Annotated in this window: 52 protein-coding genes and 1 riboswitch (2 of these 53 running past the window's edge); of the genes, 29 read left to right on the forward strand and 23 right to left on the reverse strand. The window is 67.1% G+C overall.

The annotated features are described in order from the left end of the window. From PBT88_RS01845 to PBT88_RS01855, 3 genes are all read left to right on the forward strand, one after another. Positions 1-1278: the 3' end of a TonB-dependent receptor gene (locus PBT88_RS01845; protein ID WP_270077552.1), read on the forward strand. 2046 nt of this gene lie to the left of the window's left edge; 1278 of the gene's 3324 nt are visible here — the last part of the coding sequence; the start codon falls outside the window, past its left edge; its stop codon occupies positions 1276-1278. Between the two features lie 12 nt (positions 1279-1290). Further along, positions 1291-2235: a metallophosphoesterase gene (locus tag PBT88_RS01850; RefSeq protein WP_270077553.1), complete on the forward strand. Its 945-nt coding sequence runs from the start codon at positions 1291-1293 to the stop codon at positions 2233-2235. 223 nt (positions 2236-2458) lie between these two features. Beyond that, positions 2459-3709: a GGDEF domain-containing protein gene (locus tag PBT88_RS01855; RefSeq protein ID WP_270077554.1), complete on the forward strand. Its 1251-nt coding sequence runs from the start codon at positions 2459-2461 to the stop codon at positions 3707-3709. A gap of 75 nt (positions 3710-3784) precedes the next feature. On the opposite strand, the gene PBT88_RS01860 is transcribed toward PBT88_RS01855, so the two are convergent. Further along, positions 3785-4681 carry a LysR family transcriptional regulator gene (locus PBT88_RS01860; RefSeq protein ID WP_270077555.1) on the reverse strand — a complete coding sequence of 299 codons (897 nt, stop codon included), beginning with the start codon at positions 4679-4681 and terminating at the stop codon, positions 3785-3787. Between the two features lie 166 nt (positions 4682-4847). On the opposite strand from PBT88_RS01860, the gene PBT88_RS01865 reads away from it, so the two are divergent. The 5 genes from PBT88_RS01865 to adhP are packed head-to-tail and all read left to right on the forward strand — an operon-like array spanning position 4848 to position 10237. Next, complete coding sequence (locus PBT88_RS01865) at positions 4848-6002, forward strand: NAD(P) transhydrogenase subunit alpha (RefSeq protein ID WP_270077556.1); 1155 nt, start codon at positions 4848-4850, stop codon at positions 6000-6002. Beyond that, entirely contained in the window at positions 5999-6307 is a 309-nt protein-coding gene (locus PBT88_RS01870) for an NAD(P) transhydrogenase subunit alpha (protein ID WP_270077557.1), read from the forward strand. Before PBT88_RS01865 ends, PBT88_RS01870 begins: the two co-directional genes overlap by 4 nt. 1 nt (position 6308) lies before the next feature. Next, entirely contained in the window at positions 6309-7724 is a 1416-nt protein-coding gene (locus tag PBT88_RS01875; RefSeq protein WP_270077558.1) for an NAD(P)(+) transhydrogenase (Re/Si-specific) subunit beta, read from the forward strand. Between the two features lie 35 nt (positions 7725-7759). Continuing rightward, positions 7760-9151, forward strand: a complete 1392-nt coding sequence (locus tag PBT88_RS01880) for an NAD-dependent succinate-semialdehyde dehydrogenase (protein WP_270077559.1) — start codon at positions 7760-7762, stop codon at positions 9149-9151. 57 nt (positions 9152-9208) lie between these two features. Continuing rightward, entirely contained in the window at positions 9209-10237 is a 1029-nt protein-coding gene (gene adhP / locus PBT88_RS01885; RefSeq protein ID WP_270077560.1) for an alcohol dehydrogenase AdhP, read from the forward strand. Between the two features lie 261 nt (positions 10238-10498). On the opposite strand, the gene PBT88_RS01890 is transcribed toward adhP, so the two are convergent. Next, positions 10499-11692, reverse strand: coding sequence for a DUF2252 family protein (locus tag PBT88_RS01890; RefSeq protein ID WP_326521561.1), 1194 nt, complete (start codon positions 11690-11692; stop codon positions 10499-10501). After that, the gene (locus tag PBT88_RS01895; protein ID WP_270077561.1) at positions 11689-11913 is read right to left on the reverse strand and encodes a hypothetical protein; all 225 of its coding nucleotides are present in this window, start codon (positions 11911-11913) and stop codon (positions 11689-11691) included. The genes PBT88_RS01890 and PBT88_RS01895 overlap by 4 nt, the downstream gene beginning before the upstream one ends. A 289-nt stretch (positions 11914-12202) precedes the next feature. Here PBT88_RS01895 and PBT88_RS01900 point away from each other — a divergent pair, with 289 nt between their 5' ends. Continuing rightward, entirely contained in the window at positions 12203-12421 is a 219-nt protein-coding gene (locus PBT88_RS01900; protein ID WP_270077562.1) for a hypothetical protein, read from the forward strand. An 8-nt stretch (positions 12422-12429) separates the two neighbouring features. Here PBT88_RS01900 and epsC read toward each other — a convergent pair whose 3' ends face one another. Next, positions 12430-13332, reverse strand: coding sequence for a serine O-acetyltransferase EpsC (epsC, locus tag PBT88_RS01905; protein ID WP_270077563.1), 903 nt, complete (start codon positions 13330-13332; stop codon positions 12430-12432). Continuing rightward, positions 13329-13955 carry an RBBP9/YdeN family alpha/beta hydrolase gene (locus PBT88_RS01910; RefSeq protein WP_270077564.1) on the reverse strand — a complete coding sequence of 209 codons (627 nt, stop codon included), beginning with the start codon at positions 13953-13955 and terminating at the stop codon, positions 13329-13331. Before PBT88_RS01910 ends, epsC begins: the two co-directional genes overlap by 4 nt. Before the next feature lie 207 nt (positions 13956-14162). On the opposite strand from PBT88_RS01910, the gene PBT88_RS01915 reads away from it, so the two are divergent. From PBT88_RS01915 to PBT88_RS01955, 9 genes are all read left to right on the forward strand, one after another. Continuing rightward, positions 14163-14882, forward strand: a complete 720-nt coding sequence (locus PBT88_RS01915) for a LamG-like jellyroll fold domain-containing protein (RefSeq protein WP_270077565.1) — start codon at positions 14163-14165, stop codon at positions 14880-14882. 158 nt (positions 14883-15040) lie between these two features. After that, positions 15041-18046: a TonB-dependent receptor plug domain-containing protein gene (locus tag PBT88_RS01920; protein ID WP_270077566.1), complete on the forward strand. Its 3006-nt coding sequence runs from the start codon at positions 15041-15043 to the stop codon at positions 18044-18046. 67 nt (positions 18047-18113) lie between these two features. Beyond that, positions 18114-19718, forward strand: a complete 1605-nt coding sequence (locus PBT88_RS01925; RefSeq protein WP_270077567.1) for a sulfatase family protein — start codon at positions 18114-18116, stop codon at positions 19716-19718. 48 nt (positions 19719-19766) lie between these two features. Next, positions 19767-20687 (forward strand): formylglycine-generating enzyme family protein, encoded by a 921-nt coding sequence (locus tag PBT88_RS01930; RefSeq protein ID WP_270079140.1) that lies wholly within the window; start codon positions 19767-19769, stop codon positions 20685-20687. Between the two features lie 366 nt (positions 20688-21053). After that, on the forward strand, positions 21054-22913 hold the full coding sequence (locus PBT88_RS01935; RefSeq protein ID WP_270077568.1) for a cation:proton antiporter: 1860 nt from the start codon (positions 21054-21056) through the stop codon (positions 22911-22913). Positions 22914-23068: 155 nt separating this feature from the next. After that, a complete protein-coding gene (locus tag PBT88_RS01940) occupies positions 23069-23503 on the forward strand; it encodes an OmpA family protein (protein ID WP_270077569.1) in 435 nt (144 codons plus the stop codon). Positions 23504-23582: 79 nt separating this feature from the next. Further along, a complete protein-coding gene (locus tag PBT88_RS01945; RefSeq protein WP_270075978.1) occupies positions 23583-24797 on the forward strand; it encodes an IS701 family transposase in 1215 nt (404 codons plus the stop codon). 203 nt (positions 24798-25000) lie between these two features. After that, complete coding sequence (locus tag PBT88_RS01950) at positions 25001-26215, forward strand: IS701 family transposase (RefSeq protein ID WP_270075978.1); 1215 nt, start codon at positions 25001-25003, stop codon at positions 26213-26215. Positions 26216-26697: 482 nt separating this feature from the next. Next, positions 26698-28767, forward strand: a complete 2070-nt coding sequence (locus PBT88_RS01955) for a S9 family peptidase (RefSeq protein WP_270077570.1) — start codon at positions 26698-26700, stop codon at positions 28765-28767. A 28-nt stretch (positions 28768-28795) separates the two neighbouring features. Here PBT88_RS01955 and PBT88_RS01960 read toward each other — a convergent pair whose 3' ends face one another. Both PBT88_RS01960 and PBT88_RS01965 read right to left on the reverse strand, forming a co-directional pair. Beyond that, positions 28796-29572 (reverse strand): LssY C-terminal domain-containing protein, encoded by a 777-nt coding sequence (locus tag PBT88_RS01960; RefSeq protein WP_270077571.1) that lies wholly within the window; start codon positions 29570-29572, stop codon positions 28796-28798. A gap of 103 nt (positions 29573-29675) precedes the next feature. Next, complete coding sequence (locus PBT88_RS01965) at positions 29676-30473, reverse strand: alpha/beta fold hydrolase (RefSeq protein WP_270077572.1); 798 nt, start codon at positions 30471-30473, stop codon at positions 29676-29678. An 88-nt stretch (positions 30474-30561) separates the two neighbouring features. On the opposite strand from PBT88_RS01965, the gene PBT88_RS01970 reads away from it, so the two are divergent. Both PBT88_RS01970 and PBT88_RS01975 read left to right on the forward strand, forming a co-directional pair. Then, positions 30562-31458, forward strand: a complete 897-nt coding sequence (locus PBT88_RS01970; RefSeq protein WP_270077573.1) for a LysR family transcriptional regulator — start codon at positions 30562-30564, stop codon at positions 31456-31458. Positions 31459-31516: 58 nt separating this feature from the next. After that, positions 31517-31729, forward strand: a riboswitch (cobalamin riboswitch). Between the two features lie 147 nt (positions 31730-31876). Continuing rightward, positions 31877-32626, forward strand: a complete 750-nt coding sequence (locus PBT88_RS01975) for an acyl-CoA thioesterase (RefSeq protein WP_270077574.1) — start codon at positions 31877-31879, stop codon at positions 32624-32626. A gap of 30 nt (positions 32627-32656) precedes the next feature. Here the strand turns inward: PBT88_RS01975 and PBT88_RS01980 are convergent, their stop codons facing one another. Genes PBT88_RS01980 through PBT88_RS02000 form a run of 5 tightly spaced genes read right to left on the reverse strand, consistent with a single transcriptional unit; the run spans position 32657 to position 36605 of the window. Continuing rightward, entirely contained in the window at positions 32657-33826 is a 1170-nt protein-coding gene (locus PBT88_RS01980; RefSeq protein ID WP_270077575.1) for a murein hydrolase activator EnvC family protein, read from the reverse strand. Continuing rightward, on the reverse strand, positions 33826-34248 hold the full coding sequence (locus PBT88_RS01985; protein ID WP_270077576.1) for a 23S rRNA (pseudouridine(1915)-N(3))-methyltransferase RlmH: 423 nt from the start codon (positions 34246-34248) through the stop codon (positions 33826-33828). The genes PBT88_RS01980 and PBT88_RS01985 overlap by 1 nt, the downstream gene beginning before the upstream one ends. A 10-nt stretch (positions 34249-34258) precedes the next feature. Beyond that, positions 34259-34663, reverse strand: coding sequence for a ribosome silencing factor (gene rsfS / locus PBT88_RS01990; protein ID WP_270077577.1), 405 nt, complete (start codon positions 34661-34663; stop codon positions 34259-34261). Continuing rightward, complete coding sequence (locus tag PBT88_RS01995; RefSeq protein WP_270077578.1) at positions 34660-35331, reverse strand: nicotinate-nucleotide adenylyltransferase; 672 nt, start codon at positions 35329-35331, stop codon at positions 34660-34662. The genes rsfS and PBT88_RS01995 overlap by 4 nt, the downstream gene beginning before the upstream one ends. Then, positions 35328-36605: a glutamate-5-semialdehyde dehydrogenase gene (locus PBT88_RS02000; protein WP_270077579.1), complete on the reverse strand. Its 1278-nt coding sequence runs from the start codon at positions 36603-36605 to the stop codon at positions 35328-35330. The genes PBT88_RS01995 and PBT88_RS02000 overlap by 4 nt, the downstream gene beginning before the upstream one ends. 96 nt (positions 36606-36701) lie before the next feature. On the opposite strand from PBT88_RS02000, the gene PBT88_RS02005 reads away from it, so the two are divergent. Continuing rightward, positions 36702-37862 carry a DUF3667 domain-containing protein gene (locus tag PBT88_RS02005; RefSeq protein WP_270077580.1) on the forward strand — a complete coding sequence of 387 codons (1161 nt, stop codon included), beginning with the start codon at positions 36702-36704 and terminating at the stop codon, positions 37860-37862. Between the two features lie 306 nt (positions 37863-38168). Here PBT88_RS02005 and ftsH read toward each other — a convergent pair whose 3' ends face one another. From ftsH to pyrE, 10 genes are all read right to left on the reverse strand, one after another. Next, entirely contained in the window at positions 38169-40145 is a 1977-nt protein-coding gene (gene ftsH, locus PBT88_RS02010) for an ATP-dependent zinc metalloprotease FtsH (protein ID WP_270077581.1), read from the reverse strand. 72 nt (positions 40146-40217) lie between these two features. Further along, entirely contained in the window at positions 40218-41213 is a 996-nt protein-coding gene (gene tilS, locus PBT88_RS02015) for a tRNA lysidine(34) synthetase TilS (RefSeq protein WP_270077582.1), read from the reverse strand. After that, entirely contained in the window at positions 41194-42222 is a 1029-nt protein-coding gene (locus tag PBT88_RS02020) for a tetratricopeptide repeat protein (RefSeq protein WP_326521562.1), read from the reverse strand. Before PBT88_RS02020 ends, tilS begins: the two co-directional genes overlap by 20 nt. Positions 42223-42307: 85 nt before the next feature. After that, positions 42308-43324, reverse strand: a complete 1017-nt coding sequence (locus tag PBT88_RS02025; RefSeq protein ID WP_270077583.1) for a helix-turn-helix domain-containing protein — start codon at positions 43322-43324, stop codon at positions 42308-42310. A 160-nt stretch (positions 43325-43484) separates the two neighbouring features. After that, the gene (gene ptsP, locus PBT88_RS02030; RefSeq protein WP_270077584.1) at positions 43485-45773 is read right to left on the reverse strand and encodes a phosphoenolpyruvate--protein phosphotransferase; all 2289 of its coding nucleotides are present in this window, start codon (positions 45771-45773) and stop codon (positions 43485-43487) included. A gap of 72 nt (positions 45774-45845) precedes the next feature. Beyond that, on the reverse strand, positions 45846-46931 hold the full coding sequence (locus PBT88_RS02035; RefSeq protein WP_270077585.1) for an AI-2E family transporter: 1086 nt from the start codon (positions 46929-46931) through the stop codon (positions 45846-45848). 14 nt (positions 46932-46945) lie between these two features. Then, positions 46946-47836, reverse strand: coding sequence for a signal peptidase I (lepB, locus tag PBT88_RS02040; RefSeq protein WP_407696498.1), 891 nt, complete (start codon positions 47834-47836; stop codon positions 46946-46948). Positions 47837-47848: 12 nt separating this feature from the next. Beyond that, positions 47849-48280, reverse strand: coding sequence for a holo-ACP synthase (gene acpS / locus PBT88_RS02045; protein ID WP_270077586.1), 432 nt, complete (start codon positions 48278-48280; stop codon positions 47849-47851). A gap of 10 nt (positions 48281-48290) precedes the next feature. Next, positions 48291-49034, reverse strand: a complete 744-nt coding sequence (locus tag PBT88_RS02050) for a pyridoxine 5'-phosphate synthase (RefSeq protein WP_270077587.1) — start codon at positions 49032-49034, stop codon at positions 48291-48293. A gap of 206 nt (positions 49035-49240) precedes the next feature. Beyond that, on the reverse strand, positions 49241-49828 hold the full coding sequence (gene pyrE, locus PBT88_RS02055) for an orotate phosphoribosyltransferase (protein WP_270077588.1): 588 nt from the start codon (positions 49826-49828) through the stop codon (positions 49241-49243). Between the two features lie 200 nt (positions 49829-50028). Between pyrE and coxB the strand changes: the two genes are divergently transcribed. The 7 genes from coxB (at position 50029) to PBT88_RS02090 (ending at position 56113) form a co-directional block, all read left to right on the forward strand. Then, positions 50029-51087 (forward strand): cytochrome c oxidase subunit II, encoded by a 1059-nt coding sequence (gene coxB / locus PBT88_RS02060; RefSeq protein ID WP_270077589.1) that lies wholly within the window; start codon positions 50029-50031, stop codon positions 51085-51087. Positions 51088-51097: 10 nt separating this feature from the next. Beyond that, entirely contained in the window at positions 51098-52825 is a 1728-nt protein-coding gene (gene ctaD / locus PBT88_RS02065; RefSeq protein WP_270077590.1) for a cytochrome c oxidase subunit I, read from the forward strand. Positions 52826-52907: 82 nt separating this feature from the next. Then, complete coding sequence (locus tag PBT88_RS02070) at positions 52908-53819, forward strand: heme o synthase (RefSeq protein WP_270079143.1); 912 nt, start codon at positions 52908-52910, stop codon at positions 53817-53819. Then, positions 53819-53989 carry a hypothetical protein gene (locus tag PBT88_RS02075; protein WP_270079346.1) on the forward strand — a complete coding sequence of 57 codons (171 nt, stop codon included), beginning with the start codon at positions 53819-53821 and terminating at the stop codon, positions 53987-53989. Before PBT88_RS02070 ends, PBT88_RS02075 begins: the two co-directional genes overlap by 1 nt. Before the next feature lie 53 nt (positions 53990-54042). Then, positions 54043-54531, forward strand: a complete 489-nt coding sequence (locus PBT88_RS02080; protein WP_270079144.1) for a cytochrome c oxidase assembly protein — start codon at positions 54043-54045, stop codon at positions 54529-54531. A gap of 51 nt (positions 54532-54582) precedes the next feature. Further along, positions 54583-55401: a cytochrome c oxidase subunit 3 gene (locus PBT88_RS02085; protein WP_270077591.1), complete on the forward strand. Its 819-nt coding sequence runs from the start codon at positions 54583-54585 to the stop codon at positions 55399-55401. A 169-nt stretch (positions 55402-55570) separates the two neighbouring features. Then, a complete protein-coding gene (locus PBT88_RS02090) occupies positions 55571-56113 on the forward strand; it encodes an SURF1 family protein (RefSeq protein WP_407696547.1) in 543 nt (180 codons plus the stop codon). Between the two features lie 72 nt (positions 56114-56185). Here the strand turns inward: PBT88_RS02090 and PBT88_RS02095 are convergent, their stop codons facing one another. Next, positions 56186-56395, reverse strand: coding sequence for a hypothetical protein (locus PBT88_RS02095; protein WP_270077593.1), 210 nt, complete (start codon positions 56393-56395; stop codon positions 56186-56188). 159 nt (positions 56396-56554) lie between these two features. On the opposite strand from PBT88_RS02095, the gene thrC reads away from it, so the two are divergent. Beyond that, positions 56555-57671: the 5' portion of a threonine synthase gene (thrC, locus tag PBT88_RS02100; protein ID WP_270077594.1), read on the forward strand. The gene runs 281 nt beyond the window's last position; 1117 of the gene's 1398 nt are visible here — the first part of the coding sequence; the start codon lies at positions 56555-56557; the stop codon falls past the right edge of the window.

Consider the following 57671-nt stretch of genomic DNA (forward strand, 5'->3'; position numbering starts at 1 on the left):
ATCTCGGGCTATGGCGCCTCGCTCCCCACCCATGGCGAGGAAAGCGCGAAGGAGGCCTATGGCGAGGTGCGCGTGCCGCTGCTCGCCGACCTGCCGCTGATCCGCCATCTCGATCTGACCGGCGCCTTTCGCTACTCCAAATATGATCTGAACGGCGTCGGCGGCGTGTGGACCTATTCGGGCGGCGCCCGCTACGAGCCGGTGCGCGGCGTGGCGCTGCGCGGCCAGTATCAGCGGGCGATCCGGGCGCCCAACGTCGGCGAATTGTTCGGCGGATCGAGCACCAGCGGCCCCTCGCTGGTCGATCCCTGCTCGAGCCGCCAGCCGACCGCGCTTCAGACCGACGCGGTTCGCGCGGTGTGCGTGGCGACCGGCGTGCCCGCCGCGCTGGTGTTCGGCCAGAATGTCCAGCCCAACCAGTTCATCACCGTCGTGAGCGGCGGCAATGCGTCGATCGGCCCCGAGACGTCGGACACCAAGACGGCGGGCATCACGCTCGCGCCGGTGTTCCTGCCCGGCTTCCACATGAGCGCCGACTGGTACGACATCGACGTCAAGGGCGCGATCTCGACGCTCGGTGGCGGCGCGTCCAACATCCTCAACCTGTGCTACAACATCGTCCAGAATGCGGGCAGCCCCTTCTGCCAGGCGATCGGGCGCGACAGCGTGAGCGGCCAGATCACGGCGCCCAAATATATCAGCTCGCTCAACGCCAATACCGGCGCGATCAAGACGTCGGGCGTCGATTTCGAGGCCGGCTATTCCTTCGCGGCCGGCTTCGGCTTCGGCGGCGAGAGCCGCTTCGATCTGTCGACCGATATCAACTGGACGGACCAGTTCACCAGCACCCCGGTCTCCGCGCTGCCGACCCTGAAGAACCGATGCGCCGGCAGCTTCGGCCAGACCTGCGGCCAGCCGATCCCGCATTGGAAGGGGGTGACCCGGCTGACCTGGGAAAGCGGGCCGCTCACGCTCAGCCTGCGCCACCGCTTCATCGGCGCGGTGACGGTCGACACCTATATGCTGCCCAAGACCTCGGGCGGGACGGTGCCGAGCCTGGCCTCGCTGACCAATCCGGTGATCCCGACGCAGAATTATTTCGACCTTACCGCCGAGATCGCGATCCAGCACCGGATGACGCTCACGCTGGGCGTCACCAACATCGCCGATCGGGATCCGCCGGTGATCGGCACGCCGTCGCCGACCGCCAACACCTTCAGCTCCACCTATGACATCCTCGGGCGCACCCTCTTCGTCGCCGCGCGCACGTCCTTCTGATCGCGGCCGATCATGACCCTCATCATGGCAGCGCTGGCGGCCTTGCTCGCGGCGGGCGGCGCCCCTGCCACGCAGGTCGAACCGGCACCGGTCTCCTCGGCGCCGGTGTCTTGGGCATCGGTCTCTCCGCGACCGCCGGCGGATCGCCCGCTGTTCAGCATCGGCGCGATCGCCGATTGCCAATATGCCGACGAACCCGACGCGCCGCCGCGGCTCTACTGGACCTGTCCGGGCAAGCTCGCGGCGGCGGTCGAGACGATGAACGGGCAGGATCTCGCCTCGGTCTTCTATCTCGGCGATTTCATCGACAAGGATTGGGCGAGCTTCGACCGGCTGTTGCCGATCGTCGCGCGCTCGCGCCACGATTGGCACTTCGCGCTCGGCAACCATGATTTCGCGGTCGCAGACCCGCTCAAGCGCCGGGTGCCCGCGCATCTCGGCATGCCGCATCGCTATTACAGTCTCCGCAGCCACGGCTGGATGTTCGTCGTCACCGACGGCAACGGGCTCAGCACCTATGCCTGGCCGCGGGCGAGCGGCCGGACCCGGGCATCGACCGCGCTGCACGACCGGCTCTATGCGACCCAGCCGACCTGGGACGGCGGCATCGACGCCCGGCAGATGCACTGGCTCGACGCGACGCTCGCGCGTGCCGATCGCCGGGGCCTGCGCGTGATGATCCTCGATCATTTCCCGGTATGGCCGCAAAGTCGCTACACGCTGTGGAATGCGGCGGACGTGCTCGCGCTGGTCGATCGCCATCCGTCGGTGAAGATCTGGCTGAACGGCCATGATCATCGCGGCGGCTACGCGATCCGCAACGGTGTCCATTATGTGACGATGAGCGCGATGCTCGACACCGAGAAGACCGCCTTCGCGCGGCTCGATTTCTACGCGGACCATGTCTTGCTGCGGGGGGCGGGCAAGCAGGCGGACATCGCGATGCCGATAGGCTAGAGCCGACGGACCAGGGGCCAATGGTCCGCTCGGGCATTCCTATCCTTCGCCGATCCGCGCTCGTCCGCAACGGCCTGATCGCCTGCTGCGCCGCCATCCGATGCCCATCGTCGTGCAGCAATCCGTTAAGGGACGCGGGCTATGGCGGAGACGACCCTCCGCTTCGCTGGACCGATCCGTGCCCCCGCAAATCTACAGGCAAGAAATTTCCTCGGAGCGATGGGTGTTCCGCGCGGCGCTGATCGTGGGTGCGACATCGATCGTCGCCTTGTTGTGCGAGCTGGTCAGTCATTCCGGCGTCGGCGCGGCCACGGGCGAATGGCTGTCGTGGATCAAGATCGCGGTGGGCCTGATCGGGCTTGCCGCGCTGGCGGTGGGAGCGCCGCTTGCGATCCGGGAGCTCGGCGCGCGACGGGTGATGGCCGCCGACGCGCTCCGCGCCCGCCGTGAGGTCGAGCAGCTGTTTCGGATGACGGACATGCTCCAGAGTGCGTCGGGCCATGACGATGCCAACGCCGTCCTGCGGGCGACCGCGTCCGGTCTGCTGGCAGGGTGCGGCGGTGCGCTCTACGTCTTCAACAATTCGCGCGACCGCCTCGATCTCTCCACGACATGGGGCTGGCCGGACGATGCGCCTCTGCCCGAGGCTGTCCCGCCCGCCCATTGCTGGGCGCTCAAACGCGGAAAATCGCATGTCAACCGGATCGGCACGGCGGCGCTTCGCTGCGAGCATCTGGCCGATCATGTCGAGGTGCTGGAATTGCCGATGATGGCGCGCGGCGAAGTGTACGGGTTGCTGTGCCTCCAGGCGGACGGCGAACAGGCCCAGGAAAAGCTCGAGGCGGCAGCGCCACTGGCCTCGGCGATCGCCGACACGATGTCGCTGACGCTCGCCAATATCGCATTGCGCGAGAAGCTGAGGACGCAGGCGCTGCGCGATCCGCTGACCGGCTTGTACAACCGTCGCTATATGGAGGATGTGCTCGAACGGAGCGCCTGTCTCGCCGAACGCAATAACGGCGAGCTTTCGGTTCTCATGATCGATCTGGATCATTTCAAGCATCTCAATGACGCGCACGGCCATGCCGTGGGCGATGCGGTGCTGCGCCAGGTCTCGGCGGTGATCGTCGGCGCGATCCGGCCGTGCGACGTCGCGTGCCGTTACGGTGGCGAGGAGCTTCTGATCGTTCTGCCTGATTGTTCGCTCGACGATGCAATGGCGATGGCCGAGACCCTGCGCAGCCGGATCGAAAACCTGTCGGACAATCATGGCCGCAACGTCACCGCGTCCTTCGGCGTCGCCGCGATGCCGACCAGTTCTGCCACGGTCGCCGATCTTGTCAGCGACGCCGATGCGGCGCTCTACGGCGCCAAGCGCGGCGGCCGCAATCGCGTCCTGTCGGCACCGCGACGTCGCGGGTCGGGTCTCGATCCCGCGCCGGCAGCGGCAAGCGGCGTGATCCGGATCGGCTGACGCGAAAGCGGATATCGCCGCGCGCTATCGACAGGCGGTCCATGCCGGATCGCCGCCGTCGCCGGGCAGGCAGCCTTATTGCGCGGGCTGCGCCAGATCCTTCGATTCCCGCAGCAGATCGAGCCAGGCCTGTGCTGCCCCGCTGAGATAGGCGCCGCGTCGCCAGGCCATCGCCATGGTCCATTCGATCCCCGGCTCGTCCAGCGGCAAATGGCGGACTTGAGGGGACTGGAACTGGCTGGCGATGATTGCGGGCAGAAAAGTGACGCCGAGACCGGCCGCCACCAGCTCCACGATAAAATCGACCTGGCTGCTGCGTGCGGCGACCTGGGGCTGGAAATGGTGGCGCGCGCAGCCGTCGAGGACGATGCGCTGCAGGGCGAAGCCATGATCGAACAGGATGAAGGGGGTATCGCGCAGATCGGTCAGGCGCAGCGAAGACCGGGCGGCGAGCCGATGATCCGACGGCAGCGAGACCATCAGCGTCTGCCGGGTGATCGGTTCCGAATCGAACTCCGCCGCCACGGGCAGGATCGCCGCCGCGAAATGCAGCGCACCCGATCGCAGCCGCTCTTCCAATTCCCGGCTGCCATGCTCGCTCAGCTCGATTTCGATACCCGGATAACGCTGGCGGAACCGTGCGAACAGCGGTGCGAAGAGCAGGCTGCTGCCGAGCGGCGGCAGGCCCAGCTTGAGCAGGCCGCGCCGAATGCCTTGGATCTCGTCGAGTTCGCCGAGCAGATCGTCACGGTCGGCGAGCAGCTTCGCGCCCCGCCGGAAGACGGCTTCCCCGGCGGGCGTCAGCACCGGGCGATGACCGCCGCGCTCCAGCAGAGGCGTCCCGAGTTCCTGCTCCAGCTGATGCACCGCCTTGCTGACGGTCGACTGGGTGGCGAACAGCGTCCGCGCGGCAGGTGAGAAGCCGCCTTGGCGAACCACCTCTATGAAGGCGCGTAGTGTTCGGAATTTCATGAACTATTCCAATGACGACTAAAATATAGTCGATCAATTCATTATCGCAGTCGATCCGTGGCGTCTAGGTTCGGTCCAGGCCATGTGATCGCCGTCTATTCTGAATGGACGCGCGAAGTGTTTGAAAAACAACGACGCTGGGCCGTGTGGAACAGGCAGGTTTTCGATGCCGATCAGGGTTGCGTTGCTCAAGGAGACGAGCGCCGGCGAAAAGCGTGTGGCGATGGTGCCCGCGGTGGCCACGCGGCTGGCGCGTCTCGGCCTCGCTGTCACGATCGAGACGATGGCCGGCGCCGCCGCGACTTTCGCCGACGAGGCCTATGGCGATGTGCCCCGCGAAGCGGATGGCGTGGCGGCGGTGCGCGACGCCGATATCGTGCTCGCCGTCCAGCCGCCGATGCCGGCCGTGGTCGCCGCGATGAAGCCCGGCGCGATCCTGATCTGTCTGCTCTACGGCGGGCAGCATCCGGCCCTCGTCGCGCAGCTGAAGGCGGGGCGGATCACCGCCTTCGCGATGGAGGCGATCCCGCGGATCAGCCGCGCGCAATCGATGGACGTGCTCTCCAGCCAGGCGGCGCTGGCAGGCTATTATGCGCCCCTGCTTGGCGCGGTGCATATGCCGCGCATCCTGCCGATGATGACCACCGCGGTCGGTTCGCTGCGCGCGGCGAAGGTGCTGGTGATGGGGCTCGGTGTGGCCGGCCTGTCGGCACTGGCGACCGCGCACCGGCTCGGCGCGATCACCGAGGGCTATGACGTCCGGCCGGAAACGCGCGAGCAGGCGCAGTCGCTCGGCGCCAAGTTCGTCGACACCGGCGTCGATGCGCGCGGCGAGGGCGGTTATGCCCGCGCGCTGACGGACGACGAAAAGGCGCAGGTCGAGGCCGCGCTCAGCCGCCACATCGCCGAGGCCGACATGATCGTCACCACGGCGGCCGTGCCGGGGCGGCGCGCCCCGCGCCTGATCTCGGCGGCGCAGGTGGCGGCGATGAAGCCCGGCGCGGTCATTGTCGATCTCGGCGCCGAGGGGGGCGGCAATTGCGAAGGTACACGGCCCGGCGAGACGGTCACGATCGGCGCGGTCACGCTGCTCGGGCCGCTCAACGTGCCGTCGGCGCTCGCCCAGCATGCCAGCGAGCTCTACGCCAAGAACCTGCTCAATCTCCTCCAGCTGATCGTCAAGGACGGGGCGATCCAGCTCGATTTCGCCGACGAGGTCATCGCCGGCACGGTCGCCGTCCATGACGGCGCGATCACCAACGAGGCGCTGCGCCGGGCGCTCGAACCCGGCACCGATGCCGCCACGGAGGCCGCCCGATGACCATCGACACCGCGATGACATGGCTGATCGCCCTCTATATCTTCATGCTCGCGGCCTTCACCGGCTATGAGGTGATCAGCCGGGTGCCGTCGATCCTGCACACGCCGTTGATGTCCGGCTCGAACTTCATCCACGGCATGGTCGTGGTCGGTGCGCTCCACGCGCTGCTCACCGCGACCAGCCCGTTCGGCCAGGCCGCCGGCTTCGTCGCCGTCGCGCTCGGCGCGGCCAATGCCGCCGGCGGCTATGTCGTCACCGACCGGATGCTCGCGATGTTCAAGTCGAGCGGCAAGGCCGGGAAATAACATGCTCGCCCAGCATCTCACCGGCCTGAGCGGCCTCGTCGCAGCCGCCCTGTTCATCTTCGGCCTCAAGCGGATGGCGTCGCCCGCTTCCGCTCTGTCGGGGATCGTGCTCGCCGGGGTCGGCATGGTCGTCGCGGTGGCGGCGAGCTTCCTCATCCTGTTCGATCTCGACGTGGCGGCACGCGATCATCTCGCGACCAACCTTGCGCTCGCGCTCGTCGCGCTGGCACTGGGCGGCGGCTGGGCGTGGCGGCGCGGCGGCAAGGTCGAGATGACCGCCATGCCGCAGATGGTCGCGCTGTATAACGGCATGGGTGGCGGCGCGGCGGCGGCGATCGCGGCCGCTGGGCTGGCGGGGCAGGAGACGACCGGCCCGCTCCTGCTCGCCGTGACCGTGATCGGCGCGCTGATCGGCTCGATCTCCCTGACCGGATCGGTCATCGCCTGGGCGAAGCTCGACGGGCGGATCGCCAAGCCGTGGCGCTTCGCCGGGCAGCGGCTGGTCAACGCTACGGTGTTCGTCGCCACGGTCCTGGTCGGTGCCGCCGCGGTCGCGCTGCATGGCGGGCCGGACGGGGCGTGGCTGGCCGGCCTGTTCTTCGTCGGCGCGCTCGCCTTCGGGATCCTGATGACGCTGCCGATCGGCGGTGCCGACATGCCGGTGGTGATCTCGCTCTACAACGCCTTCACCGGGCTCGCGGTCGGGCTCGAAGGCTTCGCGCTGCAAAACCCCGCGCTGATGATCGCGGGCATGGTGGTGGGATCGGCCGGCACGCTGCTGACGCTGCTGATGGCCAAGGCGATGAACCGGTCGCTCGCCAATGTGCTGTTCTCGAACTTCGGCGACGGCGCGGCTTCGGGCGGCGCCGCGGTGCATGGCGAGATGAAGGCGAGCGATGCCGGCGATGCGGCGATCGCGATGCGCTATGCGTCGAGCGTCATCATCATCCCCGGCTATGGCCTGGCCGTCGCGCAGGCGCAGCAGAAGCTCTACGAGCTGGTCAAGCTGCTCCAGGCCGCCGAGGTCGACGTCAAGTTCGCGATCCATCCGGTCGCGGGCCGGATGCCCGGCCATATGAACGTGCTGCTCGCCGAGGCCGGCGTCCCCTACGACATCATCTTCGACATGGACGAGGTCAACGCGGACTTCCCGAATACCGACGTCGCGCTGGTGATCGGCGCCAACGACGTCGTCAATCCGGCCGCACGCACCGACAAGTCTTCGCCGATCTACGGCATGCCGATCCTCGATGCCGACAAGGCACGCCAAGTCTACGTCATCAAGCGCGGCCAGGGCAAAGGCTATTCCGGCGTCGAGAACCTGCTCTTCTTCGAGGAGAATTGCAGCATGGTCTATGGCGATGCGCAGGCGGTCCTCACCCGGATGGTACAGGCCGTGAAGGATCTCGGCGCCTGATCCCGGCGACGCCCCCCATTTCAGGAGAAGATATCATGGCCTATGCGACGATCAATCCCTATACCGGCGACACGCTCGCGACCTTTGCGGACGCGACCGACGATGAGGTCCGCGCTGCGCTCGGCGCCGCCCACACGGCCTTCCTGGGCTGGCGCGAGACATCCTTCGCGCAGCGCGCGGCGATCCTGCAGAAGGCGGCCGACCTGTTGCGGCGGGACAGCGACGGCTATGCCAAGCTGCTGACGCTGGAGATGGGCAAGCTCTTTTCGGAGGCGAAGGCGGAGGTCGAGCTCTCGGCCAAGATCTTCGAATATTATGTCCGCAACGCCGCGACGCTGCTGGCTCCGGAAAAGCTGCCGGTGCTCGATCCGGCCGAGGGCGACGCCACCCTGGTCCATGAGCCGCTCGGCGTGCTGCTCGCGATCGAGCCCTGGAATTTCCCTTATTACCAGATCGCCCGCATCCTCGCGCCGCAGCTGTCGGCGGGCAACACGCTGCTGCTGAAACATGCCTCGAACGTCCCGCAATGCGCTGCCGCCTTCGAGCGGCTGATGGCGGAGGCAGGGCTGCCGCAGGGGGCGTTCCGCAACCTCTACGCCACCCGCACGCAGATCGAGCTCATCCTCAACGACGATCGCGTCCATGGCGTGGCGCTGACCGGCTCCGAAGCGGCGGGGTCTGTGGTCGCCGCGCAGGCCGGCAAGGCGCTCAAGAAATCGACCATGGAGCTGGGTGGCGCCGATGCCTTCGTCGTGCTGGCCGATGCCGATCTGGAGAAGACGACGCGATGGGCGGTGTTCGGCCGCCACTGGAACGGCGGCCAGGTCTGCGTGTCGTCGAAGCGCATGATCATCGTCGATCCGGTCTATGAGGATTTCCTCGCGCGCTATCGCATCGGCGTGGCCGGGCTCGTCGCCGGCGATCCCTTCGATCCGGCGACCACGCTCGCGCCCCTGTCGTCGCGCGGCGCCGCCGATGAGATCAAGGACAAGATTCGCGAGGCGGTCAAGCTCGGCGCCAAGGCCGAGGAAGTGGGGCCGCCGGTGCCCAACCAGGGCGCGTTCGTCCAGCCGACGATCCTCACCGACGTCGGCGAGGACAATCCGGCGCGCTATTGGGAGTTCTTCGGCCCGGTCTCGATGCTGTTCCGGGCGAAGGACGAAGACGATGCGGTGCGGATCGCCAACGATTCCCCCTTCGGTCTCGGCGGTTCGGTGTTCACCGCCGATCCGGCGCATGGCGCCAAGGTCGCCGCGCGCATCTCGACCGGCATGGTGTTCGTCAATCACCCGACCAAGGTCGAGGCCGACCTGCCGTTCGGGGGCATCCGCCGCTCGGGCTATGGGCGCGAGCTGATCGGGCTCGGCCTCAAGGAGTTCGTCAACCACAAGCTCATCGATGTCGTCGACATCGACGCGCATTTCTGAGCGCCGGCGCCCGCGACATCGGGCCGGTGCAGAGGATCACACAAGAAGGAGGCCCTCATGGCCAAGACGATGAAGGCCGCGGTCGTCCGCGCATTCGGACAGCCGCTCGTGATCGAGGAGGTCGCGATTCCCGAGCCCGCCGCCGGGCAGATCGTCGTGAAGATCGCCGCGACGGGGGTCTGCCACACCGATCTCCATGCCGTGGACGGGGATTGGCCGGTCAAGCCCAACCCGCCCTTCATTCCGGGGCATGAAGGCGTCGGCCATGTCGTCGCGGTCGGATCGGGCGTCACGCATGTCCGCGAGGGCGACCGCGTCGGCGTGCCCTGGCTCTATACCGCCTGCGGCCATTGCAGCCATTGCCTGGGCGGCTGGGAGACGCTGTGCGTCGATCAGCAGAATACCGGCTATTCGGTCAACGGCAGCTTCGCCGAATATGTCCTCGCCGATCCGAACTATGTCGGCCACCTCCCGGACAATGTGTCGTTCATCGATATCGCCCCGATCCTGTGCGCCGGCGTGACCGTCTACAAGGGGCTCAAGGTCACCGACACCAAGCCGGGCGACTGGGTGGTGATCTCGGGGATCGGCGGGCTCGGCCACCTCGCCGTGCAATATGCCAAGGCGATGGGGCGCAACGTGCTCGCGGTCGATATCGACGACGACAAGCTCGATCTGGCCAGGCAGCTCGGCGCATCGCTCGTCGTCAATGCGCGCGCGGAGGATCCCGTCGCGTTCGTGAAGAAATCGATCGGCGGCGCGCAGGGCGTCCTCGTCACGGCGGTTTCGCCCAAGGCCTTCGGTCAGGCGATGGGCATGGTCGAGCGCGGCGGCACGGTGGCGTTGAACGGCCTGCCCCCGGGGGACTTCCCGCTGCCGATCTTCGATACCGTGCTGAACGGGATCACGGTGCGGGGCTCGATCGTGGGCACGCGGCTCGACCTTCAGGAGGCGCTGAACTTCGCGGGCGAGGGCAAGGTCAAGGCGACGGTCGAGACCGAGCGCCTTGAAAACATCAACACCGTCTTCGCGCGGATGCACAAGGGCGACATCCAGGGCCGCGTCGTCCTCGATTTCGAGGCCTAGCTCCTCGCCGCGCGGCGGGTGCGGCGGGGCCGTGCCCGCCACGCCGTTCCAGTCGACCGTCGGGAGACGTGTTTCTGGCATCGCCCGCCTCGTGCAGCGAAGCGGCCTACATCTGCGCTCGGCGGCCCCGTCATGGCCTGACGGCGGCGCATTGGTGCGCACGACGCGGCGGTGGTCGCCGCCGCCCCGCCGGGCACTACTTCATGGTTGCGATCATGAGCTTGGCCGCACGCCGATATCGTGCGGCCAGGGCGGGGATTCTCAGCTCAGTCGCGCGTAGCGTCGGCAATGTTCGAGATATCCGATCTCATGCGCGCCGGCGAGATCGACCACCGTTCGCCACAACCATGAGGGGGCTTCGGTCTTGCCGGCACGATCCCGGCCAAAGCATTCCGCCAGGGCCTGCCGGCCCGCTGCGTCGAGCTGTCGCGCATGGGCGCGGCCCACGACATAAGCGAGATAGGCGCCCGCTTCGACGGCTTCACCACGGGAAAATTGACCGACCTCCAATTTCAGATCCTGCGGTGCCAGTTCCCGCAGCACGACCGGGCGGCCGAGCAGGTGGGTGGCGATCATCCGGTCGCCGAGATTGGGCGACAAGGCCATCGCCCCGGCGACGACGCGCTCGCCCGGATCGGACGGCATGGTGGCGGATTTCGCGACCGGTGCGACCGAGGGCAGGGCCTCCTTGATATCGACCAGCGCAAGATATTCCTGCCTGTCGCCCTTGCGCCGGATCCCGAGCAGGACGGCAAAGCGCAGATGACCGAGCGAGCTGCATCCCTTTTTCCAATAGGCCGCATCGACCACGCGCAACCGCGCTTTCCTGCCGGCCTTGGCGAGGTCGAGGGCGCGTTCACGAATCTCCTCGTCTTCGAAGAGCGCGGTGATGGCGTGCCGCTCCTCCGTCGAGAGCGCCCAGAAGCGCTTGCCGAGCGGGAGAGACGGCTCTTCGTCGCCGATCCGCTCCATGGCGAGATGGCGCCAGCCGCGCGCGGATGCCCTCTTCCGAACCGTGCGGACGACGTCCGGCTCCGGCGAGGCCTCGCCGTCATCATGCGGATGCATGGCCTGGCCATAGCCCCGGATCATCGCCTCCAGCATCCTGGCGGTGGTGACGCCGGGCAGATCGGAGCTGCGCGCGGCAGTTTCCAGCGACAGTCCCAGCCGGATCAGATCCAGTGCCGGGTTACCGATCACCGTCTGATCGAGATCGCGTATCTGGAAATCGATGTTGCGCTCGCTGTCGGCGAGTGGACCGAGATTGCCGAGATGACAGTCACCGCAGATCCAGATCGCCGGGCCGGGCGGCACCAGCCGGGCGGCCGGCATCTCGGCCAGCCATCGGTAGAAATTCCCGGTATTGCCACGCACATAGGCATGGACCGAACTCGCCATCTTGCGCGCATGCGTCTCGTCTAGGATCGCGGCGCGCTCATCGGGTGCGATCCTCAACGATGCGCCTCGCGTGCCGCCTTCTGCGCCTTGGCCTGCTGGGCATAATGATGGTGTGCGACGACACAGCCGACCGCCGCACCGGCGATGGCATGACCCCTGCCGACGAAATGGCCGGCGACACCGCCGGCCGCGGCGCCCCGGATGCAACCTTTCGCCAGCGCCGGCGAGGCGCCGACGAGCAACATGGGGACGGCGAGCATGGTGATGGCGAGGCGCATGGGGTTCTCCTTGGGGAGGGGAATACCCCCGCGACGGCTTCGGGTTCCATGAACTCGCGGTAAGGTCGGCCTGCGGCGATGCGTACGTCCGCCGTCGGTGCATCGTGCCGGATCGGGGATGCGGATCTTCTCTTGGCCCAGCGACGGCGCCGCCCTAAGGCGCTCACCCGACTGGAGCCATCGATCCGGCTATATCGGGCCAATGGCTCCAGTGAATTGTTTTACCGCGATTTCTTCATCGACAGATGACCCCATCTGGCCGGGAAACCGCTTGAGAAGTATTGTATCTGTGACCGACACCTACCGCCTCTATCGCATGAACGCGCTCACCGGCGCCATTCTGGACGTCGAGGATTTCCAGTCCTTTTCCGATGATCAGGCGATCGAACGGGCACTGGCCGATGCCGGTGAGCGCCGGATCGAATTGTGGTGCGGCAGCCGCAAATTGCTTGCCATCAGCGGGCGTGGCGGCCCGAGCGAACTGACCATCGCGCGCCCGCCCGAATAACGGGGCGGTCAGGGCTTGTCCGGTCTGGCGGAAATGTCCGGAATCGGTGCCCGGACGACGCTTCCGGCTGGTACGTTCTGGCGAAGAACGATATTCGCGTCGATGGTCACGTCCGCGCCGATGTCGATTGGGCCGAGCAGGGCCGCGCCGGGCAGGATCACGGTGCGGTCGCCGACCGCAGGGTGGCGGCGTTCGTCGCGTGCGCCGCCGAGCCCGCCGATGGTCACCCCCTGGTGGATGTGGACGTCGGCACCGATCATCGCGGTTTCGCCGATGATGACGCCGGTGCCATGGTCGATGAACAGCCCAGGCCCGATCGCGGCGCCCGGATGAATGTCTATGCCGGTCTGGCGGTGCGCGATTTCCGCGATCGACCGTGCCACGATCCGCGATCCTTCGCGATACAGGGCATGGGCGATGCGGTGATGGATGATGGCGATCAGCGAAGGATAGGACAGCAGGATCTCATCGACGCTGCTCGCAGCCGGATCGAGGCGATAGGCGGCCTGCACATCGGCATCGAGCCGACGCCGTATATCGGTGAGGCGCGCGGCGAGCGATCCGATGATCGCGATCGCCCGATCGGCGGCTTCGGCCTGTTCCCCATCGATGTCGGCCAGCTCGAATTCGAGGATCAGCTGCGCCGCCAGCTGGTCCAGCGCCGTCTCGAGCGTGGCGGCGACATAGGCGTTCTCATTGGCGGCGGTGAGCGCGGGCGGCCCGAAGCGAAGCGGAAACAAGGCCGAGATCAGCTCGCGCAAGATCCGCTTCAGGGCGGATTGCGAGGGGAAATCAATGCCCAGTTCCGCATGACGGGCGTGCGCGACCCGCCAATCCTGCCGCGCATGACGCAAGTCCTCGATCGTGCGCTCGATATTGCCGGGGAAGGCAGCGTCGATGGTCTCGGTCATGCGGGGCGATTTCTTTTGCCGATGGGGTGACGGGCCGGCACCCGGACATGGGACGATCCCGCGTGCCGGGCATGATCGAGCCGCAGGCGATCGAGCAGCGCGATGCCATCGGGCCAGTCGTCGGCGCCCGACTCGACATTGATGTGGCCGGCATCCCCCGCATCGATCAGCCTGGCCCCCCAGAGCTGCGCCAGATCGGCGACGCTCGAGAAGCTGGCATGGGGATCGGAGCGGCTCGCCACCAAGATGCTCGGGAAGGGAAGACGGGTTCCCGGTGCGGGCGCAAAGCGCCGGACAAGGCGATGCGCATCGGGGCGATCGACGTCCGGCGGCGTCACGAGCAGCGCCGCCTTGACCTTGTGCAGCCGGTCGGTCGATGCCTGCTGTGCCCACCAGGCGACGGCAAGGCAGCCAAGGCTGTGGGCGACGAGGAATACCGGCTGGCGCCGCCGTGCGATCGCGCGATCGAGGCGCGCCACCCATTGGTCGGTGGTCGGATCATCCCATGCGCCGAGATCCACCTTCAGCGCCTGCGGACGGTTTCGCAACCAATGGCTCTGCCAGTGCTCGGGGCCGCTGTCGAACAGTCCCGGAATGATGAGCTCATCGAACTTGGATGTCATCGGCCCTCTCCTGCGGCTATGATCGGGTGGAGACGGGGATAGCCAGATCGATCTGGGCATGCCAAGAAATCTCTACTACATGAGTAGACAATTACGCTTCGCCCGGTAGGGAGGCCGCCACCGCAGGAGGGATAGGCCTCCGCCGGGCGGCTTCACCCGGCATGCGAGTGGGTATGGGCGGCGCATATGATCGATCGACGGCAATTGGTGGGGGCGTTTCTTCCGCTGGCGATGAGCCTGCGTCCATCGGCGGCCGTCGCAGCGAAGACGGCGGGAAAGGCGGGGGAGCGCTGGACGTTCGATTCGCTCGATGATGTCGGCGGGATGCCGGTTCGGTCGATCGGATCGCCCGGCCTGACGCCGAGCCCCTGGGGGCCGGCCATGGCCTTTGACGGCACGCATGATGCGCTGCTGGTCGATCGTCATCCGCTCGCGGGTGCGGGCAGGTTCACCTTCGAAGCGCTGTTCCGGCCGGACGGCGGCGCGTTCCAGCAGCGCTGGTTCCACCTCGAATCCTGCGACGCGGCCACCGATCCACCGGGGACTAGCGCGACCAGGATGATGTTCGAAATCCGGGTGGTCGGCGAGAACTGGTATCTCGATGCCTTTGTGACCGGCCCCGGCTACAAGCAGCCGCTCATGATGCCCGCGATGCTATGGCCGATCGGGCGATGGCATCATGTCGCGCAGAGCTATGACGGGCAAATCTATCGATCGTTCTTGAACGGGCATTTGCAGGCTTCGGCGGCGATTGATTTCACCCCGCAGGGGCCGGGGCGGGCGTCGATCGGTGCCCGGCTCAATGGCGTCGATCATTTTCGTGGCGCGGTGCGCGCCGCCCATTTCTCGCGCCGGGCGCTGCGGCCGTCGCAATTCCGTCTGCTCGATCGCCATCTTGTGAACGATCCGCCTGCTCCATCCCGATGAGAACAGGCGCTTTCGGATCGCGCGCCGCTCCGGATTCCGGCGGCGACCCCGCAAAAATGGCGGAAAGCTGAGCTTCATTGCGGCGAAGAGAGACGATCTTGATAGCCTAGTACACAACTAGGCTAGTGGGGTTTGCAAATAAGGGGCAGACCGCGACCATGAGCCGAAACTATAACGCTACCACGACAGACACCACGCGCAACGCGCCGCGCGCGCGATCCGGGCGATGGCTCGGCGGGACGATCCTGTCGTCATGGCTGGCATGGTCGCTGGCAGGGCCGGCGCTCGCGCAGGATGCGGGGCAGGCGGTGCCGGCAGCGGCGGCGACGGTCGCTGATGGCGGCAAGACGAGCGCGCCAGCGGCGCCAACCGCGCCAACCGTCCAGCCGACGGTGGTGCCGCAAACCGCCGTTGCGGTCGCGGACACGTCCGCCGAGATCGTGGTGACCGGCTCGCGCATCCGCAACGGCAAGGGTGGTCCCAATCCGGTCACCACCGTCACCGACAAGCAGCTGTCGATCCTCAGCCCGGAAAGCCTGCCCGCCGGGCTCGCCAAGCTGCCGATCTTCCAGCCGGTCAAGAGCAGCGACAGCGCGTCGGACGGCGGCTACCAGCCGACCGGCAATTATCTCGACCTCTGGGGCCTCGGGCCGATCCGCACGCTGATCCTCGAGGACGGCCATCGCGTCGCCTCGACCTATTATGACGGCACGGTCGACGTGAACACCTTGCCACAGTTGCTGGTCAAGCGCGTCGAGGTCGTCACCGGCGGCGCGTCGGCGGTCTATGGCTCGGATGCGGTCTCCGGCGTCGCCAACTTCATCATCGACAAGTCGTTCGACGGCATCAAGGGCCAGGTGCAGGGCGGGGTCTCGACCTATGGCGATGGCGGCTCGTTCCGCGTCGGCGTCGCCAATGGCTTCAAGGTCGGCGAGCATGGCCATTTCGAGTGGAGCGGCGAATATTATCGCCGCAACGGCATTTCCGCGACGCCGCGCGCCTATGGCACGTCCGCCGTCTCGATCGTCGGCACCGGCACCGCGGCCAGCCCCTATGCGCAGCTGACCGACACTCGCCTCAACAATTCGACCTTCGGCGGCCTCGTCACCAACGGGCCGTTCGCAGGCCAGCAATTCCTGCCGGACGGCACCTTGGCGCCTTTCAACAAGGGCACGGTCACGCAGAGTGCCGGTATCTCGGTGGGCGGCGACGGTTCCTACCGCACGCCATCGAACCTGCTGCCCTCGCTCAGGACCGCGCAGATCTTCGGCCGGTTCGACTATGATCTCGGCGGCGACACCAGGGCCTATGTCCAGGGCAGCTTCTCGCGCACCAACACCGTCTCGCACGAGCAGAACCTGATCAGCACGGCCAGTTCGACCCCGATCACGATCTACAGCGGCAACGCCTATCTGCTGCCGCAATATCAGGCCGAACTGACCGCCGCCAACGCATCGAGCTTCAATCTCAACCGCTACAATGCCGATTTCGGCAATCTGCTCGGCCTGCACGACCAGACCACCTCCTATTCGGTGACGGCCGGGCTGGAGGGCAAGATCTTCGGCGGTTTCGACTGGGATGTGTTCTACACCCACGGCGTCGGCAAGACATCGCAGCTGACCACCAACAACACCAACACCGAGCGGCTCTATGCGGCGCTGGATGCGGTGCGCGATCCGTCGAGCGGCAACATCGTCTGCCGCGTCACGCTGACCGATCCGGGTGCCTATCCGGGCTGCGTGCCGCTCGACGTGCTCGGCGCCAACAGCGCGTCGCAGGCGGCGATCAACTATGTCAACGGCGACACCAGCTGGACCGCCACCAACGTGATGGACGATGTCGGCGCCAACATCACCGGCAAGCTGTTCGAGGGGTGGGCCGGCCCGGTCAGGGTCGCCGCCGGCGCCGAATATCGCCACCTGACGCTGCGCGAGACCTCGTCGGTCGACGACAACACGTTCGACGCGACCGATCTGCGCGTCGGGGCCAACGGTAAGACGGTGCCGACGAGCCTGCAATTGTGGACCAAGAACATCACCGCGCCGACCTATGGCGCGCAGTCGGTCTATGAAGGCGATCTCGAGCTCGACGTGCCGGTGCTGCGCGATCTGCCGCTGGCCCGGCTGGTGTCGGTCAGCGCCGCCGGTCGCTTCACCCATTACAGCACCAGCGGCTCGGTGCAGACCTGGCGCGTCGGTGTGGAATGGAACGTGGCGCCGGGGCTCAACGTCCGCGCCACGCGCTCGCGCGATATCCGGGCGCCCACCCTGTACGATCTCTATCAGGGCAGGGCCGCGACGATCTCCGGTTATACCGATTATCTGACCGGATCGAGCGGGCAGATCCTCAACATCAGCCAGGGCAATCCCAATCTGAAGCCCGAGATCGCGCGGAACACCACCGTCGGCGCGACCTATCAGCCCAGCTGGTTCCGCAACCTGACTCTCTCGGCCGACTATTTCGACGTGAAGATCGACAATGCGATCGGTTCGGTTTCGGGGCTGACCGCCTCGGTGGAGAAGCTTTGCATCGCATCGGGCGGCAGCTCGCCGCTCTGCGCGCTGGCGGTTCGACCCAACCCGATCACCGATACCAGCGCCGCCAACGCGCCGACCGCCAACATCAAGGAGAATGAGAATATCGCCAAGGTCGAGGCGCGGGGCGTGGTCGTGGGGTTCGACTATGCGATCAACCTGGCCGAGGCGACGCGGGTCATTCCGGGAAATGCCAACATCCATGTCCAGTGGACGCATGAGCCGGTGCTCAAGAGCCAGCAATTGCCGGGCGCGATCTATACCAACGCCGCCGGCACCGCGCTGGCGCCGGTCGACCGCATCGCGACGACGCTCGAATATGGCGTCTCCGGCATCGATGCGGCGGTGACGCTGCGTTATTTCTCGGGCTTCCACTACAGCGCCGACCCGACGCTGATCGTCGCGCAGCCGGCTTCCAAGGCCTATGTGCAGACCGACTTCAACCTCGCCTACACGTTCAACGTCCGCAACAATCCGCTGAGTGTCTTCCTCAACGTCAACAATGCGTTCAACGTCCATGGCGGGCTGTACGAGGCCAGTTCGTCCAACCCGGGCCTGATCTATCCGGCGGCGCCGTTCGCCGACGAGATCGGGCGGTATTTCAGCTTCGGTGTTCGGGTCGGCGTTTGACGCCGCCCCGAACCCACCGGGATTTTCACACCGTTCGGGGTCTGATCCGCAACGATGGAGTAAGCGTATGATAGGTCGTTTCTGGTCGCGCAGCGTTTGCGCCTTTGCGCTGTGTACGACGCCGCTGGCGATCGCGAGGCCGGTCGAGGCCGCCGCGGTCGCCCGAGCCACGGCGGCCCCCGTCGGGCAGGCCCGGCCCAACATCATCCTCATCCTGTCCGACGACAACAGCGTGCCGCATGACGGCTGCCACCCCTCGCGCGACCTCGATGCCAACAACGTCACCAACAATTTCGAGGCGTTCGCCGCGCAGGGCATGTGCTTCGACCATGCCTATTCGACCTCGCCGCAATGCGCGCCGTCGCGCGGCTCGATCTTCGCCGGGCGCAACCCGGTCGATATCGGCATCACCCGCTTCGCCGAGCCGGCCGGGCTCGACGTGCGCTACTTCTCCGACATCCTGCGCGCGTCGGGCTATTGGGTCGGTCTCGATGCGCGCAACCATCATCTCGGCGGCCGCGAGGACGATCCGCCGCACGTCAAGCAGGCGCTGCGCGACAGCGGCATGACCCGGCTCGAGGATCGGTTCGACTATGTCAACGTCTACGGCACCAAGACGATGACGCCGGCCGCGATCACCGCCCAGCTCGGTGAGACGCTCGACAAGGTGCCGGCCAGCAAGCCTTTCTTCCTCTATTTCGGATTCAGCACGCCGCATCGCCCGTTCGTGTCGGACCATCGCGACATCGATGCGAGCAAGCTGACCCTGCCGCCGGACTGGCCCGATCTTCCCGCCGTGCGGGAGGATTATGCCGGATCGCTGGCCGACATCCGGACGATGGACCGCCAGTTCGGCGCGATGATGAAGCTGCTGAAGGATCGCGGGCTTGCCGACAACACGATCGTGGTGTTCATGGGCGACAATGGCGAATCCATGTATCGCGGCAAGGGCACGTTGTACGAGCGCGGCAACCATGTCCCGCTGATCATCCGCTGGCCGGGCGTGGTGAAGCCGGGTTCGCGCAGCGAGGCGCTGGTCAGCGGCATCGATCTCGCCGAGACCTTCGTCGAGGCGGCCGGGCTCAACGCCGATTCGCACATGACCGGGCTCAGCCTCGTGCCGCTGCTTAAGGGCGCGGCCGGGCCGGGGCACGACTATATCTTCACCGAACGCGGTGAGCATCCGGGCAGCCTCACCGTGTCCGAGGGTGTCGATTACATGCGTGCGATCACCGGGCCGCGCTACAAGCTGATCTACAATGCGATGCCTTCGCAGCCTTATTCGCCGGTCGATCAGGGTGGCCGCTTCCTGGATCCCAAACAGCAAAAGATCACCTCGGACAGCATCGACGTACTGCCCGCGGTCCATCTCAGCGACGAGGAGCGGGCGACGGGCGCGTGGAAGGCGATCGTCGAGGCGCATCAGGCGAAGACGCTGTCGCCTTTGTTCGAGCGGCTCTATTTCCAGCGGCCGCGCCCGATCTTCGAGCTCTACGACATCCAGGCGGATCCCTATGAATTCAACAATCTCGCGGGGAAGCCCGCATACAAGGCGATCGAGGTCGATCTGCGCAACCGGCTCGACAATTGGATGGCGCTGAGCCACGATTATCTGCCGCTCGCCACCGACGCCTATCGCGAGACTGACGACCCGATGCGGTACAAGCCCTGATATACGCGCATGATGAACGATAGGCCGGTCACCGCCGACCTGAACGGTATGCGCCACCTCGATGGTGGTGCATTCCTGATGGGATCGGAACGCTTCTACCGCGAGGAGGCGCCCGTCCGCCGGGTGCGGGTCGATCCGTTCTGGATCGACGAGACACCGGTCACCAACCGGGCGTTCGCGCGCTTCGTCGCCGAAACCGGCTATCGCACCGTGGCCGAGGTCGCGCCGGACCCCGCCGTCTATGCCGATCTGCCGGCCGAGCTGGCCCATCCCGGCTCCCTGGTGTTCGAGCCGACGCGCGGGCCGGTCGATCTCGGCGATCCCAACCAATGGTGGCATTTCCGGCTCGGCGCCTGCTGGCGGCATCCGCTCGGCCCCGACAGCGACCTCGCGGGGATCGAGGACCATCCGGTCGTCCATATCGCCCATGCCGACGCGCAGGCCTATGCCGATTGGGCGGGCAAGAGCCTGCCGACCGAGGCGGAGTGGGAATATGCGGCGCGCGGCGGGCTCGACGGGGCCGACTATGCCTGGGGATCGGAGCTGGCCCCCGGCGGCGCGATGCTCGCCAATTACTGGCAGGGCGCCTTCCCGTTCGCCAACCAGCTGCTCGACGGCTGGGAGCGGACGTCTCCGGTGCGCACCTATGCACCCAACGGGTACGACCTCTACGACATGATCGGCAATGTCTGGGAATGGACGGCGGACTGGTTCGCCCAGCCCCGGATCGCGCGCAAGGCCAAGGGGAGCTGCTGCGTGCCGAACAATCCGAGGGGCGGTCGCGAGCAGGACAGCCTCGATCCGTCGATGCCGGTGCTCCGCATCGGCCGCAAGGTGCTCAAGGGCGGATCGCATCTGTGCGCGGCCCATTATTGCCGGCGCTATCGGCCGGCGGCGCGGCTCGCCCAGATGATCGACTCATCGACCGGGCATATCGGATTTCGCTGTGTCGTCCGTGGGATGGCGTAGGGCGGATCGCCCGGCAATAGCCGTCACCAGACTGCGCGGATGGCGGCGTTCGCTTGTCATCGGCCGCTTCGCCTTCTATGCCGCAGCGCAGCAGGCGAGCCTTCGTCTGGAGTGGATAATCGGGTAAACCGGATCGATCAGCGGGAGCGGATATGGCCGAAAACGCCACGCTGCCCGATGTTCGGGGCCCTGTTCATGGGCCGCGATCCATCGGCGCAGGGTGATCCAGGATGTCCCGATGACCCAGAAGACCAATGCCTTATCCTTCGCGCCGGAGCCTCGTCATGGCGCCCTGACCGGATCGGCGTCCCGCCCGGGCCCCCGCCCGGCTGACGGCGCGATATCCCGCCACATGGGGAGAGTGGGATGAACACCGTCGCCATCACCATCGCGCTGGTCGGGCTGCTCGGCATCGGCGCCCAGTGGGTCGCCTGGCGCACCGGCTGGCCGGCGATCGCGCTGATGCTGGTCGCGGGCATCCTCGCCGGGCCGGTGCTGGGCATCGTGCAGCCGCATCAGGCCTTCGGGCCGGCGCTCGAGCCGGTGATCTCGCTCGCCGTGGCGGTGATCCTGTTCGAAGGCGGCCTCAGCCTCGATTTCCGGGAATTGCGCCGCACCGAAGGCGCGGTATTGCGGCTGGCCCTGATCGGCGTGCCGGTCGGCTGGGCGCTCGGCGCGATCGCCTGTTACTATATTGCGGGCCTGGTCTGGCCGGTCGCGATCCTGCTCGGCGGCATCTTGGTGGTGACCGGGCCGACGGTGGTGCTGCCGATGCTCCGCCAGATCTCGCTGGCGCCGCGGCCACGCGCGATCCTCAAATGGGAGGCGATCGTCAACGATCCGATCGGCGCGCTCTGTGCCGTCGTCACCTATGAATATCTCCGCCATGCCGATCAGGGCGGCAGCATCGCGGGCGTGGCCATCGCCCTGCTGGGCGCGGCGTTCGTCGCCGGTCTGGTCGGTCTCGCGGTGGCCTTCGCGATCGGCTGGCTGCTGCCGCGCGGTCATGTGCCCGAATATCTGAAGGCGCCCGTCCTCCTCGTCGCCGTGATCGGCACCTTCGTGGTCTCGAACATGATCGAGGGCCAGACCGGGCTGCTCGCGGTGACGGTGATGGGGGTCGCGCTGGCCAACATGAAATTGGCGAGCTTTCGGGATTTCCATCCCTTCAAGGAGAATATCACGGTCATCCTCGTCTCCGGGGTGTTCGTGCTGCTGTCGGCCAATCTCAATTTCGCGGCCCTGCAACGGTTTGAGTGGCGCTTTCTGGGCTTCGTCATGGCGCTGCTGTTTCTCGTGCGGCCGGCGGCGGTCTTCGTCAGCCTCGCCTTCAGCCGGGTGCCGTGGCGCGAGCGATTGTTCGTCGCGTGGATCGCGCCGCGCGGCATCGTCGCCGTCGCGATCTCCGGCCTGTTCGCGCTGCGCCTCGACGAGCTGGGATACAGCGATGGCAGCACGCTCGTCACGATCAGCTTCTCGCTGGTGGTGGCGACCGTCGTCTGCCACGGTTTCAGCGCCGGCGTGGTCGCGCGGTTCCTCGGGCTGACCGGCGGTGGCCGGCGGAGCCTGCTGATCGTCGGGAGCACCAGCTGGAGCCGCTCGCTGGCGGAGCAGCTGGGGCAGATGGCGGTGCCGATCATGCTCGCCGACACCAGCCTCCAGCGCTTGCGGCGGCCGCATCAGGATGGCGTGCCGACCTTCCATGGCGAGATCCTCGCCGAGGCGACCGAGCATCATCTCGATTTCAGCCATTTCCAGGCGCTGGTCGCGGCGACGGACAACGAAGCCTATAATGCGCTGGTGTGCAGCGAGTTCGTGCCGGAACTCGGCCGCGACGCGGTGTATCAATTGGGCGGCGAATCCAATGACGAGCTTCATGCGCTCTCCGGTTCGTTGCGCGGGCGCTCGCTGTTCGACACCGGCACCGGCATCGCCGAACTGGATGAGCGCGAACGCGACGGCTGGAGCTTCCGCAAGACGCGGATCAGCGAGCATTTCGATTTCGACGCGCTCAAATCGGTGCTGCCCGATGGCGCCGACATGCTGCTGCTGCTGCGCCCCAACGGCGTGATCCGTTTTTTCACCCATGTGTCGCGGCCGTTGCCGGAGGCCGGCGATATCGTCCTGTCCTACGCGCCACCGGACCCGGATGCGGTGGACGCGAAACGGGCGAAGCGTAGCCGCAAGGCAGCCACGATGTCATTGTCAGATCAGGGAGCGGCATGATGCGGCGCCAAACGACCTCGATACTCCTGCTCGTTCTGGGAACGGCAGGGTGCGATCGCGTGAAGGATTCTCCACCCGGAAAGGCGGTTTTGCAGGCGCAGGACGATGCCAGAGCCGCGCCCCGGCCCGCGCCCCGGTCGATCATGCGGCCTGCGGTGCAACCACCTGCCCCGGTGCCGCCGACGCCCCTGCCGACGGTGATCACGATCCCGTTCGACAAGCCGGGTGTCGCGCTCGACGATGCGCAGCTCGCATTGCTCAAACCGTTGATCGCCCGCCTGTCCGCGACGACCGACGGCATCGTCATCCGCGGCCATACCGACTCGCATGGTGGCGACCGCCGCAATCGGTTTGTCTCGCTGCGTCGTGCGCGATTGGTCGCGACCTATCTGGCGGGGCAGGGCATAGCGCGCGGCAGGATGACACTCGTGGGCCTTGGCGAAGATCGGCCGATCGCCCCCAACGCGATGCCGGACGGTAGCGATGATCCGGTTGGCCGTGCCCGTAATCGGCGGGTCGAGATCGAGATCGTCCCGATCGACGAGGCCGCTGGGAAACCGTCCGGCCCGATAGGCCCGGGAAAGCCTTAGCGGAAGCGGCTTGGCCGGCAGGCGACGGGGCTAGCATTACAGTTGCATATCAAGCGGAACTCTGAATCAATAGGTCTCCATGGTAAGGAGGCCGTGGATGACGGGTGCATCGATAGAAGCGACACTGGAGTTGTGGGCGTCCTCGCTGCGGGACGTGAAGAGCCGTATGCGCGGGTTGTTCACGCAGGAGCGCGTTGCGGCGTCTGCGAACCTGTTTCTGGACGGCTTGCTGAGTGACGAGCGCCGCAAGACGGGTTGGATGCGCGCCGAGGCTGCAGGGGATCCGGGGCCTTGGCGGCAACAGGCTATTTTGGGCCGCGGGCGATGGGAGGCAGACGAGCTTCGCGACATCGTACGAGACTATGTTGTTGAGAGCCTTGCGACCGACGAGGCAGTCCTGGTCATCGACGAGACCGGTTTCCTCAAGCAAGGCAAGGCTTCCTGTGGCGTTGCGCGTCAATATACCGGATCGGCTGGCAAGATCACGAACTGCCAGATCGGTGTATTCGTGGCCTATGTATCGGCTCGCGGGCACGCGTTTATCGATCGCGCTTTGTATCTTCCAAAGAGCTGGACGGGTGATCCCGCACGACTTGCCGCAACCCATGTCCCTGAAGCGTTAGCCTTCGCCACCAAGCCGGCTTTGGCTGTTCAGATGATACAGCGGGCTTTGGCGGCCAAGGTCCCATTTTCATGGGTCGCGGCGGACGCCGTATATGGGGTCGGTGACGTCGAGCAGGCCCTGCGTCGAGCCTGCAAGGGCTACGTTCTCGGCGTGAAGTCGGATCACTATTTTGGCTCTTGGGGCGACAAGCCCCCGGTCGCAGGCAAGGCGGAGGAGATCGCACAAGACCTCGATGCAGACGCATGGAAACGCCTGTCCGCTGGTGAGGGCACAAAGGGCGCCCGTCTTCATGACTGGGCATATTGCGAGCTCGCCGATCTCGATGCCGATGAATATGACGAGACGAAATCAGGCGTGTGGACCCGGGGCCTGCTGATCCGCCGTAACATCAGCGACGGTGACCTGGCCTACTTCACGACCTGGTGCCCGGCCGGCACCAACATCCAGACACTCGTCGCTGTCGAAGGCCGTCGTTGGGCGATTGAAGATAGCTTCGAGACCACCAAAAACGAACTCGGCCTCGATCATAACGAAAGCCGTTCGTGGCATGGCTGGCATCGCCACGTCTCTCTGGTCATGCTCGCCTTCGCCATGATGGCGGTGATCCGATACCGCGCCAATGCCGTGACGCCCCCAAAAAGATCGAGGACGCGGACCGTCAGGATCTGATCCGCTGGTCGATCCAGGAAGTTCGGCGGATCGCCAACAAGCTCGCTCAGCGCCGCATACGGCCCGCGTACATCATCGCCTGGTCATGCTGGCGACGCGCGCACCAAGCCGCTGCCAGACGAGCTCATCTCAAAACTAGAATGCAACTGTAATGCTAGCATTACAGTTGCATATCAAGCGGAACTCTGAATCAATAGGTCTCCATGGTAAGGAGGCCGTGGATGACGGGTGCATCGATAGAAGCGACACTGGAGTTGTGGGCGTCCTCGCTGCGGGACGTGAAGAGCCGTATGCGCGGGTTGTTCACGCAGGAGCGCGTTGCGGCGTCTGCGAACCTGTTTCTGGACGGCTTGCTGAGTGACGAGCGCCGCAAGACGGGTTGGATGCGCGCCGAGGCTGCAGGGGATCCGGGGCCTTGGCGGCAACAGGCTATTTTGGGCCGCGGGCGATGGGAGGCAGACGAGCTTCGCGACATCGTACGAGACTATGTTGTTGAGAGCCTTGCGACCGACGAGGCAGTCCTGGTCATCGACGAGACCGGTTTCCTCAAGCAAGGCAAGGCTTCCTGTGGCGTTGCGCGTCAATATACCGGATCGGCTGGCAAGATCACGAACTGCCAGATCGGTGTATTCGTGGCCTATGTATCGGCTCGCGGGCACGCGTTTATCGATCGCGCTTTGTATCTTCCAAAGAGCTGGACGGGTGATCCCGCACGACTTGCCGCAACCCATGTCCCTGAAGCGTTAGCCTTCGCCACCAAGCCGGCTTTGGCTGTTCAGATGATACAGCGGGCTTTGGCGGCCAAGGTCCCATTTTCATGGGTCGCGGCGGACGCCGTATATGGGGTCGGTGACGTCGAGCAGGCCCTGCGTCGAGCCTGCAAGGGCTACGTTCTCGGCGTGAAGTCGGATCACTATTTTGGCTCTTGGGGCGACAAGCCCCCGGTCGCAGGCAAGGCGGAGGAGATCGCACAAGACCTCGATGCAGACGCATGGAAACGCCTGTCCGCTGGTGAGGGCACAAAGGGCGCCCGTCTTCATGACTGGGCATATTGCGAGCTCGCCGATCTCGATGCCGATGAATATGACGAGACGAAATCAGGCGTGTGGACCCGGGGCCTGCTGATCCGCCGTAACATCAGCGACGGTGACCTGGCCTACTTCACGACCTGGTGCCCGGCCGGCACCAACATCCAGACACTCGTCGCTGTCGAAGGCCGTCGTTGGGCGATTGAAGATAGCTTCGAGACCACCAAAAACGAACTCGGCCTCGATCATAACGAAAGCCGTTCGTGGCATGGCTGGCATCGCCACGTCTCTCTGGTCATGCTCGCCTTCGCCATGATGGCGGTGATCCGATACCGCGCCAATGCCGTGACGCCCCCAAAAAGATCGAGGACGCGGACCGTCAGGATCTGATCCGCTGGTCGATCCAGGAAGTTCGGCGGATCGCCAACAAGCTCGCTCAGCGCCGCATACGGCCCGCGTACATCATCGCCTGGTCATGCTGGCGACGCGCGCACCAAGCCGCTGCCAGACGAGCTCATCTCAAAACTAGAATGCAACTGTAATGCTAGGGCCGATCGACATTCAGCGGATCAGGCTAAGATCTGCGCCTGAAGCGATCGTCATCCTGAACCTGTTTCAGGATCCCAGCGAAGCTTGGCGCTGAGCGCCCGGAGGAGGCGGGATGCTGAAACAAGTTCAGCATGACGTTTTGAAACGAAACGATCGCCCGATATCCCACCAATCCGAATGGCGATCGGCGCTAGCCAACTCATGGGGCGGCGGCGATCGCGAGCAGCGCGCTGTCGGTCGCGGCCTCGGTGGCAGTGGGTGCCTTGTACGCGCTTGTCGGTCTTGCCTAACATGCGTTGGCTGGCATTCGGGAGGCGCGGTTCATGCATCGGCTGATGATATGTCTGGGCGCGGCGGTGCTGCCCGCGATGATGCCGTCGATGGCGGCGGCGCAGGACGGCCCGGCTGTCGATGGCGGGCTGTCCCGCGCGCTGGCCATGCCCTTCGCCTCCGGCCTGACCGGCGCGGCCGCCGTGCCCCGCTTCGCCTGGGTGGAGAATAGCGCGGGCGCCCGCAATGTCTGGGTGGCGGATTCCGGCGCCAGGGCGCGGGCGATTACCGCTTTCACGGCCGACGACGGCGCCGGGATCTACGATCTCGCTTTGTCGCGCGATGGCCGGATGCTCGCTTATGTGCGGGGTGGGGACGAGGAGTTTCCCGATGGCGATATCCCCAATCCGGCCCTCGGCGCCTCGCCGCCGAGCCAGACCGTCTATCTCGCCCGGCTCGATGGCCGGGCGGCCCCGGTGCCGCTGGGGGCGGGCCATATGCCGGTCTTCTCGCCCCGGGGAGACCATATTGCCTTCGTCCGCGCTGGCGATCTGTGGATCGGTGGAATGGATGGCCAGCCGGCATCCAGGCGTCTGTCGGTCAGCGGTACGATCGAGGCGCTGTCCTGGTCGCCAGACGGCACCCGGCTGCTCTTTTCGAACGATCGCGGCGATCATCGCATCATCGGGCTGTTCGATGTCGACAGCGGCACGCTCCGCTATCCCGATGCCGGCTTCCAGCAGGACCAGGATCCGGTCTTCTCCCCGGACGGGAAGCATATCGCCTTCCTGCGCATCACCGATCCGCCGGCGGGCGCCGCGGCGAGCATGGCCTCCTTCTGGTCGATCCGGCGCGTCGATCTCGAGACCGGGCAGGCGCGGACGGTGTGGGCCGCGCCGACCGGTGCCGGCGCGCACTATGGCGGCACCGGCGGCCGCAACCTGCTGTGGAGCGCCGACGACAGGCTGATCTTCCCGTGGGAACGCGACGGCTGGCGCCATCTCTATGCCCTCCCTTCAGCCGGCGGCACGCCGGTGGCGCTGACCCCGCCGGGGCCATGGGAGGTCGAGGCCTTCCAGCTGGACGATGCCGGCCGGACGCTGATCTACACCGGTAACGATGGCGATATCGATCGGCGCCACCTCTGGCGGCTGGCCGTCGGTGGTGGTGCGGCGACGCGCGTCACGGGGGGCGACGGAGCCGAATCCGCGCCGATCTTCGCCGGCCGGCAGATGGCCGTGATCGCGACCGATGCGACCCGCCCGGCCCATCCCGCGCTGGTGGCGGACACGGGACGGATGACGCCGCTGGCCGACCGGGAGGCGGATTTCGCGCCGGCTGCGGGCTATGTCGCGCCGGAGCCGGTGATCCTCCACGCCGACGATGGCCTGGTGGTGCATGCGCAGCTGTTCCGCGCGCAGGGGCATGGCGCGACGCATCCGGCGCTGGTCTTCATCCATGGCGGGCCACGCCGGCAGATGCTGCCCGGCTTCAACCCGATGGGCTATTATGCGAACGCCTACATCATGAACCAGCATTTCGCGGCCGAGGGCTATGACGTGCTGTCGGTGAATTATCGCGGCGGCACCGGCTATGGCCATGATTTCCGCGAGGCGCCCGGCACCGGCCGGGAGGGGGCCAGCGAATATCGCGACGTGCGCGCGGCCGGCCTCTATCTGGCGCATCGCCCGGACGTCGATCCGAAGCGGGTGGGGCTGTGGGGCGGAAGCTGGGGCGGCTATCTGACGGCGCTGGGGCTGGCACGAGACAGCGATCTGTTTGCGGCCGGCGTCGACATGCACGGCGTCCACAATCTGCTGCGCGCGCCGCCGGGCACTTTATCGCCGGACGCGCAGGCCAAGGCCCAACAGCTCATGTGGGACAGTTCGCCCTTTGGCGCGCTGGCGACGTGGCGATCGCCGGTGCTGCTGGTGCATGGCGACGACGATCATAATGTGCCCTTCTCCCAGTCGGTCGACCTGGCGGCCGAACTGACCGCGCGCGCCATCCCGTTTCAGGAACTGGTGCTGCCCAACGAACGCCATGCCTTCCTGCGCCATGAAAGCTGGGTCAGAGCCTATCGAGCGTCGGATGCCTTCCTGGCGGAGAGGCTGAAACCATAGGCCGAAACGGCGCGCGCGCCGGCCCCGATCAACAGGATCCGCCGGACAGGGTGTAGTCGTTGATCTTGCCATCGGTGCGATAAGGATCGCCGCCGCCATTCCGATGCTGCTGGCCCGCCGCGATCCGCGAGGATTCGGTGCCGCTCATCGTCGCCCCGCCGGCGGTCAGGATCCTGCCGGCATTGTCGCGCTCGCCATCGACGTCCGCGCCGATATGGTGGGTGATCTGGAGCGTGAAAAGGCTGAGTCCCACGCCCCGATCGAAGGTCGCCGCCCCGAGCCAGTCATTCTTCCCGATCTGCCAGACGCGGACATGGTGGCGATGGTCGGCGCTCTTGCCCTCTTCCTTCTCGAACGCGATCGTCTGCTGCTTGTCCTGCACGAACAGCGGGCTCACAGGCGCCTCGGGATAAGGCCGCTGGAGGATCACGCTGGCCCCGATCTTCAACGAGGAGATCAGCGTCACCGGATCGGCCACCGACCAGCCGGCGCGCTTGAATGCGCAGACGATGGCGCCCTGATTTCCCTTGAGGTGCAGATTGATCGGGTCGGCCGGAATGTCCTGCGCGGTGTAGGAGACGATCTCCTCGCGGCTGCCGATCCTTTTATGCTCGTGGTGGCTCCAGAGGCGCGGCAGGCCGCCATAGGCCAAGGCGATCCACAAGGCCGGCAGCCCGACGATCACCAGCCCGGCGATCGAATACCAATGCCATGGCTTGACCCGACGGATGAACGAGCGGGAAGGGCTGTGCCCCTCCTGCGATGGCTGTTCCTGCTGACCCCTGGCACGCGCAAAATCCGTCATGTCTTTTTCTCCGGCACGTAGAAGATGTGACGGATCCGGAATGTTTCATGAACTTTCGGTCATGCGATCCGCGCGCGCCTTGGTGGCGGCGCAGCCGCTCTCTTCAGCGCAGCCAGTTCGCCAGAAGCGCGGCGGTCTCGTCGGGGATTTCCAGTGCGGGGAGGTGGCCGCAGCGCTTGAAGACATGCAGTTGCGCATTGGAGATGAGCGCGGCCATCTCTTCGGCATGATCGGGCGGCGTCACCTGATCGCTGTCCCCGACGGCGATGAGCGTCGGGACGCGGATGTCGGGCAGATCCGGGCGCGAATCAATCCGGTCGAGGATCGCGCGCTGCTGCCGCAGGAAGGCCGCTCCGCCCACCCGGCCGGCCATCGCGCGGAGGGTATCCGCGACCGGGCCGACGGTCTTTTCCGGATGGACCAGCGTATCCAGCAGCGCCCGCGTGATGCCGACGAACTTGCCGCGCGCCAGCGAGGACATGCCGGCGCGGCGGACGGCGGCGCGTTCGGGGGTGTCGGCCCGCGCGCTCGTGTCGATCAGCGCCAGCCGGGTGACGCGCTCGGGCGCCTGGCGCATGATTTCGAGCGCGACATAGCCGCCCATCGAGAGCGCGACCAACGCGAAGCGGTTCGGCGCCGATGCCAGCACCCGCCGCGCCATGGCGGCGATGCTGTCATCCAGGGTCAGGTCGGCGACCATCGGCGCGACGCTGCCCGCCAGCGTGTCGATCTGGGTCCGCCACAGGCTGGCGTCGCAGAGCAGGCCGGGGAGGAACACGGTCGGCGTCAGCATGTCCCGGGCTTCGATCATCTCGCCGATGTCGGGCTGGTCGAAGGGGCCGTCGAAGCCCTCGTCATGATGAGAGTGAACGAGGCCGAACGCTTCAAAATCAGTGAACATGCAATGTCTCCGGACACGCATGTGGCGCCGCCGTCGATATCTGTCTAATATCTCGAATCGGCGAACATGATATGTTTTGGAGATAGCGATGGAGTTGCGACATGTCCGCTATTTTCTGGCGGTCGCCGAGGAGGGGAATTTCACCCGCGCGGCCCGGCGGCTGGGCATCGGCCAGCCGCCGCTGAGCCAGCAGATCCGGGATCTGGAGGACGAGATCGGCACCCGGCTGTTCCATCGCATCCCACAGGGCGCGGAACTGACCGAGGCGGGCGAGGCCTTCTATGCCGGCGTCCGCAATTTTCCCGATCTGGCGCTGGCTGCGATCCACGGCGCGCAGCGCGCCGCTCGCGGCGAAATGGGGGCGCTGCGGGTGGGCTTCACCGGATCGGCGGCGTTCAATCCGATCGTGCCGAGCATCATCCGCGCCTATCGCCGCCGCTTTCCCGGCGTCGAGCTGACGCTGCGCGAAGGCAATTCGCTCGATCTCATCGCCTCGCTTCAGGAGGATCTGCTCGATGCGGCGTTCCTCCGCCCGGATGCCGTCGAACTCGACGGTCTGCACATCGACGTGCTCGACGAGGAGCCGATGGTGGCCGCTCTCCCATCGGCGCATCCCGCCGCGGCCCGCGGCGTGCTGGCGCTGTCGGAACTGGCCGGCGAGGCCTTCGTCCTGACCCCGCGCGACATGGGGCCGAGCATCTTCGATGCGGCGGTGGTGGCGTGTCGCACGGCGGGCTTCGAGCCGGAACTGGGCCAGTCGGCGCCGCAGATCGCGTCGGTTCTGGCGTTCGTCGCGGCGGAACTGGGGGTTTCGCTGGTGCCGGCGGCGATGCGGATGGTGATGATCCAGGGCGTGAGCTATTGCGAATTGAGCGATGTGCAGCCCATCGTCCGGATGGCGATCGCCTATCGACACAAGAGCCTGTCCCCCGCTGGCCGTCATTTCCTCTCCGAAGCGCGCAGCCATGCCCATGTGGTCGGGTGAAGTTGACCGGATGGCGCGCAACCGGACGGACGCGCTTGACGCAGGTGCGTGCGGTTGCGAAGGACGGGGCGTCGAGGTTCCTCATCCCATGGATGAGGCTAAGACGGGAAATCGGTGATGCACTCCGGTGCGGATTCCGGTGCTGCCCCCGCAACTGTAAGCGGTGAGCGACAACCCTGTTCGGTGTCACTGGTGCCGTGCGGCGCCGGGAAGGCCTGGGTGGTCGTGACGATCCGCAAGCCAGGAGACCTGCCTCCGACGCGATAACGACCACCGGCGGGGTGTCCGGTCTGGCCGCCGGACTATCGGCCTGCGCGGGGTGCCCGGCTGGCCGCGCGTCGGCGCCCGACCGCATTGCGCGAGCGAAGCGAGACCTATGGCGGTAGCAGGCGACGGCACATCGATCCAACTGATCGACATGGTTTTTCCGGGTGATACCAATCACCACGGCACATTGTTCGGCGGCGTCGCGTTGGCGCATATGGACAAGATCGCGTTTCTGGTCGCGGCCCGTCACGGCCGTGCGCCGTTCGTGACGGCATCGTCCGAGAAGATCGATTTCGCGGCGCCCGCCCACACCGGCGACATCATCGAGGCGAGCGGCCATGTCGTCCGCGTCGGGCGCAGTTCGATCGACATCGAGGTCGAGCTGATCGCCGAGGGCACGGTCAGCGCGGAACGCCGGCTCTGCACGCGGGGGACGTTCACGCTGGTCGCGGTCAAGGGCCCGGAGACGCGGTTGCCGCTGCCGCCGGTCGCGGCCCTCGCCGCCGCCGCCGATGGCCGGCTGCGCATGGTCGATATCGTCTTCCCGACCCAGACCAACCATTATGGCACGCTCTATGGCGGCGATGCGCTCAAGCTGATGGGCAAGGCGGCGTTCATCGCGGCGACCCGGTTCAGCCGCGCGGTGATCGTGATGGCGGCCTCCGATCGCATCGATTTCCGCTCGCCGATCCGCGAGGGCGAGATGATCGAGACGATCTCGGAGGTGCAGAAGGCCGGGCGCAGCTCGATCCGCATCGGGATCGAATTGTGGGCGGAGAATCTGCTGACCGGCGAACGCCGTCATGCGGCGACGGCGGCGTTCACGATGGTGTCGGTGGACGAGCATGGCCGCCCGACGCCGCACCACGCCTCCGTCGCGCAGGCCGTGTCGGCCGGCTGACCGGTGATCCCGATGGCGTGACGTCCCGGATCAGTTCGCCTGGGCCATGGCGACGATGTCGATCGGGTGGTTGTCGCGCCGCAATTCGGTGGTGATCAGCGGCACGCTCGCGCCGGCAGTGCCCAGGGCATCGCCCCGCGCCACGCGCTGGCCGACCTTCGCGTCGATCGCGGCAAGCCCGGTCACGGTGGTCGTCCAGCCGCCGCCATGGGCGATGATGACGACCTGGCCATAGCTGCGGAAGGGCTTGGCGAAGACGATCATACCCGCGGCCGGGGCCGTGACCCTGGCGCCCGGCGCGGTGGCCAGCGTCAGGCCGCGCGATCGCACGCCCGACGGGGCGACCTCGCCGAATCCGGTCGCGACCTCGCCCGATGCCGGAAGCGCATAGCGCGGCGGGCCATCGGCGCCGGGCAGGGCGTCGTCGGCGCCGGCCGGGCGCAGTTCGGGGCCGGGCAGCCTGGCGAGGCGGGCGCGCACGTCGCCGGCATTTTCCAGCGTCTGCATCCGGTCGGCGGCGTCGCGCGCTTCCTCGCCGAGACCGAGGGCATGCTGCCGTTCGTCGGCCGCCTGATCGGCGAGCCGTTGCGATCGGCGAAGGGCGGTCTGCTCGACCTTGCCGAGTTCGGCCTGCCGCTGGCCGAGCAGCGTCTGGCTGGCGGCGAGAGCGGCGATCGCCCGCTCGGCATCGCCGCGCAGCTGGGTCTGCCGGTCGAGATCGGCGCGCAGCCCGGCGGTGCGGGCCTGGATCACCGGCAGGGTATCGGCGAGCAGCAGCCGGATATGGACGATATCGTCGATCGAACCAGGCTGGGCGATGGCGAGCGCCGGCGGGCGGCGCGCCATCGTCTGCAAGGCGGCAACGAGGCTGAGGATCGGCCCCTGCTTGTCGCCGATCCGATCGCGTGCCGCCTGCTGAAGCGTGGCGATCAGCCGGATGCGCGCCCGGGCGGCGGCGATGTCGGCCTGCGCCGCCTGCACCTGCATCCCCAGCGCCGCCGCATGGGCGCGGGCGCGCCCGGCCTCGTCGCCGGCATCTTCCGCGGCCTGGCTGAGGGCGGCGGCATGGGCTTCGGCGGCGGCGGCGGCCTGCTTGGCGGCGAGCAGCGAGACGCGCGCATCATCGAGGCCGGGGGCCTGCGCGGTCGTCGCCAGTGCGGCGATCGCGGTCGCCGCCAGCAGGATCCGCCGCCGGTGCATCAGCCTTCGCGGTGATAGGGATGGCCGGCGAGGATGCTGGCTGCCCGCCACAATTGCTCGGCCAGCATCGCGCGCGCCATCATGTGCGGCCACGTCGCCTTGCCGAAGGCAAGCAGCAGATCGGCCTTGTCGCGCGTCTGCGCCTCATGGCCGTCTGCGGCGCCCAGCAGGAAACGCACTTCCCGCACGCCGTCGTCGCGCCAGCGGCCGAGGATCGCGGCGAGCTCGCGCGAGGGCAGGTCGCGCCCGGTCTCGTCAAGCACGACCAGCCGGGTGCCCGGCGCGACATCGGGCACGCGCCCGCCGACATCAGGCAGTTCGCTGACCTTGGTGGGCCATGTCACGCGCTTCAGATAGCGCTCGACCAGGTCCGCCTCCGGGCTGCGCCCGATCCGCCCGCGCGCCACGATGTGCAGCAGCAACGGGGTGCCGTCAGGCGTCCGGCAGCGGGGCCGGCGGGTTGCTGGGGGACGCGGTGGCGGCGCTTTCGTCGCCGAACGCCCACATCCGTTCCAGATTGTAGAAGCTGCGGACCTCGGGGCGGAACAGGTGGACGATCACGTCGCCTGCGTCGATCAGCACCCAGTCGGCGGCGGCGAGGCCTTCCATCTTGGGGCTCTGGCCGGTCTGGCCCTTCACCTTCTCGGCCAGCTTGGAGGCCATCGAGGACACCTGCCGGCTCGACCGGCCCGATGCGATCACCATGAAGTCGGCAATGCTCGACTTGCCGGCGAGCGGGATCGAGATGGTTTCGACGGCCTGATCGTCATCCAGCGATTGCAGGATGAGCGTATGAAGCGCGTCGGCCTCGGGTGATGCAGCGGGGCCGCCCGTCATGTCACGGGTGGCGGCGGGGGTAGAAGGCAATGGTCCTCCGGGGGAACGGGCCGACGCGTCACGCGATCGCGAGGGGCCCTTGGTTGAATGCGACGATGCCAATCGGGATCGGCGGCCCGTCGGGCGGTAGCGGAAGTCGGATCTGGTACTGTGTGCAGCAGCACGAGCGCCGGCAAACTCCATCGCGTCCACCGTCTCGCGGCACTCGGGGACTGGCCAAAACGGCCAAGCCATCCCATCGCGACCGCGGATCGGGCAGCGCCTTCATAGCCCGGACGGGCGATCACGGCAATGGGAAGCGTTCGGGCGATCCGGCGCCACGCTTTCCAGCGGTGGAACTGGGCGAGATTGTCCGCGCCCATGATCCACACGAAGCGATGGTGCGGATAGCGACGGACCAGTTTTGCGAGGGTATCCGCGGTGTAGCGGGTGCCGAGCAGCACCTCGATTGCGGTCGGTACGATCCGCGCGCGCCGCGCCATCCGCTCGGCCGAGGCGACGCGCGCGGCCAGCGGGGCCATGCCCTCCTGCGGCTTGAGCGGGTTGCCGGGGGAAACCAGCCACCAGACTTCGTCCAGCCCGAGCGCCTCCAGCGCAAACAGGCTGATTCGCCGATGCCCCTCATGCGCCGGATTGAACGACCCGCCGAGCAACCCGATGCGCTTCAAGGACGGGTCTGCCCCGTGCCGCGCACCTGCCACTTGTAGGTGGTGAGCCCTTCGAGCGCGACCGGGCCGCGCGCGTGGAGCCGGCCGGTGGAGATGCCGATCTCGGCCCCCAGCCCGAATTCGCCGCCATCGGCGAACTGGGTGGAGGCGTTCCACATCACGATCGCCGAATCGACCGCATTCAGGAAATGCTCGGCGGCGGCTTCATCCTCGGCGATGATCGCGTCGGTATGGTGCGAGGCATGGGCGGCGATATGGGCGATTGCGCCTTCCACGCCATCGACGAAGCCGACGGTGCAGATCGCGTCGAGATATTCGGTATCCCAGTCCGCGTCCGTGGCGGGGGTGACACGCGGATCGAGCGCCTGCGCCGCCGCGTCGCCGTTGAGCGCGCAGCCGGCATCGAGCAGCGCCGTCACCAGTGCCTCGGGAGCGGGATAGGAGCGGTCGATCAGCAAGGTCTCCGTGGAGCCGCAGACGCCGGTACGGCGCAGCTTGGCGTTGACCACGATCGCCTCCGCCATCGCCGGATCGGCAGACGCATGGACGAAGCTGTGGTTGATGCCGTCGAGATGGGCGAGTACCGGCACGCGCGCCTCGTCCTGCACGCGCGCGACGAGGCCCTTGCCGCCGCGCGGGATGATGATGTCGACCAGCCCCTGCGCGCGCAGCAATGCGCCGACGGCGGCGCGATCGGTGGTGGGGATCAGTTGCACCGCATCGCGCGGTAGGCCGGCGGCGTCGATCCCGTCCGCCAGCGCGGCGTGGATCGCGGCGTTGGAAGCGCGCGCTTCCGATCCGCCGCGCAGGATCGCGGCATTGCCCGCCATCAGCGCCAGCGCGCCGGCATCGGCCGTCACATTGGGGCGGCTTTCGTAGATGATGCCGATCACGCCGAGCGGGACGCGCACGCGGCGCAGCCGCAGGCCGTTGGGGCGATGGCGCTCATCGAGGATGCTGCCGACCGGATCGTCGAGCCCGGCCACCGCCTCCAGCGCGGCGGCGATGCCTTCGAGGCGGTTGTCGTCGAGCCGCAACCGGTCCTTCATGGCAGGGGCCATGCCGGACGCCTCGGCACGAGCGATATCCTCGGCATTGGCGGCCAGGATCGCGGTACGGCGCTCGCGCAGCAGGGCGGCGGCGTTGCGCAGCGCCTCGGCCTTCCGCGCGGTCGGCGTGCCGGCGAGAATGCCGGCGGCATGGCGGGCGCGGGCGCCCATCGCCGCGATCAGCGCGTCGGCATCCTGATCCGAAAGGGGAAACGGCATGTCCATGGCCGGTGGCGTAGCAGGAATCGACAGGCTCGGCATCCTCTCGACCTTCTGGCCGGGGAGTGTATTATCTTGCTGCAACGCAATGAGGGGTAGGGCGTGAGCGGAGCAGCAGATGGCATCGGCGATATCCTGACCGGCGGCCTCGTCGCCGGTGAGGTCGATCGTGTCGGCGGCGGCACGGGCTTCGGTGGCGCGGCCCATGCCGATCATGAAGGCGCGGGCGGCGAATGCCTCAATTGCGGGGCGGTGCGCACCGGCCCCTTCTGCCAGGCGTGCGGGCAGAGCGGGCATGTCCATCGCAACGTCATGGCGCTCGGTCACGATATCCTCCACGGCGTCTTCCACTTCGACGGCAAGTTCTGGAACACGTTGCCGCTGATCGCCTGGCATCCCGGCGAGCTGACCCGCCGCTATGTGCGCGGCGAGCGCGCCAAGTTCGTCACCCCGATGGCGATGTTCCTGTTCTCGATCTTCCTGCTGTTCGCGGCGGTGAACCGGTTGACGATGCCGGACGTCGCGGGTGCCGCGCAGGGGCTGGCCAAGGCCCGCGTGCAGATGGATTCGCAGGCCAAGAAGGCGGGCGACAAGCTCGCCGGCCTCGAGCAGAAACGGAGCGAGCTGGTCGCCGCCGATGCCAAGGCCGACACCGCCGCGCTCGACAAGCAGATCAAGGATTCCACCAACGAGGTGGCCGCGCTCAAGGCTGCGGCTTCGCAATTGCCCGCGGAGGTGCCCAGCGCGTCGAACCTCGTCCAGGTCCACACCAGCGACAAGACCTATGATTACGGCATTGCCGACGACGTGAAGGGCTTCAAGGTCGATACCGGCTCGCGCACGCTCGACCAGCAACTGGAGCATGTGAAGGCCAATCCGGAACTCTACGCCTACAAGCTCAAGATGGCGTCCTACAAGTTCAGCTGGGCATTGATCCCGATCTCGGTGCCGTTCATTTGGCTGATGTTCCTGTGGCGCCGCGATGTCGGTTTCTACGATCATGCCATCTTCGCGATCCACTCGCTGAGCTTCATGACCTTGCTCGCGGTCGGCCTGATCGGCCTCTATCTGATCGGCGTGAAGCAGGCCTGGCTGTGGTGCGCGTGGCTGATCGTGCCGCCGGTCCACATGTATAAGCACCTGAAATATGCCTATGGCCTCGGCCGGTTCGGCGCGACCTGGCGGACCTTCACGCTGCTGGTGATGACCACCATCACCTCCTCGCTGTTCTTCGCGCTGCTGCTGTGGCTGGAGGCCGAATAGAGGCGGTCGGCTGAGACCGTCGTGCCGAACCCGTTTCAGCACCTCGCCGCTGCGGGCGCTCGTCGCCAAGGTTCGCTGGGATCCCGAAACCAGTTCAGGATGATGATGGTTTCAGGCGCCGATCGCAGCCTGGGACCGCCGCCTGGTCCGCAGAAGGCCGATCGGGCCTGGGGATGGCTGCCGCAGCCGGGCCCGTAGGGGATATCAGAGCAGACGGCATCGGCATCGGGCGCGGCCCGAAAACAAAGGGCCGGAGCGTTTCCGCCCCGGCCCCTGCCGATCGTTCGATATCGCCGATCCGGCCGATCAGGCGCCCTGCGGAGCCGGGCCGCTGCCCCAGGCATTGCCGCCGCCGGGGCGCTTGGACTTGGGAATGGACGAACCTGCCGATGCGCGAGGCTGCATCGCGCGATCGGACTTGTCGTCGCGTCCGATATCCTCGCCGCGGATCGCGCGCTTGCTCTCCTCGCCGGTCAGCGTCTCATATTCGAGCAGGGCGAGGGCGAGCTTGTGCAGTTCGTCGAGTTTGTCGGTCAGCACCTGACGCGCATGGCTTTCGCCCTCTTCGACCAGGCGACGGACCTCGCTGTCGATCAGGCGCGCAGTCTCTTCCGACATGTTCTGCGCACGGCTCACCGAATGGCCGAGGAACACCTCGTCCTGATTGTCGCGATAGCGCAGCCAGCCGAGCTTCTCGGACATGCCATATTCCATCACCATCGAGCGGGCCATGTCGGTGGCCTGCTGGATGTCGTTGGAGGCGCCGGTGTTGAGCTCGTCGGCACCATAGATCAGCTGTTCGGCGATGCGGCCGCCGAAGCAGAGCGCGAGCCGCGCCTTCATCTGCTTCATGCTCATCGAATAGCGATCGCGCTCGGGCAGGTTCCAGGTCACGCCCAGCGCGCGGCCGCGCGGGATGATCGTCACCTTGTGGAGCGGATCGCAGCCCGGGACATGGAGCGAGACGAGCGCATGGCCGGCCTCATGATAGGCGGTGGAGCGCTTCTCCTCGTCGGTCATGACCATGGACTTGCGCTCGGCGCCCATCATCACCTTGTCCTTCGCCTCCTCGAACTCGCGCATCGCGACGAGGCGCTTGCCCTTGCGGGCGGCGAGCAGAGCCGCCTCGTTGACGAGGTTGGCGAGATCCGCGCCCGAGAAACCCGGCGTCCCGCGCGCGATGGTGCGGATATCGACGTCGGGTGCCATCGGCACCTTCTTGGCATGGACCGAGAGAATCTTCTCGCGGCCATCGATGTCCGGCCGAGGCACGACGACCTGGCGATCGAAGCGGCCGGGGCGAAGCAGCGCGGGATCGAGCACGTCGGGGCGGTTGGTCGCCGCGATGATGATGATGCCCTCGTTGGATTCGAAGCCGTCCATCTCGACCAGGAGCTGGTTGAGGGTCTGCTCGCGCTCGTCATTGCCGTTGCCGAGGCCGGCACCGCGATGACGACCGACCGCGTCGATCTCATCGATGAAGACGATGCACGGCGCGTTCTTCTTGGCCTGCTCGAACATGTCGCGGACACGCGATGCGCCGACGCCGACGAACATCTCGACGAAGTCGGAGCCCGAGATGGTGAAGAAGGGCACGCCGGCCTCGCCCGCAATGGCGCGGGCCAGCAGCGTCTTGCCGGTGCCGGGCGAGCCGACCAGCAGCGCGCCCTTGGGAATCTTGCCGCCGAGACGGGCGAATTTGGACGGATCCTTCAGGAATTCGACGATCTCCTGAAGCTCCTCGCGCGCCTCCTCGATGCCGGCGACGTCATCGAACGTCACCTTGCCATGCTTCTCGGTGAGCAACTTGGCGCGCGACTTGCCGAAGCCCATCGCGCCCGAACCGGCATTCTTCTGCATCTGGCGCATCACGAAGAAGGCGATGGTGAGCAGCAGCAGGAAGGGCAGCGACTGCAACAGCAGCGCCAGCCAGATATTGGTCTGCTCTTCGGGCTTGACCGAGAATTTGATGCTCTTGGCCTGGAGCCGGTCGACCAATTGCGGATCGTTGGGCGAGATGGTGCGGAAGCCCTGATCGCTGCCGATCTTGCCGGTGATCACATTGTCGGCGATCGTCACTTCCTTGACGCTGCCGTCATCCACCTTGGAGAGGAACTCCGAATAGGGGATGGTGTCGCTGCCGCGACCGTCGCGCATGCCGCCGTCGAACAGCGACACGAACAGGAAGAGCGCGCCGACGATCGCGAACACGACCAGCATGTTCTTCATCCAGGCGTTGCCGCCCGCGCCGCCGCCCTGAGGTTCCTTGTCGTCGTTCTGCATCTGGTCGTCCGATCCCTTCGAAGCCCTGATAATGTAGGGCTGGCCGGGTTAATGGCAATGGAACAACGTCGATCAGGCTGATCGACGCGGCGGTGCGGCGCGGAAATACCACCGCGCGCCGTCCGATCGCGCCAATAAGTCGGCGATCGGGGCGATGTCCCGCTGGTCCAGCGCGGCCATCGCCCGCTCGACGGCCGGGCCATCCGGCGATTTCGCGAATCGATCCGCGAGCAGGCGGACGACCAGGCGGCGCTGGATTTCGCGCGGGAATTGGATGGGCATGGAGACTTCGCGTTCTCCTCCCGCACCGACCTCCTCGATGGCCTTCGCGGCGAGTCCGTCGACGAGCCATCGCAAGGCTTCGTCGGCATCGCGCAGATGGTCGGCGGCGCGGGCGACGCGGACGGTGTCGAGCCAGCCGGCGTCGGCCAGCAGCGCGCGCGCGGCGGTGCGATCGAAGCGGGGGTTGGCGTTGGCGGGGTCGCGCGCCGGCTCGATGCCGGCGGCGGTGACGATCGCCTCGAGCTCCGCCTTGCGCCAGCCGAGCAGGGGGCGGAGCAGCTGCGGGCCGCCAGACTGCGCCGGATCGAGCGGGCGGGCGGGGCGGATGCCGGTCAGCCCGGACAGGCCCGCGCCGCGCGACAGCCGCATCAGCAGCGTCTCGGCCTGATCGTCGGCATGGTGGGCAGTGAGGACGGCGGCCAGTCCCTGCGCGGCCGCCCATTCGGCCAGCGCCGCATAGCGGGCGCGTCGCGCCTCGCCCTGCAAACCCTCGCCGCCGCCGGATACCGAGACGAGGGCAATGCCATGCGGCACCCCGAGCGACCGGGCGACGGCGCCGGCCGTTGCTGCCTCGGCGGCGCTGTCGCCGCGCAGGCCATGATCCACGGTCATCGCTTGCACCGGCCCGTGGGCGGCCGCGAGCAGCAGCAGGGCGAGGCTGTCCGCCCCGCCCGAGAGCGCGATCCCCAGCGGGGCGTCATCCGTGAGCCCGGCCGCGCCGAGCAGGCGGGTCAGCCCCTGCCGGAACCGCGCGACCTGCTGCCCGTCAGGCGCCGCACTTGGCATCGGTGCGGCCCTGCGCGACGCGGGCCTTGAGCGTCGGGTTAGCCGTCGCGCCATAGACGTCCTGAAACTCGCCATAGGCCTGGCAGGCATCCGCGTTCTTCTTGAGCTGGAACAGCGTCTGGCCGAGATAATAGAGGCTGTCGGGTGCCCGCTCGCCGCGCGGGAACTGCTTGTAGCTGGCGTAGAAGGCCTTGGCGGCATCGCTCAGCTGGCCGTCATCCATATAGGCGCGACCCAGCAGATTCTGCGCGTAACTCGCCCGCTTGTGCTTGGAATATTTGGCGACGACCGCCTTCAGCTGGGTCTCGGCCTCGGCATAGCGCTTCTGCGACCACAGCGAGTAGCCCAGCATATACTGGTCCTCCGCCGGATCGCCGGTCTTGGCGATCGGGGGTAGGGCGCCCGCCGGGGCGCCGGCGGGGGCAGCGGCGGCGGACGCGGCAGCAGGCGGCGGCGCAGCGCCGGCTTCGTCGCCCATCGTCGGCGCGGGCGTGCCGACGACCGGTTTGCGGCCCTTGGGGCCGAAGGGCGGCGGGGCATTGCCGTTCGCGCCGGTGACGACGGGCGGCGGCGCGCCGGTTCCGGCGGCGCCATCCGGGCTGGTGCCGGGCGGCGGGGCGCCATGGCCCTCCAGCGCGTTGAGGCGATAGTCGGTATCGCCCTTCATCTTGGTGTAATTCTGTTCCAGCATGTCGAGCCGGTGGCCATTCTCCTCGGCCTGATTGGTCAGCTGCTGGACCTGCTGTTCCAGCGCCGAGACGCGTTGGGTGAGATCGCTGACCACCGAACTCGCCGGGCTGCCATTGTCGACCGGGGCGGCGGCCGGCGGCGTGATCTGCGGATCGAAATAATCGGGATTGGCGCCGGGGAAGACCTTGCGCTGCACCGCGCGCATCTCATGCTCCAGCTTGTCGACTCGGCCCGGCACCGACGGATCGACCGTCTGTGCGAGCGCGGGGGCGGCGGTGCCGGCGAGCAGGAGGGCGAAGATCGCCAGGCGCATGATCATGATCCCTTGAGGTGATGGGCCGCACCCTATCCCAAATCGCAACTGTCGCCAGGATGAAGGGCGGCCAAGAAAAGCCGGAAACGGGTCAGGGTTGGGGCGTGGTCGCCGTGTTGGGCGTCGGTGCCGTGGCGGGCGCCGGGCTCGGCGCATCGGCCGGGGTGCGGAAGGCCGGCGGCACGGCGGCATCGTTGCCGGTCGCCGACGCGGCCGGGCCGGCCTTGCGGGGCGTGCGGGCGGCCGGCGCGCGGGACGGTGCGGGCGCCGTCGCGGTCGTGGCTGCGGCAGGCGCCGGGCGTGCGGTCAGCGAGGCCGCCTTGAGGCTGACATTGGAGATGGTATGCGCCGGTTCGCCGAGCGGGGCCAGGGTCTGCCCGCCGACGGAGACCTGAAGACCCTCCGGCTTGCCGGTGCGGATCACCGGATCGCCCGCCGTCGCCGGCACGTCCCAGCTCTGGCCCTGCGCCAGCACGCCGGTGTAGAGGCGCGTGCCACTGGCCTTGTCGCTGACCTCGAACCAGGTCGGCTGGATTGCGGTCAGGCGTACCGGGCCGGATGCGGGGGCGGCCGCGGGCGATCCGGTGGGCGTAGAGGGGCTGGCCTGGGGTGTAGGTGCCGCGCCGCTATCGGTCGATTCGACGGGTTCGCCGCTGGCGGCGAGGCGGGCGCGCTGGTCGGTGCCTTCGCCGGTCAGAATGCCGCTGCGCCAGATGCCGTAGCCGGCGACCAGCAGCACCGCGATCAGCAGCGCGACGATGGCGAGCAGACGCGGCGGCAGCCGCACCGGATCGGCCGGCTCATAGGGCTCATAGGCGATGCGCGGCGAGGCCTGTACGGCGGCGGCGAATTCGGCGCGGAACTGCTGGCTGGCCGCGACCGGATCGATATCCACGGCGCGGGCATAGGCCTTGACGAAGCCGGCGCTGTAGGGGGCGGCGGGAAGGCCGTCGAGCCGGCCCTCCTCGATCTGCACGAGATGGCGCACCGGCACGCGGGTCTGCTTGCCGATCTCCTCGAGCGTCTGCCCACGCGCCTCGCGGGCCACGCGCAGCCGCGCGCCCACTGTCGTCGGCACGTCCGCCACCCGCTCGCCCTCGTCGGTCATTCTGTCTCCCCGCTGGGCGCCCGGCCCGATAAAGCAACGCAGATCAATATCACGGCTTTTACGCAACAGCCTTGCGCCAATGTCAAATGCCGGCATGACGTCGTGAAAAATAGTGCGGCCGGTCGTGCGCACGGCACGCGCGGCCGGATGGCCGGGTCGGTCAGAGGATCGCTACGCCATGCTCCTCGGCCCAGGTCTCGATCCGCTGGCGCAGATCGCGAGGCGCTTCTTCGAGCAGCGGCGGCATCGCCGCGCGGATCGCGCCGACATCGAGCGAGCGGATCATCGCCTTGACCGGGCCGACCGCGGCCGGCGTGATCGACAGCCGGTTGATGCCGAGGCCGAGCAACGCCATCGCCTCCAGCGGTCGCCCGCCCATCTCGCCGCAGACGCCGACCGGCACGCCCATTTCGTGGCACTTGGCAGACACCCGCGCGAGGAAGCGCAGGATCGCCGGGCTGAGCCAGTCATAGCGCTCCGCCAGCTTCGGGTTGCCGCGATCGGCGGCGAACAGGAACTGGGTGAGATCGTTGGTGCCGATCGACAGGAAATCGAGCTTGGGGAGCAGCTGGTCGAGCATCTCGGCGAGCGCCGGCACCTCCAGCATCGCGCCGTAGCGGACGGCACCCGGCCCCATCTTGCCGCGTGCCGCGAGCCATTTGCGCTGATCCTCGAAGATCGCGTGCGCCGCCTCATACTCCCATGTCTCCGACACCATCGGGAACATGACGTGCAGGGTGCGGCCGGCGGCGGCCTCCAGCAGCGCGCGCGCCTGCGCCTTCATGAGCGCATCGCGGCCGAGGGCGAGGCGCAGCGCGCGCCAGCCCATCGCCGGATTCTCCTCATTCTCGTGCTGCTCGGCCTTCATGTAGGGCAGCGCCTTGTCGCCGCCGATATCGACCGTGCGGAAGATCACCGGGCGATCGCCCGCCGCGTCCATCACATCCTTGTAGAGCCGCTGCTGGCGCTCGCGCTGGGGCATGGTCGCCGAGACGAGGAACTGGAATTCGGTGCGGAACAGCCCGATGCCGTCCGCCCCGGTGACGTCGAGCGCCGCCGCGTCGTCGCGCAGCCCGGCATTGACCATCAGCTGGATGCGCACGCCGTCGGTGGTCATCGCGGGGAGGTCGCGCAGCGCGGCGAATTCGGCGCGGCGCTTGTGGGTGATCGAGAGCCGGGCCTCGAACGCCTCCTCCATCGTCGCGGTCGGGCGCACGACGACGCGCTGCTGCACGGCATCGAGCAGCAGCAGATCGCCCTCGACCACCCGCTGGCGGATATCCTTGGTGCGGCCGAGCACCGGAATCCCCATCGCGCGCGCGACGATGGTGACGTGCGCGGTGAGCGAGCCCTCCTCCAGCACCACCCCCTTGAGGCGGCGGCGATCATATTCAAGCAGCTCGGCGGGGCCGAGATTGCGCGCGATCAGGATCGAATCCTGGCGCAGGCCCAGCTGCGCGGCCGTCCCGAGCTGGCCCGAGACGATGCGGAGCAGCCGGTTGGAGAGATCCTCCAGATCGTGCATCCGGTCGGCGAGCAGCGGATCGGAGATTTCGCGCATCCGCATCCGCTGGCGCTGCTGCACCCGCTCGATCGCGGCCTCGGCGGTGAGGCCCGACGAGATCGCCTCGTTGATCCGGCGGCTCCAGCCCTCGTCATAGGCGAACATCTTGTAAGTCTCGAGCACCTCCTGATGCTCGCCGATCGAGCCGAACTCGGCCTGGCTGGTCATCCGCTCGATCTGCTCGCGCATCTGGCGGAACGCCGAATAGACGCGCTGGCGCTCGACCTCGACATCCTCGGCGATGCTGTGCTCGACGATCACGCGCGGCTGGTGGAAGACGGCATGGCCCCGCGCCATACCCTCGACCAGCTTGAGGCCCGGCAGCTGCGCCGGGCCGGCATCGCGGGCGTCCATGCCGCCGCCGATATTCTCGTCGATCAGGCCGGCGGCGGCGATCAGCTCGGCCAGCACCATCGCCACCGTCTGGAGCGCCTCGATCTCGACATCGTCGTAGCGGCGGGAGGCTTCGTGCTGGACGCAGAGCACGCCGACGGCCCGCTCGCGCCGCACGATCGGCACGCCGGCGAAGCTGTGGAACAGATCCTCGCCGGTTTCGGGCTTGTAGGCGAATTCCGCATGGCTGGTCGCCTCGTCGAGGTTGAGCGTCTCGACATATTTGGCGATGGTGCCGACCAGGCCTTCGCCCAGCGCCAGCTTGGTGACGTGCACGGCGTCCTGCCGCAGCCCCCGCGTCGCGTAGAGCTCCAGCAGCCCCTCGCGCAGCAGATAGATCGAGCACACCTCGCTGGTCAGCGCCTCGCCGATGATCTGGACGACATGGCTGAGCTTGGACTGGGCGTTGGTGCGCCCGGCCATGACATCGTGCAGCCGCGTCAGGATCTCGCGGGCGGCGGTGGCAGCGGGAGTCGGGGTATGAACGGGCATGGATGCCAGCGCTATCAGATGAGAGCGGGGGTTACCAAGCCTCGTTCAGGCCGGCATCGGGTTCTGCCGATATCAGGACGTCTTTCTGGCTTCGTCCTCGGGATCGAGCCCCGATTTCCGTTCGAGCGCGACCTTGGTCATCGCCACCAGCGGATCGGCGAACATCAGGCCGAGCAGCCCGAACAGCGCGCCCAGCAGCAGCTGCATACCCAGCACCAGAGCGGGGGCGAGATCCACCGAGCGGCGCGCGACGGTGGGCACCACGACATAGCCGTCGAACACCTGCACCAGCACATAGACGCCGATCGCCAGGAAGCCGGTGGTGCTGCCCGCCGAGAAGCCGACCAGCACGGTCAACACGCCCGAGACGATCGCGCCGATATTGGGCAGGAAGGCGAGGATGCCGGTGATCAGGCCGAGCAGCAGCGCGAACGGCACGCCGACGATCGACAGCGCGATCCAGATGAAGAAGCCTTCCGCCGCCATGCCGAGCAGGCGGCCCGCCATCAGCCGGCGCAGGGTGCGGGCCATGTCGGCGCTGGTCTGGAAGAAGCCCTCGCGCTTGTCGGCCGGCAGCAGCCAGGCAAAGCCACGCTCGTACATGCGCGGCTCGGCGGCGAAGAACAGCCCCAGCACCACGATCATCGCCAGGCTGGAGATGCCGCCCAGGGCGACGCCGACGGCGCTGGTCAACTGGCCGAGCGAGCCCATCAGCTGGCGGCCGATGCCCTCGATGTCCGGGCCGCCCTTGGGCGCGATGCCGAGCGCGTTGGCCCAGCTTTCGAGTCGTCCGAACTGGTTCATCACCAAGGTCTTGAGCGCCTGGAACTGGCCGATCAGGGTGAGGCCCGCATAGGAGAAGACGCCGAGCAGGAAGGCGAGGGCGAGGATGGCGACGAGCGCCACCCGCCAGCCGCGCGGGATCGGCAGGATGCGGCCGAGCAGCCGCGCGCCGCCATCCAGCATCGAGGCGAAGACGAGCCCGCCGACGATCAGCAGCAGCGGCTGCGCCAGCACATAGACCAGCACCACCGAGAGCACGACCGAGACCCAGATGATCGCCTTGGCCAGCTCCGCCCGCATCCGCGGATCGCGCATTTCGAGCGGCGCGCGGCCCTCCACCGGCTCGGACTTGGCGTCGTCGGATGTCGTGCTCATCAGCGGGGGGACCGTCAGTTCTTCGGTGGCGCGACGCGCACCGGATGGAGATTGATGCCGGTGCGGTGCGGGCGCAGCGCGGTGAACCAGCTGATCGGGTTCCAGATCTCGCCGGTGCCGTCATAGCTGTGGGTGATGAATTCGGCGCGACCGCCCAGATTCTCCCACGGGATCGGGCCGCCGAGGCCCTGTTCCTCGATCGGGTAGCGGCTGTCCGCGGATTCGTCGCGATTGTCGCCCATCACGAAGACATGATCGGCGGGCACCGTGATCGGGCCATATTCGTCGCCGGGGCTGGCATCGACGCCGAGGTCGATCGTGTCATAGGTACGGCCCGAAGGCAGCGTCTCGCGGAATACCGGCATCGCGCAGTAGAGCTTGCCGTCCGGCCCGGTGACCCGATAGGCGGCTTCGAGGCCGCGATCGCAGGGGACGTTGGCATCGACCGGGATCAGCGCCGGCTTCTGCGCCACCCGCTGGATGGGCTTGCCGTTCAGCCAGACGACGCCGCCGCGGACCTCTATGGTATCACCCGGCAGGCCGATCACGCGCTTGATGTAATCGCTGCTCTCGCCCGGCGGGGTCAGGATCACGACGTCGCCGCGTTCCGGCATGTGGCCGAACAGGCGCCCGTGGATGAACGGCAGCACATGCCAGAAGGACGACGCATAGCTCCAGCCATAGGGGAATTTGCTGACGACCAGCCGATCACCCTTGATCAGCGTCGGCATCATCGATTCGGATGGGATGTAGAAGGGCTTGGCGATGAACGTCCAGAAGGACAGCACCGCCAGCACCAGCCAGGCGAGGCCGCGGATTTCCGTGACCCAATCGACCTTCTTGTCGGTCTTGGGCGGTTCCGCCACCGGGGTTGCCGGGGCGGCGGGGGCTTCGGTCTCGCTCAACGTCTGTCTTCCTTACCCGGCCGCCGCCGCGATCGGCGGCGTTTCTATGATGACGGCCTCGATGATGACGAAAGCCTGCGCCCACGGATGGTCGTCGGTCATCGTCAGATGCACATGCGGGGCGTGGCCCGCAGGGATCAACGCGTCAAGCCTCGCCTTGGCCCCGCCGGTGAGTGCGAGGGTCGGCGCACCCGAGGGGAGGTTGACCACGCCGATATCCTTCATGAACACGCCCTGCTTGAATCCGGTGCCCACCGCCTTGGAAAAGGCCTCCTTGGCGGCGAAGCGCTTGGCGTAGGTGCCAGCGCGGGTGAACGGCCGCCGTTCGGACTTGTCGCGCTCCACCGCGGTGAAGACGCGGTCGATGAAGCGCGCGCCGAAGCGATCGAGCGAATTCTGGATCCGCTCGATATTGCACAGGTCCGAGCCGAGGCCGATGATCATGCCGCCCCCGTCATCGCGCGGCATCCATCAGGTCGCGCATCCGGCGGACGCTGGCGTCGAGCCCGGTGAAGATCGCCTCGCCGATCAGGAAATGGCCGATATTCAGCTCGGCGATCTGCGGGATGGCGGCGACCGGGGTGACGTTGTCGTAGGTCAGGCCGTGGCCGGCATGGGGTTCGATGCCGTTCTTGGCGGCGAGCGCCACCGCATCGGTGAGGCGCCGCAGTTCGGCGGCCTGCGTCTCGCCCTCGGCATGGGCATAGGCGCCGGTGTGGAACTCGACCACCGGCGCGCCGAGGTTCATCGCCGCCTCGATCTGGCGGGGATCGGGCTCGATGAACAGCGAGACGCGGATACCGGCCTCGCGCAATTGGGTGATCAGCGGCTTCAGGCGATTATGCTGGCCGGCCGCGTCGAGGCCGCCCTCGGTGGTCACCTCCTCACGCCGCTCGGGCACGATGCAGGCGGCGTGCGGGCGGTGCTTCAGGGCAATGGCGACCATGTCCTCGGTCGCCGCCATCTCGAAATTGAGCGGCACGGCGATCGAACCGATCAACTGGGCGATATCCTCGTCCATGATGTGGCGGCGATCCTCGCGCAGATGCGCGGTGATGCCGTCGGCGCCTGCCGCCTGCGCGATCTGGGCGGCGCGGATCGGATCGGGGTGGAGCCCGCCGCGCGCGTTGCGGATCGTCGCGACATGGTCGATGTTGACGCCCAGCCGCAATTTACCCGGTTTCAGTGTGTCAGTCATTCACGCGCATCCCAAGGCCGAAAGCGCCCTATAGGCGAAGCCCTGATTCTGCCCAACCTCGCCGAGGCCGATATCGTGACGCCCGCTTTTGCGAGGCCGGAACGGGCGGGCGGGGGGCGTGTCGGCGGCGAGCGGCCCGGCATCAGGCCGGGCCGGGCCGGGCCGAAATCGACTCACGAGCGTCGCGAGGGCGCCCGCGAGTCGCTTCAGGCTGCCTTGGCCCGGCTTCCAGGCTTGATCGCGGGGATGGCGGCCAGCGATTCGGGGAGGGCATCCGGCTCGTAGGTGGGCACTTCGAGCGTGATCAACGCGGTCAGCGGCACGCCGACATCGGCCTTGCCGCCCGAACGATCGACCAGGCAGCCCGCCGCGATCACCCGCCCGCCGGCTTCCTCGATCGCCTTGATCGCCTCGCGCGACGACAGCCCGGTGGTGACGACGTCCTCCATCATCAGCACCTTCTGGCCCGGCTCCAGCGAGAAGCCGCGGCGCAGCTCGAAGGTGCCGGTCGGCCGCTCGACGAACATCGCCTCGACGCCAAGCGCGCGCGCCATCTCATAGCCGACGATGACGCCGCCCATGGCGGGCGACACCACAGCGGAGACGCCGGCATGGACGGCCGGGGTTAGGCGCGATGCCAGTTCGGCGCACAGGCGGGCGGCCCGCTTCGGGTCCATCAGCACGCGCGCGCATTGGAGATAGGTCGGGCTGCGCAGGCCCGAGGACAGGATGAAATGGCCGTCCAGCAAGGCATCGGCCGCGCGGAATTCCGCCAGTACTTCTTCGTCCGTCATGATCGCCTCAGAAAGATTGGTCCGAAGTCCCCGGGAGTGCGGCGCTGATAGGCGTCTGGCGGCCAAGCTTCAATGGTCGAGGATCGCCCGTTCCGGACTTCGCGCGCTTGAGGCTTTGCACGGGTGCGCTATACTCCTGCCAAACCGTCGTTCGCGCGGGCCTGCCCGCACGACATAAGACAACGCGGTGGAGGGGTGACATGAAGAGGCATCTGTCCTGGGCCATTGCGGCCGGCATGGCAGTTATGGCGGCCAGCAGTGCTGTCTTCGCCCAGGCTTCTCCCGTCGCCCCCATCGCCATTTCGTCTGCGTCGCCGCCGGCATCGGCGGTTGCCGCTGCGCCTGCCGCCCGGATTCCCTCCTTTTACGGCCCGACGCCGGGCGTCGGGCAACCGACCGACAGGCTGTCGCTCCAGCCGCAGGTGACGGATAACGGCCTGTTCGCGCAGCGTTTCGATACGGTGCTGGTCTATGTCATCACGATCATCTGCCTGTTCGTGCTGGCGCTGATCGGCTGGGTGGCGCTGCGCTACAATCGCCGCGTCCATCCGATCCCGTCGCGCACCTCGCACAATATGGTGATCGAGGTGATCTGGACGGTCGCCCCGGTGCTGATCCTGCTGTCGATCGCGGTCCCGTCGATCACGCTGCTGGCCCGCCAATATGCCACGCCCAAGCCCGATCTCACCGTGAAGGTGATCGGCCACCAATGGTATTGGTCCTACCAATATCCCGACAATGGCGATTTCGAGGTCGTCTCCAACATCCTGACCGACGCGCAGGACAAGGCGACCGGCCAGCCGCGCCAGCTCGGCGTCGATGCGCGGATGGTGGTGCCGGTTCATGCCGTGATCAAGATCATCGCCACGTCGGACGACGTGATCCACAGCTTCGCGGTGCCGGCCTTCTGGACCAAGATGGACGCGGTGCCGGGGCGGCTCAACGAAACCTGGTTCAAGGTCAATCGGCCCGGCCTCTATTATGGCCAATGTTCGGAACTGTGCGGTGCGCGGCATGGCTATATGCCGATCGCGGTCGAGGTGGTGAGCAAGGCGCAGTTCGCGCAGTGGGTGGCCGCGAACGGCGGCACGGTGCGCGGTGATCGGCGAGGTTCTGGCCTCGGCGGCGCCAAGCCTGTATCGGGCGACGCGACCGCGCATGGGCCGGTCAGCCATGCGATGGCGGGTCCACCCGAGACTGCCACCGAGACCAAGACCGCCCCAGCGACGTCCGCGTCGCCGGCCGCTACGACGAACTGAGGCACGGATCATGACCGACACCACGGCCAATGCCCTGCATTTCCACCATGAGGGTGGCCATCCTGGCACCGGGCAGGATCATCATGCCGATCACAAGCCGGCCTTTTTCGCGCGCTGGTTCCTGTCGACCAATCACAAGGATATCGGCACCCTCTATTTGATCTTCGCGATCACGGCGGGGATCATCGGCGGTGTCATATCCGGCATGATGCGGGCCGAGTTGATGCATCCGGGTATCCAGTATCTGAATGGCTGGGCGCATTTTATGGGTCAGCCGGCGGGCAATGATGCCGCGCTGCACCTGTGGAACGTGCTGATCACCGCGCACGGCCTGATCATGGTGTTCTTCATGGTGATGCCGGCGATGATCGGCGGCTTCGGCAACTGGTTCGTGCCGATCATGATCGGGGCGCCGGACATGGCCTTCCCGCGCATGAACAATGTGAGTTTCTGGCTGCTGGTGCCGGCCTTCCTGCTGTTGCTCGGCAGCACCTTCGTCCCCGGCGGCACCGGCAATGGTGCCGGCACCGGCTGGACGGTCTATGCGCCGCTGTCGACCAGCGGATCGGCGGGGCCGGCGGTCGACATGGCGATCCTCGCACTCCATCTCGCCGGTGCCTCGTCGATCCTCGGCGCGATCAACTTCATCACCACCATCTTCAACATGCGCGCGCCGGGCATGACGCTGCACCGGATGCCGCTGTTCGTCTGGTCGGTGCTGGTGACGGCCTTCCTGCTGCTGCTGGCGCTGCCGGTGCTGGCCGCCGCGATCACGATGCTGCTGACCGATCGCAATTTCGGTACGACCTTCTTCGATGCGAGCGGCGGCGGCGATCCGATCCTCTACCAGCATCTGTTCTGGTTCTTCGGCCATCCCGAAGTCTACATCATGATCCTGCCGGGCTTCGGCATGATCAGCCACATCATCGCCACCTTCTCCAAGAAGCCGGTGTTCGGCTATCTCGGCATGGCCTATGCGATGGTCGCGATCGGCGTGGTCGGCTTCGTGGTGTGGGCGCACCACATGTACACGACCGGCCTCGACGTGAACACGAAGATGTATTTCACCGCCGCCACGATGGTGATCGCGGTGCCCACGGGCATCAAGATATTCTCGTGGATCGCGACGATGTGGGGCGGATCGATCGACTTCCGGGTGCCGATGGTGTGGGCGATCGGCTTCATCTTCATGTTCACCGTCGGCGGCGTCACCGGCGTCGTGTTGTCCAACGGCGGCATCGATAATTACTACCAGGATACCTATTACGTCGTCGCGCATTTCCATTATGTGCTGTCGCTGGGGGCGGTGTTCTCGCTGTTCGCGGGCTTCTATTACTGGTTCCCGAAGATGTCGGGCCGCATGTATAACGAATTTCTCGGCCACCTGCATTTCTGGGGCTTCTTCATCGGCGTGAACGTGCTGTTCTTCCCGATGCATTTCCTCGGCCGCCAGGGCATGCCGCGCCGCGTGCCCAACTATCCCGATGCGTTCGAAAAGTGGAACCATGTCGCCACGATCGGCTACATGATCATGGCGGCGAGCATGGTGATCTTCTTCGTCAACATCCTTCACGCGCTGGTCGCGGGCAAGAAGGCGCCGGCCAACCCCTGGGGCGTCGGCGCGACCACGCTCGAATGGACGCTGTCGAGCCCGCCACCCTATCACCAGTTCGAGACCTTGCCGGTCATGGACGGCGGCGATCGTCACGATCTGGGGCGAGTGCCCGATCGCATCTGATATTTTGCATGTTTTCTGCTACAGCGCGCGCCGGGACCATGTGTCGTCCCGGGCGATGACTTAGAGTGAGATGACAGACCGAATGGCGACCGCGCCGATCCAGGCCCCCCCGCAGCTGCCCGCCGAATGGCAGGATTTCTGGGCGCTGACCAAGCCGCGCGTGCTCTCGCTGGTGGTGTTCACCGGGCTGTGCGGCCTGCTGATCGCGCCGGCGCATATCCATCCGGTGCTGGGCTTCACCGCGATTCTGTGCATCGCCCTGGGCGCCGGTGCCGCCGCCACGCTCAACCAGTGGTACGAAGCCGATATCGACGCCAAGATGAAGCGGACGCGCAACCGGCCGCTGCCCGCCGGCCGCATGGATCGCCAGTCCGCCCTGCATTTCGGGGTGGGGCTCGGTGTCTTTTCGGTGATCCTGATGGGCTTCGCGCTCAATCTGGTGGCGGCCGCCATCCTGGCCGTCTCGATCCTGTTCTACGTCGTCATCTACACCGTCTGGCTCAAGCGCCGGACGCCGCAGAACATCGTGATCGGGGGCGCCGCCGGTGCCTTCCCGGCGCTGATCGGCTGGGCGGCGGCGACCGGGCATGTCGCGCTGCTGCCGGTGCTGCTGTTCCTGCTCGTCTTCCTGTGGACGCCGCCGCATTTCTGGGCGCTCTCGCTGTTCGTGAATTCCGATTATGCCGCCGCCGGCGTGCCGATGATGTCGGTGGTGGCGGGCACCAAGGCGACCCGGCTCCAGGCCTTCCTCTATTCCTGGCCGATGGCGGCGGTGGCGATCGCGCCATGGCCGCTCGGCCTGTCCGGGCCGATCTATGGGGTGGCGGCGGTGCTGCTCAACCTCGCTTTCCTGGGACTCGCCGCCCGCGTCGGCTTTTCGCGAGAGGCCGATCCGGCGCTGATGAAGGCCGAGCGCCAGCTGTTCGGCTATTCGATCCTCTACCTGTTCGCGAGCTTCGGCATCCTCGTCGTCGATCGGCTGTGGTACAGCTGATGCCACGCCACGATCCCGTCCCCGATCCCGAACCGCCGGCCGCCCCGATCCTCGATTATGCGGCCGAAATCCGCCGCCGGCAGCGGGCGCGGGCGATCATCACGGCGTTGCTGCTCTTCGCCTTCGTCGTGCTGGTCTACGCGATCAGCATCGCCAAGATGGTGAAGTGAACGCAGGGCGGAACCTGCGCACAGCCCTGATCGCGGGCGCCGTGGCCTGCGCGATGGTCGGCCTGGGGTTCGCCGCGGTGCCGCTCTATCGCATCTTCTGCCAGCAGACCGGCTTCGGCGGCACCGCCCGCATCGAGGAGGGCGCGAAGGCGCCCGGCGACACCGGCAGGATCGTCACCGTCCGTTTCGACGCCAACATATCGAACCGGCTGCCCTGGCGGTTCGCGCCCGAGCAGAAGACCCAGCGCGTCGCCATCGGCGCCCGGCAGCTCGCTTTTTTCGACGCGACCAACCTGTCCGACAGGCCGATCACGGCGGCGGCCGCCTTCAACATCTCGCCCGATCAGAGTGCGGCCTATTTCGTCAAGATCCAGTGTTTCTGCTTCACCCAGCAGACGCTCCAGCCCGGCGAGACCCAGCGTATGCCGGTGGTGTTCTATGTCGATCCGGCTTTCCTGAGGGATCGGGACAATGCCGGCGTCACCGAAATCACGCTGTCCTATACATTCTACCCGGTGGACCAGAAGCCGGCCGAGGGCTAAGATCGCGGGTGACCATGGGCCGAACGAGCCCGGGCACAGGAGAGTAGAGCGATGGCGGGTGCGAAGAACCACGACTATCACATCCTGCCGCCGAGCCCCTGGCCGATCCTGTGCGCCTTCTCGGCACTGGCGGTGGCCGCCGGGCTGATCCTGTTCATGCACGGCCACGCGCTCGGCAACTGGCTTTTGCCGATCGGCTTTGCGGTGCTGATCTACTTCATGTTCAGCTGGTGGGGGGATGTTGTCAAAGAGGCCCATGCCGGCGATCACACGCCGGTGGTGCAGCTTCACCTGCGCTACGGCATGATCCTGTTCATCGCGTCCGAGGTTATGTTCTTCGTCGGCTGGTTCTGGGCCTTCTTCGATGCCTCGCTCTTCCCCAAGGCGGTGGAAGCAGTGGGCGGGGTATGGCCGCCGAAGGGAATTGCGCCGCTCGACCCGTTCCAATTTCCGCTGCTCAACACGCTCATCCTGCTCTGTTCGGGCACCACCGTGACTTGGGCGCACCACGCGCTGATCCATGGCGATCGCAGGGGATTGAAGCAGGGTCTGTGGTGTACGATCCTGCTGGGCCTGCTGTTCAGCGCGATCCAGGCCTGGGAATATATCCACGCGCCCTTCGCCTTCAAAGGCAATATCTTCGGCGCGACCTTCTTCATGGCGACCGGATTCCACGGCTTCCACGTGATCGTCGGCACCCTCTTCCTCGCCGTCTGCCAGTATCGCGCCTATCAGGGCGAGTTCACCCCGCGCCAGCATTTCGGCTTCGAGGCAGCCGCCTGGTACTGGCATTTCGTCGACGTGGTGTGGCTGTTCCTGTTCCTCTCCATCTATGTCTGGGGCGGCTGGGGCGCGACCTACGCGGGTTGACGCGGATACGGGTGCGGTAGGACGGGCGGCGTCCGCTCTTCGTGTTTGCGGGCCGGAGCGGTATAGCGCGTCGATGACCGATCCAGCCGCGCCGCCGCCGACGTCAGGGCCCGTGACCCGCCCTGTCCCGATCCTGCCGACCCTGCTGGCCGCGCTGGCAGTCGCGGCGATGATCGGGCTGGGCACCTGGCAGCTGCACCGGTTGCAGTGGAAGCAGGGGCTGCTCGTCCGCTATGCCGCCGCCATGCACCGGCCGCCGATCGCCTTTCCGCGCGATCCGACCGATCAGTCGCTGCTGTTCCGTCGATCCGAGGCCTTCTGCCTCGAACCGGTCGGCTGGCGGGCGAGTGCGGGGCGCAACGCGGAGGGGCAGGCCGGCTGGCGGCATGTCGCCGATTGCCGCACCGGCGCCGAAGGGCCGGGCATTGCGGTCGACATGGGATGGTCCGAGCAATCCGATCCGCCGGGCTGGAAGGGGGGGGAGGTGAAGGGCATGATCGGCCCCGATCATGACGGCCAGATCCTGCTGGTGTCGGACACGGCCGCGCCCGGCCTCATGCCGAGCCAGCCACCCAGCCTCGCGGACATTCCCAATAATCATTTCGCGTATGCGGTGCAGTGGTTCATCTTCGCCGCGCTGGCGGTGGGGATCTACATCATCGCGCTGGTGCGGCGGCGCCCCGTGCCGCCGGTGCCGCCGTCGCTCGGCTGACGGGGCAGTCGGCTGACGGGGACGGCTGGCTGACGGGTCGGTTGGCTGGCGCGGCGCGACGGTTCGGTGGGATCAGGCGCGGGGCTGTTGATCCTGCGCGGCGGCGATGCGCAGCCGCTGTTCCAGCTGCCGTGCCTTCAGCGCGCGCAGTTCGGTGCGGTAGTAGAAAGCCAGCTCGGCATGGATGCGGCGCTTCTCCAGCGTCGCGCCGGTGCGGGCGCGTTCATCCTCGGCGGCGATCTGCTGGCGCAGATAATCGAGCTGGCTGTGTCGGAACATCATCGGGCGCCTCCGTCTTCGAAACGCCCAATGCACCCGGAATTTTGGTGCGGAATGTCTCTGGCATGTCCCCCGAATGTCGCGATGTGTCGCAGCGGCAGGCAGGCCCGCCCGCCTGTTCGCTTGCCCGCGGGGCGCCCGCCGTCTAAGCCGCGCGGCCATATGCGCTATATCAGCACCCGTGGGCAGGCCGACACGCTCGGCTTCCAAGCCGCCACCCTCGCCGGGCTCGCCTCCGATGGCGGTCTCTACGTGCCCGAAGCCTGGCCGACGCTGACCATGGCCGAGATCGAGGCGCTGGCCGGCCTCTCTTATGCCGAGACGGCGGTGCATATCCTGAAGCCGTTCGTCGGCGATGCGCTGGACGAGGCCGATCTGCGTGCCTTGTGCGAGGCGGCCTATGGTCGCTTCAGCCATGCGGCGGTGACGCCTTTGGTGCAGCTCGATCACCGGCATTTTCTGCTCGAGCTGTTCCACGGCCCGACGCTGGCGTTCAAGGATGTCGCGCTCCAGATGCTCGGGCTGTTGTTCGAGCGCTTCCTGTCGAAGGGCGACCAGCATCTCACCATCGTCGGCGCGACGTCCGGCGACACCGGATCGGCGGCGATCGAGGCGGTGGCGAACCGCGCCCATATCGACATCTTCATGCTCCACCCGAAGGGCCGCGTGTCCGACGTCCAGCGCCGCCAGATGACGACGGTGCTGGCGCCCAACGTCCACAATATCGCGATCGAGGGCGATTTCGACGAGGCCCAGGCGCTGGTCAAGCGCATGTTCGGCGACCGGGATTTCGCCGGGCGCTTCCAGCTATCGGCGGTCAATTCGATCAACTGGGCGCGGCTCGCGGCGCAGATCGTCTATTATTTCTATGCCGCCGTCCGCCTCGGCGCGCCGCATCGCTCGGTCGCCTTCTCGGTGCCGACCGGCAATTTCGGCGACGTGTTCGCCGGCTATGTCGCCAAGCAGATGGGGCTGCCGATCGAGCGGCTGATCGTCGCGACCAACGTCAACGACATCTTGCATCGCGCCCTTTCGGCGGGCGACTATTCCACCGGCACCGTGACCCCGACGCACACGCCCTCGATGGACATCCAGGTCAGCTCCAATTTCGAGCGGCTGCTGTTCGATCTTCACGGCCGCGACGCCGGCGCGCTCGAGGCCGCCATGCGGGGTTTCGAAGGCGATCGGCGGATGAGTCTGCCGCAGGCGTTGCGCACTCGTGCCGCCGCCGATTTCGCCAGTGCCCGCGTCGATCATGCCGGCATGGTCGACGCGATGC

It is taken from the genome of Sphingomonas abietis (assembly GCF_027625475.1).
GTDB lineage: Bacteria > Pseudomonadota > Alphaproteobacteria > Sphingomonadales > Sphingomonadaceae > Solisphingomonas > Solisphingomonas abietis.

Bases quoted from the DNA above. Each gene is read 5' to 3' on its own strand.
- PBT88_RS01850 (WP_270077553.1), top strand. From the start codon at position 1,291: ATGACCCTCATCATGGCAGCGCTGGCGGCCTTGCTCGCGGCGGGCGGC.
- PBT88_RS01860 (WP_270077555.1), bottom strand. From the start codon at position 4,681: ATGAAATTCCGAACACTACGCGCCTTCATAGAGGTGGTTCGCCAAGGC.
- PBT88_RS01865 (WP_270077556.1), top strand. From the start codon at position 4,848: ATGCCGATCAGGGTTGCGTTGCTCAAGGAGACGAGCGCCGGCGAAAAG.
- PBT88_RS01870 (WP_270077557.1), top strand. From the start codon at position 5,999: ATGACCATCGACACCGCGATGACATGGCTGATCGCCCTCTATATCTTC.
- PBT88_RS01875 (WP_270077558.1), top strand. From the start codon at position 6,309: ATGCTCGCCCAGCATCTCACCGGCCTGAGCGGCCTCGTCGCAGCCGCC.
- PBT88_RS01880 (WP_270077559.1), top strand. From the start codon at position 7,760: ATGGCCTATGCGACGATCAATCCCTATACCGGCGACACGCTCGCGACC.
- adhP (WP_270077560.1), top strand. From the start codon at position 9,209: ATGGCCAAGACGATGAAGGCCGCGGTCGTCCGCGCATTCGGACAGCCG.
- PBT88_RS01895 (WP_270077561.1), bottom strand. From the start codon at position 11,913: ATGCGCCTCGCCATCACCATGCTCGCCGTCCCCATGTTGCTCGTCGGC.
- epsC (WP_270077563.1), bottom strand. From the start codon at position 13,332: ATGACCGAGACCATCGACGCTGCCTTCCCCGGCAATATCGAGCGCACG.
- PBT88_RS01910 (WP_270077564.1), bottom strand. From the start codon at position 13,955: ATGACATCCAAGTTCGATGAGCTCATCATTCCGGGACTGTTCGACAGC.
- PBT88_RS01920 (WP_270077566.1), top strand. From the start codon at position 15,041: ATGAGCCGAAACTATAACGCTACCACGACAGACACCACGCGCAACGCG.
- PBT88_RS01925 (WP_270077567.1), top strand. From the start codon at position 18,114: ATGATAGGTCGTTTCTGGTCGCGCAGCGTTTGCGCCTTTGCGCTGTGT.
- PBT88_RS01930 (WP_270079140.1), top strand. From the start codon at position 19,767: ATGCGCCACCTCGATGGTGGTGCATTCCTGATGGGATCGGAACGCTTC.
- PBT88_RS01935 (WP_270077568.1), top strand. From the start codon at position 21,054: ATGAACACCGTCGCCATCACCATCGCGCTGGTCGGGCTGCTCGGCATC.
- PBT88_RS01945 (WP_270075978.1), top strand. From the start codon at position 23,583: ATGGTAAGGAGGCCGTGGATGACGGGTGCATCGATAGAAGCGACACTG.
- PBT88_RS01950 (WP_270075978.1), top strand. From the start codon at position 25,001: ATGGTAAGGAGGCCGTGGATGACGGGTGCATCGATAGAAGCGACACTG.
- PBT88_RS01955 (WP_270077570.1), top strand. From the start codon at position 26,698: ATGCATCGGCTGATGATATGTCTGGGCGCGGCGGTGCTGCCCGCGATG.
- PBT88_RS01960 (WP_270077571.1), bottom strand. From the start codon at position 29,572: ATGACGGATTTTGCGCGTGCCAGGGGTCAGCAGGAACAGCCATCGCAG.
- PBT88_RS01965 (WP_270077572.1), bottom strand. From the start codon at position 30,473: ATGTTCACTGATTTTGAAGCGTTCGGCCTCGTTCACTCTCATCATGAC.
- PBT88_RS01970 (WP_270077573.1), top strand. From the start codon at position 30,562: ATGGAGTTGCGACATGTCCGCTATTTTCTGGCGGTCGCCGAGGAGGGG.
- PBT88_RS01975 (WP_270077574.1), top strand. From the start codon at position 31,877: ATGGTTTTTCCGGGTGATACCAATCACCACGGCACATTGTTCGGCGGC.
- PBT88_RS01980 (WP_270077575.1), bottom strand. From the start codon at position 33,826: ATGCACCGGCGGCGGATCCTGCTGGCGGCGACCGCGATCGCCGCACTG.
- rsfS (WP_270077577.1), bottom strand. From the start codon at position 34,663: ATGACGGGCGGCCCCGCTGCATCACCCGAGGCCGACGCGCTTCATACG.
- PBT88_RS02000 (WP_270077579.1), bottom strand. From the start codon at position 36,605: ATGGACATGCCGTTTCCCCTTTCGGATCAGGATGCCGACGCGCTGATC.
- ftsH (WP_270077581.1), bottom strand. From the start codon at position 40,145: ATGCAGAACGACGACAAGGAACCTCAGGGCGGCGGCGCGGGCGGCAAC.
- tilS (WP_270077582.1), bottom strand. From the start codon at position 41,213: ATGCCAAGTGCGGCGCCTGACGGGCAGCAGGTCGCGCGGTTCCGGCAG.
- PBT88_RS02020 (WP_326521562.1), bottom strand. From the start codon at position 42,222: ATGATCATGCGCCTGGCGATCTTCGCCCTCCTGCTCGCCGGCACCGCC.
- PBT88_RS02025 (WP_270077583.1), bottom strand. From the start codon at position 43,324: ATGACCGACGAGGGCGAGCGGGTGGCGGACGTGCCGACGACAGTGGGC.
- ptsP (WP_270077584.1), bottom strand. From the start codon at position 45,773: ATGCCCGTTCATACCCCGACTCCCGCTGCCACCGCCGCCCGCGAGATC.
- PBT88_RS02035 (WP_270077585.1), bottom strand. From the start codon at position 46,931: ATGAGCACGACATCCGACGACGCCAAGTCCGAGCCGGTGGAGGGCCGC.
- acpS (WP_270077586.1), bottom strand. From the start codon at position 48,280: ATGATCATCGGCCTCGGCTCGGACCTGTGCAATATCGAGCGGATCCAG.
- PBT88_RS02050 (WP_270077587.1), bottom strand. From the start codon at position 49,034: ATGACTGACACACTGAAACCGGGTAAATTGCGGCTGGGCGTCAACATC.
- pyrE (WP_270077588.1), bottom strand. From the start codon at position 49,828: ATGACGGACGAAGAAGTACTGGCGGAATTCCGCGCGGCCGATGCCTTG.
- coxB (WP_270077589.1), top strand. From the start codon at position 50,029: ATGAAGAGGCATCTGTCCTGGGCCATTGCGGCCGGCATGGCAGTTATG.
- ctaD (WP_270077590.1), top strand. From the start codon at position 51,098: ATGACCGACACCACGGCCAATGCCCTGCATTTCCACCATGAGGGTGGC.
- PBT88_RS02070 (WP_270079143.1), top strand. From the start codon at position 52,908: ATGGCGACCGCGCCGATCCAGGCCCCCCCGCAGCTGCCCGCCGAATGG.
- PBT88_RS02075 (WP_270079346.1), top strand. From the start codon at position 53,819: ATGCCACGCCACGATCCCGTCCCCGATCCCGAACCGCCGGCCGCCCCG.
- PBT88_RS02080 (WP_270079144.1), top strand. From the start codon at position 54,043: ATGGTCGGCCTGGGGTTCGCCGCGGTGCCGCTCTATCGCATCTTCTGC.
- PBT88_RS02085 (WP_270077591.1), top strand. From the start codon at position 54,583: ATGGCGGGTGCGAAGAACCACGACTATCACATCCTGCCGCCGAGCCCC.
- PBT88_RS02090 (WP_407696547.1), top strand. From the start codon at position 55,571: ATGATCGGGCTGGGCACCTGGCAGCTGCACCGGTTGCAGTGGAAGCAG.
- PBT88_RS02095 (WP_270077593.1), bottom strand. From the start codon at position 56,395: ATGATGTTCCGACACAGCCAGCTCGATTATCTGCGCCAGCAGATCGCC.